The following is a 57671-nucleotide window of genomic DNA, read 5'->3' on the forward strand; positions in this document are numbered from 1 at the left end:
CGTCGCGCTCGCGGCCACCGTCATCTTCTGGCTATGACCAATGAGTCCTGACCCTAGGTCAGCGATGTCGCCGGGTATATAAAGGCAGGTAATTTGTCGGATGCCGTCCCGGGTTTGTCCGAAACGGCCGACGAGCCCGTCAACTACCAGGCATGCGTGATCAACCTGCTCGCCAAGCCGAACGAAGTCGACATGAGCAGCAACCTGCTTGCAGTGTCCGGCAAGGCCGAGAAGCGCTCCGCGTTCTGCATCCGTCAAATTGCAACGTGATACGAGGCGCTTTACAAATAGCTGCAGTGCAGCGTCTTTAGTTCGATGCATAACTAAACTCCAGCCTGATAGGCGGGAGCGCACAAGGTCTCACAGCCACCGGCGCCAAGAGGTAAATGCCAGCGGTAGATTGCGCTATCACGCGAACCTGCGCCCATCTAGGGCTCAATTGATGCGAGCCTCAACATCTACGCATCCACGAGCCGCGATAGCAAACATACATCAGTGAGGTACGCCAGATCACATGTTAAGATTTAACGTGATTAATTAAAGCTTGCTGGTATTGGAAATCGCGCTCTGGTTGGCTAGTATAAGGCTGCTTACATCGCCGTCCCGTTACACACACTAAAGGATCCCGATTGCACCATCGGCCCAGATTGCCGACGCTGCAAATAATACTCCGCAAATAAGTGCCATCCGTATTACCGACTGGTCAACGAACCGCACACTCAGCTCAATCGCACAGCCGACAAAGGCGAAGACGGCGGCAGCCGCAATGAAATCGGTACCTGTCCACTGCACCGCGTTGGTAAACAACATCGCGATGGCCGGAAGGATAAGTAAGACGCCAAGGAACGTCCAGAGAGCCGGACGCCAGCGTCCGAGATAAGCTGCGCGAGTATGAGCCGATACAGTCACAGACGTTCTCCAACACCACTATTTCATGCGCCTTCGATGTCTGCAAGCTGGCGAAGCGTAAGGGCCAGATTAACTCACGTTGCTACGTTACCGGTCGCGACCAACGTCGTGAACTGGGTACGAACGCTATGCGAGGCGTTGGTCAGCAATCTATTCATTTGGGCGTCATGCAAGTCCGCTCGATCGTCAGCGCGGCGATGCACCATGTTCCAGCCGCCGAACTGATGTGCCGTGATCCGAGTATCTGACAAAACTCTGATGAAGTGGTGGCGACTATCTTGGACGATACGAGAAAAGCACGGCTCAACGCTCGCACGCGGTCCTTCCAAGACCTGCAGGAAGCTTTTGCCATCCGACCATAAAAGCCCAGTGATGCCATCAATCGCGTTATTGTGGCGAGATTGCGTAAGGATCCCTGCAAGATCAGCGGCATCGCCGAGGACGCTGCTCAAGCTAACATACACGATCTGCCGCACTGACTGCTCCCCATTGAGGCATCCTTGGAATGCCCCTGGGTTAGTGTCGTTGACGTATGTTACGGTAATGAAATTATCCTATGACAGGATCGAATGCACCCTCATGTGACCAAAGAAGTGATTTGGAGGGCGGTATCGGCACCCTAATCTAAGGTGCGACTGTCGCCTTCGGGGCGGAAGCGGTCCGGTAGCTTTTGAGCGCCGCGCCCTGTCCGAAAACACATGATTGTCGTCAGGCGGTAGGTCAGGCGCCCAGGATTGCCCAAGCCTACGCGTGGCACATGCGACAAACCCTGTCGCTTCGTTCGACTGTGCGGAAACCAAAATCTTGAGGTTTTCCGTCACCTACCAAAAGGGCGGGAAGTCACGCCTATCGTCAATCCGGATGTACCCTGATTGAGCACGTGGTTTGGAACACAAATCCCGTTCAAGTAGGGTCGGCAACCGCGAGATTGAACACATTAGAGATGTGTCTGCCGTACCCGCGTGAATCGCTTGCTCAGCCTATACATTTGGAGGGCAATCACGAGATACGTAGTCGATGCACCAGCGGCGGTACGCTGGTGATGCCTGTCGCGGTGAACGCGCTTCTAAATGCTGCTGCGGGAGCAGGCTTGCGGAAGATGCGCAGCACCTAGTCCAATCGATTCAGTACCAGCGGATGATCCACGCGCTGACTCAAAATCCCACGTTATGCTACGGCACCGGCGAAGCTGCTAACTATGCCAGTATTATGAGTCGGCCTAAAGTGATGATGGCGTACAGTATAAATTGAGCCGAAAATGGCGTCAGCAACGACCGTGGGTTAACAAATCAAAGTGGCTGCACGTCCCCGCAACCAAATCCTACGACAACCCCGAAGCCAAAGCTTTGGGGTTGTCGTCGTTATTATGCCAGCGCGTAGTGCGAATATTAAGACCAACTCGCCCCATAGCTAAGATGGTGGAATCAGGTCTGGTCAAAGCCGGAGCGCTGGAACGTGCCTGCCCAAATTTGGCATTCGTTCACCGTGGTCGATGCGACGCCGTAGCGATGCTCGACAGATCGATTGTCGGATCGATCGGCACGTCGGGATCCTTCCGTTCCGAATACCAGGCAACGAGCTGGGCCGCGTGAGGGCGGAGCACGACCGTGAAGCGGACCATCTTCTCCATCTTCGCAAGGCCGATCTGCCGGTCGAGATTCGCGAGTCCGACTTCACGATCCGGGCGGATGCTGACCGGCTCGGTCTCCAGGCGCTGCGTCTCCACCTCATACCCTGCAAGGAATGCCGCGACGATATCGTCGCATATGGGTCGAGCCCACAGAAGAGCTACAGGGCGGTCAGTGAGTTAGATAAAGGTGTGTCGCCACCAATTGGCCGACGTTTGCAAAACTTTACTCGGTACACATCTTGAAGCCAAGGCGCGCTGCCATTGCAGACCGGCCAACGAATAGTTCGTCGGCTGAATTGGATGGAGCGCTGTGCAATGAACCGATATTTTCAACGACGCCGGACGGTTGCCGGGCTGCTGGCCGTCGTGGCCGGGACCGCAGCGATCGCCGGTGCTGGCCTAGCCTCGGCGGTACCGGCCCTGCACGGGTTGCCTGGCCATTCGGCAACAGCGGATCCTGCGATCAACGACCCGCACTTCAACAAAATGCTAACGCAACTTCTGCCTGACGGAACACCCAAGCAAAGGGCCGAGCTGAAGCTAATCGCCAATTCGGCCCATACCGATCTGAATGCCTTTCACGCACGGTTCCGGACCGCGCACCAACGTACATACGTCCTGCTGTTGCAGCCGTCGATCGATCGCGCCGGGTTGGAGGCATTGCGTGTCGAGCAGGTGCAGCAGGCGGACCGTGCCTCGCGGCGGATCGTCCAAGGGCTGGCCGACGCGGCCGAGGTGCTGACACCATCACAGCGCGTCCGATTGGCTGCTCATCTCAAAGCGGTTCATCACAAGGGAGCAGGGCTGTGAGCCCCTTTTTGGTTGGCATATGCATACTGACCGTCTCAGGCGACGCCGTGCCGCTGACGTCGCCGTCAAGCCAGACCCTGATAGAACGCGTCAGCGTTGCCGATCTCGATCTACGCGGCGAAGCCGGCCGGGCGACCCTTCAGAGGCGCATCCATGGAGCAGCGCGTCGGGTATGCGACACCCATGGTGTTTTGCCATTGGCGATGAACCTGAGCGCGATGCGCTGTACTCGAACTGCCATAGCCCGTGCTTCGGCTCAACTCGACCAGATCGCTGCCGCCCATGCGGCAGAAGCGGTCAAGATCGCAGCACTCGCCGTCGACACAGGTCGCTGACGGCACGCGATCGTCGGACCTGGCCTACAGGCTTTGCGGAGTGCGCGAAGCCTGTATGGTCTGATGGACATCCCTGCATCATCATCAGAAGGCCAAGGCCATTATTCAGCACATCCTGATGATTGAAGACGATTGCCGCCTGGCGGCGATGGTGAAGACCTATCTAGCCCAGCATGGCTATGTCGTTGCACACGCCCCGACCGGCGAGGAGGGCCTAGCCGCGTTGCGCGACCACGAGCGTGCGGGGTTCGCCGCCGTGCTGCTCGACCTGATGCTCCCCGACAGCGACGGGCTCGACATCTGCCGGCGCATCCGCGCACTGCCGTCGCCCGCGTGCGCGGTGCCGATTGTGATGCTCACGGCAAAGGGTGACCCGTTCGACCGCGTAATCGGCCTGGAGCTAGGCGCTGACGACTATCTTCCCAAACCGTTCGAGCCCCGCGAGCTGCTGGCCAGGCTACGCGCCGTGCTGCGCCGACCGGCCCTGGCGGCGGCGGACAGCCTGCCGCGACTGCGGTTCGGGCGGCTGGAGATTGACCGCGATGCGCGCGTGGCACAGCTGGGCGGGCAGGGTTGCCCGCTGACCGCCTATCAGTTCGATCTGCTCGTGGTGCTCGCCGAGCGCGCCGGTCGCGTGCTGTCGCGCGACCAGCTGATCGACGCGTTGAAGGGCCGAAGCCACGAGCCATTCGACCGATCGATTGACGTTCATATAGGACGCCTGCGTGCCGCAATCGAAGACGATCCCAGGCAGCCTCGGCGCATCATCACCGTGCGCGGATCGGGCTACGTGTTCGCACGGGTGCAGGATGGCTGAGCCTGACGTGCTGGACGGTGACAGCGGCCGACCCCGCCTGATGCAGCGCCTGTATTGGCGGATCTATCTCGCATTGCTGGCGAGCCTAACGGCGGCGGCAACTCTCTTTGGACTGGCGCACCTGCGCTACGGCGCGGCGCCGGCGGCCATGCAGGGCTTCCATGGCCATCTCGCCATGCTGGCGCTGCTGCTGGCGATTGCGGTCGTCGTGGCGGTCGCTGCATTCCCCGTCGTTCGCCGGCTCACCCGCCGGCTCGAGCGGCTCCAGGCCAGCGTCGATGCCTGGGGGACGGGTGATCTGTCGAGCAGGGTTGCCGTCGAGGGGCGCGACGAAATTGCGCGGCTGGCAATGAGCTTCAACCAATCGGCCGGGCGGATCGAAGCGTTGATGAGCGCGCAGCGGATCCTGCTGGCCAATGCCTCCCACGAACTGCGATCGCCGCTTGCGCGTATCCGCATGGCGATCGAGTTGCTGTCCGAGGCACCGTCCGTCGCAGTACGCGCGGAGCTAGCGCGCAATGTGATGGAGCTCGACCAGCTGGTCGAGGAGGTATTGCTCGCAAGCCGGCTCGACGGAATGTCAAAGCGTGAGCACCGGCCAATGGTTTTGGACCTGACCGCGCTCGTCGCCGAAGAATGTGCGCGGGCTACCGCGCAGTTCACTGGAGAGCGAGTAGAGATCTGCGGCGATGCGATCCTCCTCCGGCGGATGCTCCGCAATCTCCTCAACAACGCGCAACGTTACGGCGGAGGGACGGCGATCCTCGTCACGCTGACAGCCTCTGCAGCGGAGATCGCGCTTGAAGTTCACGATGGTGGCGCAGGCGTCCCGCCGAGCGAGTGTGAGGCCATCTTCGCGCCGTTCTACAGAGCACGCGGCGCGAACGAGGGTGATGGCGGACATGGCCTCGGTCTCAGCCTCGTCCGTCAGATTGCACGGCAACACGGTGGTGAGGTGCGCTGCATCGCAGCCCAGGCGGGCGGTGGTCGGTTCAGGGTGGCATTGCCGAGATGAAGGGCTCTGCTGCAATGCCGCCCGGAAAGCGGCCGTGAAATTCACATGAACGGACGACCGAGTTTGGTGGAGCACAGAGGGTGCCTGAACGCCCGCTTGTGGGTCAAATTTGCGAAAACGACGCCGGACTTAGGATCTGGTTGTCTATTCCGGTTGTGATTTCGCGGTCGGTAAGACCCGGCGTCGAGATGAGCCGGCGCCAAGCGGGATCCGACCCGAAGGTACGCCAGTTTCGCTCACGGGTCGCAAGGTCGGGAAAGGTCAGCAGGTAGGTCAGGCTCGGCAGGCGGGCTCCGGTAAGGTCCTGGGCGAAAAAGACCGGCGTTAGGCCAGTCCGACGGAATATCTCGATTTCACCTCCGGTGTCGAACATCCCGATCTTGGTCATTCCTGCCGCTTCGCTATGGCTGAAATACGTCCTGAGTTCGAATATGCGGGGCGTGTTGCTGCTCGAGGCGTCGGTCAACTCGAGACGAGGAAAGTGAGGGAAGGCGCGCATCAGCTTCACCTCGAGTGACGTGTATGGCGGCGCGTCTGGCGTCGCTTTCAAAAACGACCCGGCAGCCGTGGTGTAGCTCGGATCGGCGGAAAGCCTGCCGGGCAAAGCCACGAAATCCTCGATCGAGGGATAGGGGACGAGAACATGGACGCTTGGACTTTCGGACCCGATCGCCACCGTAAATACACCCACCGGGCCGCAACCTGCGCGTCGTGCTGCAGGGATAAAGGCGTTGCTCAGATAAGCGTCCAGACGGTCCTTCATGGGGCCGTTTACCAGCCGATAGGTCCGCAGCTCGTAGATCTCCAGGGTTGCTGCCGCGTCGCGAGGCTGAGCCTCAGCCTCGCCAGTTGCAAGCGCCACGCCGCCCATAGCGGCACCTGCGAGCAATGAACGTCGATCAATTGGATATGCCATCATGTCCTCGCAAAGCCGTACGGGCCAGTCGAGCGCAAGCCGCAACCGTCGTCAATCCACGATGTCTGCCCGCTGATGATCGACCTAAGCCGACCGCGCGGCATTCCTGCGTCCAATGGGTCAGCTGGGGGACGTCAACTGATTCAGCGCTATGATATCTGGATAAATGCTGACAGCGCCCAATCACGAAGGCGGCTGTTCAGCTAATGTGTAAGTGCGATCAGAGTTGAGGATCTGAGACTGGCAACCGAATAACCGACTTTCGGTCAGTCCATGTCGACGAATGGCAAGAGCCACTGTCGAGCGCGCGGCGCAGCGGTTCCACCCTGTCGGCATAGGCGGCCAGCCGGCTTATGTAACTGGCAGCCGATAGGGTGTACGATAACGGGGCGTGATTAGTCCGTTCGCTTCTGCGTCGTCCCTGAACTGACCTGTCGCCGCATCCCAATTCACCTTGCGGCCTGTGCGCAACGCGATGTTTCCCATCTGGCACACGATCGCGGTGTTGGACGCCGCTTCAATCGTACACGCTGGCGTGCGCGCGCGATCTTTGACGCAGGCAATGAAGTCGGCTGTGTGCCGGTCGAGCCCCTCGTCCTTGGCTTTCGTGACCGGGATCTCCCGAGTCATGGCTTTGCCATCGCTTGTTTCTGGCGTGACACGCCACTGGCCACGATCGACGACAAGGGTGCCGGTTTCGCCGACGAAGGCGACGCCGTGGTCGCGGCCGCCATAGGGGCCCTGACTGATGCCGACCGCATGCTCCCATTCCACGGAATAGTCGCCAAAGTCGTAGATGGCGGTCTGCGTGTCCGGAGTTTCCATCGCCGAGCCCGGATAGCCATAGGCGCCGCCAAGCGAACTGACCGAACGAGGTGCCTCGGCCTTCATGCCCAACAGCGCGATGTCCATCAGATGGACGCCCCAGTCGGTCATCAGACCGCCCGCATAGTCCCAGTACCAGCGCCAGCTGAAGTGGAAGCGATTGGAGTTGAAGGGGCGCAGCGGTGCGGGGCCCAGCCAGCTATCATAATCGACGCCGGCGGGCGGGGCCTGATCCGGTTGGGGAACAACGCGCTTCATCCATCCCATGTACGCCCAAGCCTTGACCTTTCGGACCCGACCGATGCCGCCGGACTGAACATGCGCGATCGCGTCTGCCCAGTGCTGGTTGCTGCGTTGCCACTGACCAACCTGGACCACACGATTGTGACGCTGTTTGGCAGCGACCATGGCACGGCATTCGGCAATGGAGTTTCCGAGCGGCTTTTCACAATATGCGTCCTTGCCCGCGGACATGGAATCGACCAGCTGAAGCGCGTGCCAATGGTCGGGCGTGGCGATGATCACCGCGTCTATCGACTTGTCGTCCAGCATCCGACGATAGTCGTCGTAGAGCTTCGGCGTGCGGCCTGAGACCTTCTTCAATTCGGCACCGCGTGCCGCAAGGACCGTAGCGTCGACGTCGCAAAGGGCTACGGGCGCCACGTCGGCCCGCTTGCACATGGCCGATAGATCCGACCAGCCCATGCCCTTGCAACCGATCAGACCCACCTGGACCTTGTCGTTCGCCGAGACTCGGCCGCGGCGCTGGGCAAAGGCCTGGCCAAGCGGCACCACGGTAGCAGCTGAGGCTGCGAGGCCGCCAACCAAGAGGGTGCGGCGGTCGAAGCTGGTGGTCATGTTGGTCCTCCCCAATCTGTCCTGACGGTATTGGTAGCGCCCAACCGCCCCTTCGCAAGACCACAGACGCAAAGGGAGTGCGCCGCAAAACGCAGTTTCAGCTCCTGGTCAGGGGCATCCAGACGAAAAGCAGCGTCCAGTCGGCCATGACCAAGAGCGTCACGCATCGTCGAAATAGTCGATCCGAACGATAGATGGGCGTCCGAAGTCGGGAAGGGGGCGATGTCTCTGAGTGTTCAGATGGTGGTCTTCAAAGGGAAAAGTCGTGGCGGGGGCCCGTCTACACTAACCTGCTAACGCAACGGCGTTCGTAGATTCCGGACCCACGGGAACTAGTGCGTTAGGTATCGCCGCCCCAAATCGTAGCCTTTAATCGTCAGCGCCATGTTCCGATCCAAGAGGAATGGATGATCGTCTGATGCACCTTGGGCTGGTCGATGAGAATGATACCCTTCCTGACGAAGCCGCGCCTGCATTGGCGCTCCTCGACCACGCCGGCACCGACCGTGCTGCCTGTGATGACGTGCTCGAAGCCATCTCCGTCCGGCTGGCGGCCGTTGCCGGCGGTTCGCAGGCAGCGCTGGGAGCAGGCCGCCGCGCCTGCGACGGCCCTTGCCGAGGAATTCGGGTTCGTTGGTGACGCTCGCTTTCGCACCACGATTGCTCGTAAGGTGGTCAGTCCCGCGTCTTATCTTAAAACGCGACCTTGAACTGGCCGCCGATGATCCGCGGCTCGTTGATCATGCCCGTCAGATTGTTGAAATCGATCGCGCTGATGCTGCGATACTGGTTCGTGATGTTGCGCACGAACGCGCCGACCTCATACCCCCGCGGCGATTTATAGCCGACCTTGAGCCCGCCTTCGAGCGACGACTTGCCGGTGAACTCCACCGCTTCATACAGGAAGAAGTTTATGCGGCTGCGATAGACCCAGTCGGTATAGGCATAGACCTCGCCGCCATTGGCGAGCGGGATCCCGTATCGCGCGGTCCAGTTGGCGATCCAGCGTGGCGCTTGGGGGAGATCGTTGCCGTCGATCATCGCAAACCCGTTCACGATCGGATCGAGCACGGTGCAGGTCGCGCAGACCCCCACGCCGATCGAGCGATCGCGGATCTCGGTGAAGTTGTAGCTGCCGCTTGCGGTCAGCGACAATTCGGGCACCGGCCGTGCCTCAAACTCGCCCTCGACGCCGTAGCCGATCGCCTTGTCCGCGCTGATCAGACGGGCCGAGTTGCTGCTGCCGCCGACCGCAGTAATCTGCAGGTCCCTGGTGCTGTACCAATAGGCGTCGAGCGAGAAGTTCACCTTCCGGTCGAGCAGCGTCCCCTTGAAGCCGCTCTCGCCCGAGAAGGTCGTCTGTTTCGGTGCGGTGCTCTGGACGCTGCCGAACGTCACGCGGTCCTGGATCGCCGGCCCTTGATAGCCCGTCGCAAGCCGCGAATACACGTTGATCGCGGGAGTCAGCTCATAGGTCGCGCTCGCGTCCCAGGTCACGTTCGAGCCACGGACGACCGCACGCGCTGGCAGCGTGTCGCTGATCCCGGTCCCGGGAATCGGTGCGGTCACGAGGTCGTTGCGATAGTCGTGCGAATAGCGGACGCCCGCGCGCAACGTCAGCAGGTCGGTCGGCTTCGCCTCGATCGACGCGAAGGCACCGTAATTCTCGTTGCGATTGTCGTGGAAGATGTCCTGCGTCAGGTCGGTCGCACGCGATCCGGTACCGCCGAACGCATAGTCATATTGATGATAGCGCAGCGTCTGGTAGAAATAATACAGCCCGCCCTGGAGGCGGATGCCGTTCATGTCCTCGCTGGCGTAGCGCAGTTCCTGGCTGAACTCCTTGGGCTTGGTGAGGCCGCCGGTGTTCGACGGGAACAGCCCGACGCCGATCGCGCCGATCGTGCCGCCCGTGAACGGGTAGCTGTTGCCGCCGTCGACGTCGCCGGTGCTCTCGACCTTGGCCTGTTCATAGCCGGTGACCGAATAGAAGGTGCCGATGCCGTCGAGGTGATAGTCGAGCCGCAGGTTGGTGCCCCATTGCGTCAGGCTCTGGCTGGTATAGCCGTCGAGCGTGACATGCTTGGGGTCGAAGCCGGTGTTGAAGTCGTTGGTGCCGGGTTTGAACAGCCCCGCGCGGAAGATGCGCGGCGAGCCCGTGAGGTCGCGGACGTGGACGTTCAGCAAGGCGTTGAAGTCACTGCTGGTATAGCCGAGCTGGAAGCGGCCGGCGACATCGCGATACCCTTCGAGCTTGCGATCGGCATTGCCCGTCGTGGAATCGTTGGTGACCCAATCGTCGCGCGACTGGATCAGGCCCGATGCACGGAATGCGAAGCCGTTGCCGATCGGCAGGTTCAGCGCCGCCTCGCCGTTGATCGTGTTGTAGGTCGCCCAGGATCCGGTCGCATAGCCCGAGGCCTTGTCCGGATCCGGCTTGGCGGAATTGATCTTCACGACGCCGGCTGGCGTGTTGCGCCCGAACAGCGTGCCCTGCGGCCCGCGCAGCACTTCGACGCTTTGCAGGTCGAACACCGGGAAGGATTTCAGCATCGGATTTTCGAGTGCGACGTCGTCATACACCACCGACACCGGCTGTGCGGCGTTCGGATCGAAATCGGTATTGCCGAGCCCGCGGATGTAGAAACGCGGGAAGGTGCGGCCGAACGAGGATTCCACCTGAAGGCTCGGCGTGCGACCGGCGAGGAACCGGATATCGAGGCCGCTCGAGTTGAGCACGTCGAGCTTCTCGCCGCTGATCGCGGTGACCGCGAGCGGCACGTCCTTCGCCGATTCGCGACGGCGGGTCGCCGTGACGACGATGTCGCCGACGCCCTGTTCGCCGGCCGGATCGCCGACGGCTTGCCCCGTCGGCGCCTGGTCCTGCGCGACGGCGGGTGTGGCACAGACGAATAACGGCGCGCTGGCGGCCAGCAGCCGGGCGATGGCAGACGTACGAACGGACAAGCGAATCATGGATGGTCCCCCCTTGGGCTTCGAACATCCTCCTGCGTCGATCCGTGTGACCCGGATTCTTCGCCGACCGGTAACATCACTGCAACGTGCGGCAAGAGACACGATCGGCGGCGATGCATTTTTGCGGCGCACCGCGACATCTTTGCCCCAGTTGCGGTCGCAGTCATCCCCGACGATTGGTTGCGGGGAGCGCAATCGTGAAGCTATTGCGGCCCGGCAGACGCGGCGATCGTGCCGGACCGGGGAATAGATATGCGCGTGCTTCTCATCGGGCTGGGTGACATCGCTCGCAAAGCATATCTTCCGGTTCTGTCGACGCGAGCTGATCTCGACATTCACCTGGCGACGCGCGATGCGGGCGTCCTCGACGAGGTCGGCCGCTCGTTTCGTATCGCGCATCGGCACACCAGCGCCGCAGATGCGCTTTCCACCACAGCGTTCGACGCCGCCTTCGTTCACGCGTCGACGCAGGCACACGGTGAACTCGTCAGGCTGCTTATCGAGAGAGGCGTCCCGACCTTCGTCGACAAGCCGCTCGCCGATAATCTCGGCGATGTCGAAGCGCTCGTCGCCTTGGCCACGGACCGTGTCGTTCCACTCATGGTCGGCTTCAACCGGCGGTTTGCGCCAGATTATGTCGCATTGCGAGGCATCGACGCGAACCTCATCATCCTCGAAAAGCACCGCTACCGGCAACCCAACGAACCGCGGAAGGTCGTCTTCGATGACTTCATCCATGTCGTCGATACGCTGCTGTTCCTGGCCCCAGGACCGGTTTGCCGACGCAACATCGAAACCCATGTCGTAGACGGCATGCTCCACACGATCACCCTCACACTGGCAGGCGACGGGTTTACCGCCATCGGCACAATGCATCGTAACAGTGGTCTCGACGAGGAACGCCTCGACCTCATTGGCGGTGGGGCACGTCATACCGTGCTGAACCTCGCTGATCGCGTCGAGACGAGCGGGACACAGCGCTTACATCGACGAGGCGATTGGGTCTCGGTAGGACAGCAGCGCGGCTTTGCGGCGATGTGCGACGCCTTCCTGCTTGCGGCGCGTGAGCGAAGGCCGGTCGATGCAGCCGCTATTCTCGCAACCCATGAAATTTGCGAGGCCATCGTCCGTCACACGGAGCCGTGATTCCGGGACACGCCTCCCGTGATTCGATTGCGTAGGCGCGCAGCCCGCACCGCACCGACAAGGTCGCCCCCACTCCAAGTACGCCAGTGCCGACAACCGCCTAAATGGCGGCATGCAGTGGCTTAGCCGGAAACCTCATTGAATGAGTGTCCGCAGCTCGGCGGGGGGAAGGCCCTGCAACGTCAGCTTGTGGGTCGTAGGGCAAAGAAGGTCGTGCGTGGCGGCAGTCCCTCGGACTGCCATGGGCCCGGTCTGTAGCGAATTGCGTTGCAGAACGACCCAAGGGTTACTGGCCAGCATTTGGACGACACGAGCCAGCGTGGACCCGCCAGCTGAGACGATCACCGTCTCGAGGTCGCGTACGTCCCAGAGCGGGCTGCGTGTCTTCGGGGAAGCGTCAAACGTTTCGTTGGACGGCCCGGTCGGCTGATCTGCACGGTGAAAGGGGTCGTGCAGGAACAATGGATCGCCCGCTCGCAACAGGCGGGCCGCCCCGGCGAGTAACCCGAGCGTCGCCGACTACAGGCTGAGAGGGACCATGTTGATGCAGGATATCGGCGCCGCGCTTGCGATCGCTCAGCCTGCAACGGCAGTGTCGAGGCCGAGTGGCGGTCGGACATTGTCTACCTCGGAGCATCACGCAACGATCGAGGTGCGGACGGCGAGTTCCGGATCGATCGATTGCCATCGGCGTCACGATCCTGCAACAATACCATACTAATGTAATGGGATATGGAACCGAAGAGCCCCGCGCATATGGCGCGAAGGATCCTCATTGGGAGGATCGAGACCCTGAGCATCGGCCAGCCCGGTGCAGCCCTCAGCTTCGAAGGGAGGCTGGCCGCAGAGAACGGATGGACCGGGTCGTTTGCAGACCGGGTCGCGACGGAATATCGTCGCTTCCTCGCGCTGGTCGCGATCAGCGATGAGCAGCTTACGCCGTCGGACGCAGTTGATCAGGCGTGGCATCTGCATCTGGCCTATACCCGCGATTATTGGCACGGCCTCTGCCGCGATATCGTCGCGCGCGAAATTCATCACGAGCCGACATCGGGTGGCCCCGAGCAATGCGAGCACTATCGTGACCGCTACGCGCATACGCTCAATTTATACCGGGACACCTTTGGTGCTGCGCCGCCCGCAGATGTTTGGCCCGATCCCTCCGAACGATTCTCGGGAAATTTCCAGCGGATCGACCGGACCAGAAAGGTACTTCTGGGCGCGGAAGAGACGACGTTGGTCGGGTTCACTTGCGCCGGCCTAGTTGTCCTGATCGTTCAAGATATGGCGGCGCTGGTTGCCGTTTTCCTCCTTGCCGTTGCGATCGTCACATGGATCCAGGGTGCGCGACTAAAGGCCGGCACAGCTGGTCGTCGTTTCGATCTGAACTTCGACGGTGGCGCTTGTGGGTCGGACGGATGCGGTAGCGGCGATGGCGGGTGCGGCGGGGGGTGCTCATGACCCACCCCGTCTTGCGACGGGCGACGAGGAGGGGCGCACCGCCGCCAAGCGAGACATGGGCGTCGATGGCGGTGCACGCCAGCACCAACCCGAATACTGCAAAGCTGTTCGCGCTACCTTTAATCCGGAGTGGGGCCCGCGGGATTTGCTGCCACGCGCACTGCGTCCTGATATTCGCGCACGAGCGGCAGAGGTGAACGGACGTCCGCTTTCGGGCTGCTCAAAGACACTGCTGCAGGAGTGGCTCTGAGTCTTTGCCATGCCGTCTTTCGAGCGGCCGTGAGCCGCAAGTTTCCAGCTGTGCGAGCGCTGAGGGGGGGGCTCGAATGCGCGCAGGTGAGGCGACTGGCCTCCCTCCGAAATGTGATCTCTAGCTTTGAATGTCGACGAAGCTACTCTGACCGTCATGGATCTGGTCTTTGGCTGGCGCACGGCTGTCCTCACGGTGGCAGCTGCAATGCTGCTTCCGCTGGCGGTCGGCTTGTCGGCGTCGTTTCACAACCGGCTGGCGGCGCGTACGCTTGCCGCGCTGCTGATCGTCATGACTGGCGTTTTCGTGCCGTGGCTGATCGGGTTTGCCGGCTTTTATGATCGCTGGTGGTGGCTGACCTTCGCGCCCTTCTCGAACGCGCTGCTGGTCCCGCCACTCCTCCATCTGCACGCTTATGCTCTCGTCACCGGCCGCTGGTCGCCCGCGGCTTGGCGACACCTGCTACCTGGCGCCATCCAGTTCGCCTATCAGGCTGCCGCCTTCCTCCTGCCGACGCCGCTGAAACGTCACTGGGCGGATCTTGCTTTCACGACCGGCAATGCGATCGTCGCATCGCTGCTCGCGATCAGCTTCGTCGTCTATGGCGCGTGGACGATCCGGCTGTTGCACGACTACCGCGACGCACTGTCGCAAAAGCGCAGCGACGACGCCCGGTTCGCGACTGCGTGGCTCAGCCGCACCGCCGTCGCCTATCCGCTGCTGGCGATCGTCTGGGCGGGCTGGCTGCTGGTCGATGCGGTGATGCCGCTCGGCTATAAGGGACTGATGCCGCTCTACACCACGATCGCGGGGTTCGCTTTGTATCTCGGGATCGCAGGATGGCGGTATCTCGCGTTGCCGTTTCCGGCGCTCGACGCACTGGAGCATCCGGAGGTGCGATCACCCGCCGTTCGAAACTGGCAGGCGCAAGGGGAGGAATGGGCGACGCGGATCTGCGATAACGGGTGGTATCGCGACGACTCGCTGACGCTGCGGCGGCTGGCGAGCCTGCTCGCGACCAACGAGACCTATGTGTCGCGCGCACTCAATGAGGGGCTGGGCGTCGGCTTTTCGGATTTCGTCAACGGGCTTCGCTGCGAGGATGTGGCAGCGGCACTGGCGGCAGATGACTCCCGGCCAATCTTGGTGATCGCGCTCGACGCCGGGTTCGCGTCGAAGGCGAGCTTCAACCGCGCCTTCCAGCGGCGCTATGGTCGCTCTCCGAGTGCGTATCGGGCGTCTCACAAACGATAAACCGCATGGCATGGGCGATAATGAGGCGACGCGTACGCGCTCGGCCATGCTTGAAGGGGGTATCCATAACGTCGGAGCTGACATGACCGCATCGCCACCGTCCCGCCGCACCGTACTCGGCGGCCTCGGCGCCACCTTTGCAACCTTGCCGCTGCTTGCCCGGACCTCATCCAGTCCGACGTTTCTCCGCGCCTCGGCGATGCGCGAGGACGTCGCGTTACTGCGCAGGGCATATGCCGAGCTCCACCCCGGCATCCACCGTTACAATACGCCCCGGGAGATCGATGCCCGCTTCGCAGCGCTGGACCAGGCGGCGGCCATCCCCATGACGCTACGGGCGTTCTACCTCACGCTGTCGCGCTTTCTCGCGACCGCGCGCTGCGGCCATAGCTATGCGAATGTCTACAATCAGCGACGCGAGGTCGCCGCCGCGTTATTTGAAGCACCGGATCGGTTGCCGTTCGACTTCCTCTGGATCGGCGACGCGATGGTCGTCACGGCTGATCCATTCGCCACGGGGATCTCGCCGGGAAGCCGCATCCTGGCGGTCAATGGCCGATCCGCGAGCGCGATCCTCGCCGCGCTCATGCCGCTCGCGCGTGCGGATGGGCACAACGATGCCAAGCGTCGCCGGCTTCTCTCGGTCCAGGGCGATGACCGATACGAGACCTTCGACATCTTCTTCTCGATGCTGTTCGGGCAGGACCGCTATCGGCTGATGGTGGAGGCCCCCTCCGGACGGCGACGTGGCGCGACAGTTGGCGGCGTCTCGCTGGCGCAGCGCCGCACCACCGCGCATGCTGGCGTCGATACGAGCGGCGACACGCCGGTCTGGACGATCGAGCGGCGTGGCGACGCCGCGCTTCTGTCGATGCCGAGCTGGGGGCTCTACGATAGCAAGTGGGATTGGCGCGGCTGGCTCGATCAGGCGGTCGACCGGCTGGTCGCCGAGCGGGTGCCGCGATTGGTCGTCGATCTGCGCGCGAACGAGGGGGGGCTCGACTGCGGTAACGCGCTCGCCGAACGGCTGGTGAACCGCGAGACGCCGTTCGAGGAGGTCGACAGGCTCATCCGCTACCGCACCGTGCCCGAGGACCTGCGGCCCGTGCTCGACACGTGGGACCGCAGTTTCGACCATCTGGGAGAGAATGCGACCAGGATCAACGACCGGTTCCTCCGGCTCGATACGCGAGGCGACCGGATCGACCCGATCAGACCGCGCGGTACGCGCTATGAGGGCGACGTGCGCGTTCTGATCGGGCCGCAGAACAGTTCGGCGACGTTCCAGTTCGCCGATTTCGTCCGCCGCAATCGCCTGGCAACGCTGATTGGTGAGACGACCGGCGGCAACCGGCGCGGGATCAACGGTGGCTGCTTCTACTTCGTGCGACTGCCTGCGACCGGGCTGGAAGCCGACCTGCCGTTGATCGGCCGGTTTCCGACGACCCCGCAACCCGACCGGGGTGTTACGCCGGACATAACAATCCCGGTCACGCGGGCAGACATCGCGAAGGGCATTGATAGCCCGGTGCGCCGGGCACTTGCGTGACGAATGGCGGCGGCTCCGAGCGCGTGCGTCCGAGATGAACGAACGACCGGAGCTGGTAAGCCGGAACCACTGCGAATGTCCGGGTCTGGGGCACCGCTGTCGTAGTCGTCGCGAGGTCGACCAAGATAGAGGTCTTAGCTACCTTCATCAGCATGATTGCGAGATCCGATCAGACCGCCGATCTCTGCCTCGATCAGGACAGGACCGAACTCATCACCGAGGTGCTGAATGACGCCGCGCTAACTTACCGTGAGGGTGCCTTGCTGTGCTTCCGACGGACGGGCCGGGCGTTCCGATCGGGGAGAGACGCAAGCTCAAGCCGTTTCTAGAAGTCGCTGGACCAATTAGTGGGATAGCCGCCACCGCATTCGTACCCGACGCGCGTCCTAACCATGACGCTGAGAACTCGCTCACGGCTGAAATGGTCAGCCGGGTCGAAGGCGCAACGGAGCAAGCTCCAGCTTCAAATCCGGGCGGCTCTGGCAGGCAAGCGCGCGATTTTGTTTGACGTAATAAACAGTTTTCAATTTATGCAGCCGGAACTGGTCCGGCTGCTCGCTACGAGGGTGAGCAGTCACCTACCAGCATGCGCCATGAAAACCGAGAAGCGGTCAAACTTAGAACATGAATTAGCAGCGATTTGTGGGAAGCGGGTAGGCCGATCTGAGTGTCATCTATTGGGTCTTACCACCTGCAAAGCGGACCGGTAGCTAGCGCCCAGTGCCGGACGTTCAGAGTGGCTATACGGGCTACCCATAACGGCCATTCGTTAAGCGCCATCTCTCCCGTTTCTTGTCGCCGACAGGCCATTCGCGAATGCGCAATTGAGACAGACATTGGAAGTACGGCTGCGTCTACGGACGACTTCGCTAGGCTGCCAGCCGCATCCTGTTGCGGCCCTCGTTCTTCGCGAGATACAGCGCATCATCGGCTCGCCTCAGCAGCGCGTCGCACGTCTCCCCAGGCGCCATTTCAGCCACGCCAATGCTTACCGTGACACCGGGAGTACCGCTGTCCGTGCCGATGGCATGACGCACCCGTTCGGCGACCTTGCTTGCCGCATCCGCTGTGGCGTCCGGTAACACAATCACGAATTCTTCACCGCCGAAGCGGCCGATCGTATCGCCGCTGCGAAGTTCCGCGGCAGCGCCTGCTGCTACCCTCTTTAGCACCTCGTCGCCGGTGTGATGTCCATAGGTGTCGTTGATGCGCTTGAAGTGATCAATATCGAACATCGCGACGGACATTGGGTGCCCGGTTTCGCGGGCGAGCAGCAACGTCTGCTCAAGCACGAAGCTGGTACGGCGCCGGTTTGCAATTCCGGTAAGCTGGTCCGTCTCGGCCAGAATTATCGCGTTGCGGGCGGCAGTCTCAGCACGAATGCGGGCCCGTTCGATCTCGGCTTCGTGCGCAACCTGGGTCGTAATGTCCTGGATAATGCCGAACAGGCCAACCGATTCATTGACGCCGTTTCGGTCAATCTCACCCTTCGAAAACACATGGCGTACCTCCCCGTCGGGGCGGACGATGCGAGCGGTGAATTCAAAACCTACGCAGTGTTCGAGGGAGCGCCCGATATGTGCCGAAACCGCATCCCTATCGTCAGGGTGATAGGCGTCTATCGCGGTGTCGAGTGACGGCGGAACGCGGTTCTCCACACCGTGAATGCGAAAGACTTCGTCCGACCATGTTATGAGTTGGGTCAACAAATCCAGATGCCAATGACCCACATGAGCCGCCCCTTCGGCAAGCTCAAGCAACCGCAGCTTGTTCGCATTGCTATCGATCAGCTGTTGTCTAGTCGCAAGCAAGGCAGCAATCGGCAGGGCGGCCGCGAACAGGGCCAGCAAATAGAATTGTAGAAAGATGCTACGTGCGTACGCCTGACCGTCAGCTATCGCCTGCGGATCAGAGCCGAAAATATGGGCGAGTGAGCTGGCCGTCGCAACGATCAGCACACTTCCGGCGGCGCCAAATGGACCCATTCGCAACGCTGCCAGAAGGACTGCAAGCATCGGCAGGAAAAGCAGCGAGTAGTTGACCTGAGAGAAAGCGATTATCGACACGCTGGCCACGAGCAGAAATATCGCGATGGCTTGAGGGGCTGCTGCCAAGCCATCGCGAAACCTTTTGCGATAAATGGCTCGGCCCGAGATCAGGATGAGCGGGGCAACGATTAGAATTCCCAGCAGATCAGTCGTGAACCACGAAAGCCAGAAGCTGATCCCGACAGCCGTTGTCGCGCAGGCGGCGATTGTTGCGCTCAACGCTGCCGCGGCCGCTGCGGCGATGCAGAACCAGACCAAGCCCTTTGGATCGGTGAATGAATCACGACGCCGCGTTCGGTTTCGTAAAAGCCATGCCGCGAATCCGGACTCGGACACGTTAGCGAGCGTGAAACCGATCGAAACCGCGACGCCATTCCCGCCGCCGAGGTTGGCAGCGAGACTGGCTATTGCTGCGCCGCCTATGTGCAACACGATGCGATTCCGAGGTTCGACTAGTAAGGCTGCGAACAGGATGCCGCTGGGCGGCCACAGCATCGCGATCCCGTCAGCACCGCGGGTGAGGTAGAGGGACGCGAAGGCCGCCAGATAGTAACCAACGCCTGTGGCGATCGGTAGCGCTGCAAAACGTGTGAGCTCGGTTACACGGTTGGCTATTCGGTTCATGCGCAAAATGTAGGAGGCGACGGTTAACGGATCATAAGGACTGGTCTATTTTCAATCGGTTGTGAAGCCTGCTCAAAATTTGGCTTCATCGCCGATAGCGAGGTTTGGCCGGCGCCATGCGAAACAGAGCAGGCCGTCTGATCTGCGCACCCGCCCTTGGGATGTTAACGCGGCGTTATGTGAAGATTGCGGCGGAGAACCCGGCCGCCGCGGATCTTCAGCGCCTCAAGATGATCCAGGGCAGCGTGGGTTTGGCAGAGCGTGGGGCCACGACGGACTCCAACTTGTTTCCCCGAAATCTGGTAGCACGCTTGGGGCGGCGGTGTTGGGCACCGTGCCCAATGCCAGCCTCGTCCGCGGACACGCTGAGACGCTGCAACAGATTCAGCAGATGCTCGTGGGCCAGGGGGCGGCGGCAAGCGCAGTTATGAGCCGGGCAGGGCGAGCGCACGGCCGGCCCCTGACGTTCCGGGGCATCCTTATGATCGCAGGCGGCACGCTGGCGTTCTCGGTGTTCGTACCGCAAGCGACGGAGGGGCACGGCGCGCCAACCTAAACCGATGTCTGAGCGCAAGCAGCTGAAGCAGCGGCATCAAAGTCTGCCTGTGCGTCAACATCGCAAAGGCGCGCGGCAAATTACGCCCAGGCCTATCCCCCCAACGCTACCGCTCAAACAGACGCCTCAAGAACACGGTTTCCACCTCGCGCCGCAGATCGTTGTTCGGCTTTTTCAGAAAGCCGTGCCCTTCGTCGGCGAACACCACATACCAAGTTTCGTTGCCGTTTGCGCGCAGGCGCGCCACGATCTGGTCCGATTCCGATTGGGGTACACGGGGGTCGTTGGCACCCTGCATCACCAACATTGGCTTGGTGATCCGCGCAACATTCGTGAACGGCGACACCCGCGTTAGTACCGCGCGCATCGCCGGATCGCGCTCGTCGCCATATTCTGCGCGGCGATTGTCGCGACGATAGGCCTCGGTGTTCTGGAGGAACGTGTTCCAGTTGCTGATCCCGTAGCGCTCGACCCCGCCGACCAGCCGGTCCGAATAATGCGTCATGACGGCAAGGCTCATATAGCCGCCATAGGACTGACCATAGACCGCGACACGGCCTGCATCGAGGCCCGGCTGTGTGCTGATCCAGTCGAGCAGGGCGCCGATATCCTTTACTGAGTCCTCGCGCTTCACGCCATTGTCGAGGTTGAGGTAGCGCTTGCCATAGCCGTCGCTGCCGCGGACGTTGGGAAGGATCACCGTCGCCTTCAACGCATCGGCAAAATATTGCGCGCCATAGTTCCAGATCGGGCGCGTCTGCGCTTCCGGCCCCCCATGGATGTCGATGATCACCGGCGTCCGCGTGCCTGCCGGCAAGCCCTTGGGCCGATAGACGAACGCCGGGACAGACAGGCCGTCGAAGGATTTGAAGCGCACCAGCTCGGGCTCGGCAAGCGTGGCGGGATCGAGTTCGCCCAGCTCCGACTTGGTCCAGCGTGTCAGGCCGCCTCCGGTCACGGCCCAGCTCCAGACGTCACCGGCGGAAGTGGCCGAGGTCAGGCCAATCGCCAGATCCCTGCCGTCGGGCGAAAATCTGAGCGTGGTCAGGACGCCGCGCGGCAGCACCGGTTGCGGTAGCGCGCGGCGGGTGACCCGATCCTGCACAACCACGCGCGAGAAGCCGTCCTCGTTCACGGAATAGGCGAGCACGCGCCCGTCATCCGTCAGATCGAAGCTCTCGATGTCCCATTTCAGGTCCGGCGTCAGGACCGTCTGCGCGCCGATGGCGATATCGATCTCGACCAGTCGGCGCGTGTCGCTGCCGGAATCGGAGATGGCGATCAGCTTTCGTCCGCCCGGCAGATAGCGTGGGTCGGCATAGACGGCAGCGTCTGCCTTCGGCGCGATGCGGCCCGCCTTGCCGGTCTTGAGATCCAGCTCGAACAGCTGGTCCTCACGGTTGGAGAGGCTGCGCACAAAGATCAGCCGCGCGGCGTCGGGCGCGATATCGGCGGGCGCCACCGCGCCGTGGGACTGGTAGAGCGTGCGCGGGTTGCCACCCGCCTTTGGGTCAACCCCCAGGATTGCATAAGCGGCGCTTCCCTTGGTCGCCCGCGCCCATGCCATCAGCGTGCCGTCCTTGCTGAAAACCGGCGACTGGTTGCGGGTGCCGGCTTCGGTCAACGGCGTGGCTACACCGGTGAGGCCGCGCGTATAGAGTTGAAACCACTCGTCCCCGCCCGTGTCGCGCGTCATCACGAAACGATCGCTGCGGGGGATCGTCGTCGCGGCGGCAATCGGCTCGGCACCGAACGTGATCTGTGTGCGTGCGCCACCCGGGGTTGCGACGTGATGCAATTGCTGCGTCGCGCCAAAGCGCGTGGCGATCAGCATCGAGCCGTCCGGCAGCCAATCCTCGAACTGTGCCGCCCGACTATTCTGATAGCGCTGCACCGCCTCGCGCACCTCAACGGGGATACTGGGCACGCCAGAGAGCGTGGCGCTGCCGACCTGCTGCGTCGGCACGGTCTGCGCTGCGGTTCCAGTAGCGAGCGCGAACAGCGCGACGGTGGCGACGAGAGGCTTGATCATTCGGCGGTTGTCGGTTGCCGGGCACCGTTAGGTCAAGGGCGGGTGTCGCGGGTCCGCTGAATTGCTAGCGGTGTCCCGTGATCGACATCGTAATTTATCGCTCCGATGCCATCCTCAGCCGATCGGCGAACATCTCGCGTCCAGCGCAGGAAGTGTGATTTGCGTCTCAACAAATAAAACGCTCGATGATCGCAAGCTTCGTCTATAACTTGAGCCCAAAAAATGATCTTTATGGCAGTTCCAGCCGCTTCTCGACGCAAGCCGATACAGTTACCTGCTAACTTCAATATCGATGGAATGCGTAGCCATGGCCTCGCTTCTCCTCAATATATCTAGGACGCCCATGCTGCTTGAAGCAATGTGACCCAATGCAAGCTTTGACGGCAGAACCACGCTTAAGACGAGGCACATTAACGTGCCGCCTTCGCTTACCGCTTAGGAGTGTCCAGGCGGGTCGTGACCGGACCGACGATGGCGCGAATAGCCGAGCGAGACTCAATGTTCGGTAAGCCTGGAGGTGGGCATTGGCGTCGGTACCGGATGGGCGACCGGCGCCAACTTCTATTTCAGCACATAGCGCGGTATCAATCTGCATGGCTCGTGCGCAAAAGCTGAAGGTTTACAGGACGGTCGCTGGCTTCAATGATGCCTATGTCGCTGCAACGAGCCAGAAGGCTGCCCTCGAGGCTTGGGGCAGCGAGCGAGACCTGTTCGCGCGAGGCATAGCTGAGCTCGTCACAGACCCCGCGCTGACCGCAGAGCCTTTGGCCTCGCCAGGCGTTGTCGTGAAGCATTCTCGGGGCACGACTGCGGAGCAGATCAAGGCAATGCCGTCCCCCGAACCGCGGACAGCGCGGCGAGATGTTTCGGGTCGTCCCGAAGAGCCCAAACAGCCGCAAAAACCGAAGCCTGCACCGAAACCGAAGCCGAGCAGCGCGAAGCTCGAGGCGGCGGAAGCTGCGCTGGAAACGGTGACGGCCGACTACGACGGCAGGATGAAGGGGTTGGCGGACCGGGAGGCCAAGCTGGCCCGCGAGCGACGTGAGCTTGAAGAGCAACACCGCGCAGACGTCGGCGCGGCAGAGGCTGCAGTCGAAGCCGAGCGTCAACGATATGACGCCGCGATGCGACAATGGCGAAAGGGAAAAAGCGACACTTAAGTCGCAGCTGCCTACGGGCATGGTCTATCCCGCTCACAGCGTCCTGTGTCGCGACGCTGCTATTCATGGTTACCGCTTCGCTAACCCTCAATATCCGGAACGATCATCCTTCGACACGGCTTCTAGATCGGTGAGCAACCGAACTGTCGACAGGAATCATCATGAGCACGACCCTCGTATCAGCCGTTTTCGACAATCACGCCGATGCAGAGCGCGCCGTTTCAGAGCTGCGCGCTGCGGGCGTTAATGACAGCGCGATTTCGATCGTGGCGCAGCATGATGGCAAGAACACAACCACAGACGGCAACGGCGACACGCAGGAGTTTGTCGACAAGGTCGCAGCCGGCGCTGGTATCGGAACGCTGCTCGGTATCGCCGCACTTGCAATACCCGGCGTCGGTCCCCTGGTTGCAGCGGGCGCGATCGCGTCGGCAGCGATCCCCGGTGCGGCCGTCGTCGGTGCAGCGCTGGGTGGCGCCGTCGGGGGGCTGGAAAAAGTCATGACGGATCATGGCGTCAGCCGGGTCGATGCCAGCTATTATGAGGGTCGCATCAACGAAGGTGGCGTGTTCGTGTCGGTCGATACCGCCGGGGCAGGGGTCGCTCCCGAGGATGCAGCCGATGTGCTGTATCGCTCCGGCGGTCACACATCGACGCGTGCCAAGGTCGCGTCGGTGTAATCCGCTCTGCTTTGCTGGCTCTAAAAAGCGGGGCGTTCCGAAGGGGGCGCCCCGTCTCGGCATTGGACAGCATCGAAGGCGAGTATCGCGGCGCCTGAGCCGAAGTCGTGTGCGCATCGCGCCATTTGCCAATGTGACCAGGCCCGCTACAGGCCGCCCCGCAATGGCGCATGTCAGGACCTCATGATGATCAGTACACCCCGCTCGATCGACGACCGCATCGCAGAGGTAGTCACGCACGGGGACGCGGCTTGGTTCGACAATAATCCTGATCGACGCATCCGGATACGCCAGGCCGTTGCAGGGGAGTTCGCCGAAAATATCGGACAGCCGCCTGTCGGAATGCGGTGGTTCGTACTCGTCCTCGAGGCGCAGCCCGGTGCTCGCCTTCGTCAGCCCATTGCCTTGTCGATCGGGTTTGACATCAGCGGTTTGGACGATGGCGCGCTGTTCAGCCTGTTCAAACAGGCGGCCCCCGTGGAATCACGCGATCTGCTCAACAAGCTCCGCGCGGCGAAGCTACCAGGGATCGCAAAGCCGGCGAGCTGAAGGTATCCCAGGGCTCGACGATCTTCTCGCGGGCAGAAGCCTTCCCAAAGGGCGCTTGGGGTAAGGGCAGTCCACCGCTACGTTCACGAAGGCGTTGGCCGGGGAAGGGCATCGAGCGCTGCCGATACCTGCAGGCGCAAATCGTCGTCCCGGGAAATCTCGAGCATCGCGCTAAGACTGTTGCGGGCGCCGGCAACATCTTCTGCGACTAGCTGAAGTCTGGCTCGCTCCCACCAGCCATGGGCGTGCGTGGGCGCCACGATCGTCATGCGGTCGTACAGGACTAGCGCGCGCGCGGTATTGCCGGCCTGCTCGGCACGGGTCGCCTGGTTGAGCAGCAGTCGAACAAGCGCCGATCGGTTCGACAGGGGCAGCATCCCGTCGGAAAACCGTGTCTGGCCCGTCATCTGCTCCAACAAGGCTTCCACCTGTTCGGGGGCGACGATGCGACCGTCATTGAAGGGATCGATGATCAGCGCCTCCGGTGCGTCGCCAAGGCGGACCAGGACGTGACCGGGGGTGTTGAGCGGCATCGCCGACCATCCAAGGCGTCGGGCCATTGCCACATAGAGGATCGACAGACTGATCGGCAGACCGAGCCGTCGATCGACGACGGCGATCAGGTCCGCGTTCTGGGGATCGTCGTAGTGCGTGCGGTCGCCGGAGAATCCGAATTCGTCGACCATCACGCTGCTCAAGGTCTGGGCCTGAGCGACTCTCCCTGCTGCGTCGCCGTCCGCAGCGCGCAGGGCCAATTCTATGCCAGTGAGCTCGTCGATATAGTCGTCGAGATCGATACCGGGATGATCGAGCGCTGCGAGTTCCAGGGCGGCCAGATCGAGTTCGATTTCCCCGTCTTCCATGAGCCCGAGATGAAGAATGCTATTGGTCATGCGACGCTAGATGGGGGCTTTTCCGATCGTTCCTATGCTCGACTTGACTGCCGGCATGATCAGCCGAGCGACAACCGGAACGGCGTCGAGGATTACACGCCGCCACCGATCGGACTGGCGTGAAGGCTGCGCTGAACCGAACGAAACTTACCCCGGAGCCGGCGCGTTGCGGCGGTGCCGGAGCAGTTTGCTTCGCAGCCATTTGCTTAGCGAGGACACTATCATGGGCCTGTTTTCCAAAGACATCGTGACGTTCGACGACCTGTTCCTGCACCAGTTGCAGGACGTGTATTACGCGGAAAACCAGATCACCAAGGCGCTGCCGAAGATGGTGGCAAAAACAACGGCGCCAGCCCTGAAGCAGGGTTTCGAAACTCATCTGCGTGAGACGGAAGGGCAGATCACGCGCCTCGAGCGGATCTTCGACCTGCTGGGCGAGAAGGCGAAGGCCGTGACCTGCCCGGCGATCGACGGCATCATCAAGGAAGCCAACGAAGTCGCCGGCGAGATCGAGGACAAAGCCGTTCTGGATGCCGCGCTGATCGCGTCGGCACAGGCTGTCGAGCATTATGAGATCACGCGCTATGGCACGCTGATCGCTTGGGCGAACCAGCTCGGCCGCGCCGATATCGCTGCGATTCTGAAAGAAACGCTCGATGAGGAATATGCGACCGACGACAAGTTGACCGCGATGGCAACGTCGAGCGTGAACGTCAAAGCGGATGCGGTCACCGCATAAGCGTTTCGGTGTCGGGGGGCCAATGCCCCCCGACCATATCTAGTCCATGAAAGGCACGTTCGATGGCTGATGATATCGCGTTCACGCTTCCCGAAGCCTTGCGTGCGCAAAAGCATATGCGCGATGCACTTGGCTTGGGTGAGGAACGGTTTCCGGTCCCCGCCTTCATCAACATGGTAAGCGACGAGATCGAGCAACTGCGCAATGCCGGGAAGACCGATGGCGAAATCGCCGCGCTTGTTAAAGAGTCGAGCGGTCATGCCCTCACCGAAGCGGATATCGCGCGCTATTACACGCCGGCCGAAGACCGGCATTCCAACGAGCACTGAAACCGCCCCGACCAGCTCGGGAATTGTGCCTCTTGTTGAGGGCAGGGGCCACAGATTTGCTGTCCTGAACAAGACCGCCACTTCCAGCGTCGAGCGTCCTACCGGTCCTGATACTGTGATCTACGCGTGGGTGGGCGATCATGAGCAACGGCGATGCGACCCATCTCAGGGCGATACGCCATAGGCTGCGAACTCGTCGGCGGGTGCGTTTCGCGGTGAACATGCCGCCCTTTAACGTGACACGGCGGCGATATTCGATGCCCGCGACTGATCTGGCGATATCGTTCTTGCGGCAACAGGACCGTGTCCACCGTGCGCGTATGCTGTGGATAGGGGACGGCGTACGGTGCGTCACCGTCGAGCCCGGCGTCGCGGGTGAAAGCAGCACCATAGCCGGTCCCCATCCCGTCGGTTGGATACCAGCCTGAGGTCCAATTCATGCGCGCCTTACCCGTCATCGAAAGGCGTCGCTCGCCCGTCTTCGGATCGAAGCTGCCGGCGGTCGAATCGACATCGACAAAGTCGGATTCGCTCTTCCAATAGTCTCGCAACGCCCGGTCGCGCGCATCGCCGATCAGCCAGTGCTGGTGATCATGGCGAAGATGATCAGGTCGCACCCCTTGCCGGAACTGGTACCCGATGGGCGGCAGGCTCAAGACCTGTCCAGGCTATCCGCATGACACGCCGACGTCATCAACGCCGACATCCTCGCGTTCATCCACAGATAACCATCGGCGGCAGGCGGGGTGCGTATCGCGCCTGCCGGCCCTCTACCGTAACAGGTCGATGCCGGCGATGGCCATATGCGTTCTGGGGGATGCAAGACCGATGAAGGTCATGCGGACGTAGACGGCGTCAACCTTCGTGTCGAAGACGATGCGTTGCGGCGAGAGCGCGTTGGCGATGTTCGAGAACTCGTCGGCGGCGGCCTTGGCCCATGTCTTCCCGTCGAGGCTTGTCTCGACAAGGAACCGTTTCGGTGGCGCGGTATCCGTCATCACCGCGCGCGAGGGCGTCAGGATGAAGCCAGCCAAGTGCTGAGGCGTGGTCAATTTGAAGGTGACGGTCGGGCGATCCGCCGTCGACGCGACCGGAACCTGCCAGACTGTGTTCGAATCATTGTCGAGCACGGCGGCCGCCGTCTGTCCCGATGCCGAGACGATCGATATCTCGGAGGGCTGCAGCACATCGCGGCTACGCGCGGCGGGCAGCGTGACCGCGGTCGGCGCGATCTGGCGGAACAGCGCGATTTCGCTGATCGCCGGACACGCCTGTGCGGCGACGATCCGCAGCCGCAGTCGTCGTGCGACGACGGGCGCGGGCAGGCGGACGACGCGCTGGGCGGCGATGCACGTGCCCGATGCGATCTCCGACCACCCCTTGCCGCGATCGACGTCGATCGCAAAGCGGTCGACGCGGACGCCAAGCGGCAGGAACTCCCGGATCCGGACGAGATCGAAGCTGCGGCCGGGCGGAAGGTCGAGGACAAGGCTCGGCGTGTGGACGGTGTCGGGGGTCGACCAATAATTTGCGGGGTTACGATCGAGCACATTGGCCGCCGCAAAGCCCGGCCCGCGAACGTGATCGGCCGACGCGATCGCGCCGGTCGCACGATTGTCCGCGAACGTTGCGCGCTGCGCGGTACCGAATGCTTGCAGAACGGCGACGTCGGGATCGGCCAAACGCCCGCGCCGGTCGGGTGGCAGGTTCAGGATCAGATTGGTGCCACGCGCGATCGATTCGTCGAACAATTGCAGCATCCGCTCAGGATCCTTGACCTTCGCATCCTCGTCGGCGTGGTAGAACCAGCCCGGGCGGATCGAGGTGTTGGTTTCGGCGGGCCACCATAAGGGGCCGTTGCGAAGACCGGCATTGCCGTCCGCCTGGCTCGGTTTGCGGTTGGCCATGGTCGGCCAGCACGGATCGCCGGCGACACCATCCTCGTTGCCGACCCACCGCACGTCGGACCCTAGCGGTTCGAAGGTGCAGGCCATGGGCTGATGCTGATGCACCAGGGCGAAGATTGACGGCCAGTTATAATAGGTCTCGGAGTCGATCTTCCGTGTCTCGCGGGCGCCGCCATAATAGCCGTCGCCGCCGTTGGCGCCGTCGAACCAGAACTCAAACAGCTGGCCGTAGCGCGTACAGAGTTCGACGATCTGGTTGCGGTAATAGTCGAGATAGCCGGGGCGGCCATATTCGGCGTGATTGCGGTCCCAGGGTGACAGATAAAGGCCGAAGTCGAGGCCGGCACGCCTAGCCGCTTGCTCGAATTCGCGGACCACATCGCCTTTACCATCACGAAACGGGCTGTTCCTGACGCAATGCTCGGTCAGCATCGTCGGCCAGAGACAGAATCCGTCATGATGCTTGGCGGTAAGCACGATCCCGCGCAGGCCGCCGGCCTTGGCCGCTCCGACGATCTGATCCGCCGAGAAGTCGGTTGGTGCGAACAATTTGGGGTCTTCGTCGCCATAGCCCCATTCGCGATCGGTGAAGGTGTTGATCGAAAAATGGACGAAGGCGTATTGCTCCCGTGCGTGCCAGGCCAGCTGGCGCGGGGAGGGGGTTGCTCCCCAGGGCGCGGGTGAAGTTCCGGGCGATGGCTTGCGCGCCCAGCCGCTAGACGACGCTGTCGATGCCAGGCCGGAGGCGAGCCCCGAGGCAAGCATAGCGCGGCGGGTGATGATCGACATGGGGACTCCTGGAACGTTTCGGGTCATGTGGCATCGCTCTCGCGTGGCGTGCTGCTGGCGGCGCCCTGAGCGGTTCTGCGTAGCGCGACGTCGTAGCGTCGGCCCTTCACAGTCTCGAACGTGATAGACTGTGTATCCTTCTCGAACCGGACGATCGTCCCCCGCTGAACAATCTTGAGCGGTTCGAACCCTGACGGCAATCGGACCGAAAGGCGCGTGTCGCCGGCAATTACCGTCGCGTCGACATGGCCATCGCTCCACGCGATCGCAACCTCGTGACCGCCCCGCGCGCGGAGCCCGACGACGCGACCGCTGGTCCATTGCGGGGGGACCGCAGGCAGCAGCGCGATCTCGGTTTCGCGGCTCTGTAGCAGCATCTCCGCGATCGCCGCGGTGATGCCCAGATTGCCATCGATCTGGAATACGGGCCGTGGCTTTGCCGGATGCGTGTCGAGCAGGTTCGCTGCGACGCTGTTGGCGATGAACGCGGAAAGCGATCGCCCGGCCTGCGCGCCGTCACCCAGCCGGGCCCAGACCGCGGTCGCCCAGGCACGGCTCCAGCCCGTGCTGGCACCGCCATGCGCCTCGCGGCGCGTGATCGACGCGCGCGCAGCCCGGGCGAGCGCGGGCGTCCGAACGGGGTCGATCGCATCGCCGGGATAGAGCGGATAGAGATGCGAGATGTGTCGGTGGCCCGGGTCCTGCTCGGCGAAGTCGGTCGCCCATTCCTGAAGTTGGCCATATTGGCCGGTGCGATAGGGCTCGATTTGCTTCAGCAACCCGGCGAGGCGCACTGTGAGCCCGTCGACATCACCGATTACTGCCATGGCCGCGATGCAGTTCGTGAACAGTTCGCGGATCAGCGCGAGGTCCATCGTGCAGCCTGCCGATATTGCGGCGGACTTGCCGGTCGCGGTCAAAAACAGGTTCTCAGGCGAGATCGACGGGGCGGTCGTGAGATGGCCGCTTCGTGGATCGCGAACCAGCCAGGCTGCACAGAATTCGGCGCAGCCTCGCATCAATGCAAAGCCACGCGTCTTGAGGAAGTCGCGATCGCCGCTGAAGCGGTAATGATCCCAGACGTGCTGTACCAGCCATGGGCCCGCCATTGGCCAGTTCGCCCAATTCGGATCGCCGACGCCCGCGCCGGCGGGGTTGCTCATCGCCCACAAATCGCTGTTATGATGCACACACCAGCCCGGCATTCCGTAGAATTGCCGCGCGGTGCGCGCGCCGGTGACCGCGAGCCGTTCGATATGATCGATCAGCGGAAGATGGCAGTCCGCGACATTGCAAGTCTCGGCAGCCCAATAATTCATCTGGAGATTGATGTTGGTGGTGTAGTTCGAGCTCCAGGGCGGACGTACCGCCGCATTCCACACGCCCTGAAGATTGGCGGGCATCGTATCGGGGCGCGAACTGGCGATGAGGAGATAGCGGCCGAGCTGGAACAGGCGTTCGGCACGCGGTGTATCCCCGTCCCCGATCGTGCCGTTGAGTTCGAGTGAGGCGCGGCGGTAGAGCGCCTGATGATCGCTGACGTGACGCTTTACTAGTGTCGTATAGTCATGACGTCTGGCAGCCGCGAGGTCGCGTTCGGCCGAAGCGCGGACCGCGGCGACGGGGGTGTCGGGCGCGAGGTTGAAGCGGCGAAACCCTGTGGCGGCGGCGATGCGGACGATCGCGGTTGTGGCGCCGCGGATGTGCAGCGCCCCCTCCGACGCGGTGATTGCGCCGCCATCGGTTTCGACCGACAGGATCGTCGCGAACGCCATGCCCCGACCAGGGCTATCCGAATATCGAATGGGGTCGGGAACGTCGCGATAATCGGGCTCGCTCTGCGTGGGCGCCTTGCCGAGCAGGGTGATCTGGTTGCTGCCTGATTGTGCGGTAGCCGTCGCCGTCGCGCGCAGCTTGCTCGTCAGCATCAGGCGGCAATTGATCATGCCGCGTCGATCCGCGGTAAGCCGCAGCACGATCACGCCATCGGGGTGCGAGGCGAACAGGTCGCGGCCGAAGCCTGTCCCGCCAGAGCGATACGTGACGGATGCAACCGCGCGATCGAGGTCGAGCATCCGGCGATAGTCCTGCGGGGCTTCGCGATGGTCCATCTCGAGGTGGAGATCCGCCATCGGTGCATAGCTCGCACTGAATGGCCCCTGGAGAGCATGGCTCAGTTGATCGGCACTGATCGGATCATCGGCGAACACGGCGCGGCGAACTGCAGCGAGTGCGTCCCGGTTGCGAGGATCGGCATGGTCTCGATCGACGCCCGCCTGCCCGGGGCTGACGTCGGGCTGGCCGCTCCACAATGTATCGTGATTGAGCGACAATATGTCGCGTACGACCCCGCCGCCCATCATCGCGGCGAGCCGGCCGTTACCCACGGGGTGCCCGAGCAGCCACTCGCTCGCGGGCTCGGTCGCCGCAATCCGGTGGCGCTCGTCCGCGCCGGGGGCGCTGGCTTCGGCGGCGCCCAGCCCCGTGAAGAGCCCGGCGAACATGGAACCGGTCCCTGCTGCCATGACGCGGCGACGTGACACGCTGGCGAATGCGTCGGCGACGCCCGGTGGTTGACCCGTCATGCTTTCCCTTCCCGCATGGCGACGCGTCCGGTGGCGCCGCCATGCCTGGCTACGGCCCTAGAAATCCAGGGTCGCCCCGATGTTGATAGACCGGCCGAGCGCATCATAGACCGAAGGCGAGGTGTTGACGCGCTCCGCCGCCTCGAGCGGGGGGCTGGGACGAACCGGCGCCGCCCGGTTGAGCACGTTGTTGACGACCATTCTCAGCGTCAGCGCCCGCGATACGGTGACGCTCCCGCTCAGGTCGAACACGTCATAGGCGGGCAGATACTTATATGCATCAGGCACGCTCGGATCGTCCTCGCCGAAGATCGGATTTCCATCGAGGCGCGAGTTCTTCAGCCCCGAATTATGCCTCCAGTTGACCGAGACCAGCGCCTGGGTCTGCGCAGCTTCGGGCGAGCTGAGCGTAAACCGGAAATTGTGCTGATACCGGCGATAGCCCTGCCCGGCATAGGGCCCGAACAGCCCGACCACGTTGAAGTCGGTGTCGGGGAGGCCGAGATCACCGCCCTTGGCGGTCTGCAGCGTCGCGACATAGCTGGTGGAGAACCGCGCCCAGTTGCCCATCCGCGTGTCGTAATTGGCAGAGAAGTTGAACCCGCGGGCATTCGTTCGGCCAAGGTTGCTGTATCCCTGGTTGATATAGCCCGTTGCTGCTCCGGCGTTGCTGAACAGCGTCCCGTCGGCGTTGCGCTTCAACTGTCCGCAGAAGAAATCATAGCCGGTGTTCGCGCAGGTCTGCAGGAAATCGATTGCGCGGTAATAGCCGATGCCGTTCTGGATCTCGATGCTGTAATAATCGGCGGTCGCGGAAAAGCCGCGCAGCATGCGGGGCGTCAGGACGAGGCCGTAGGTGTAGGTGTGCGCGACTTCGGGCGTCACCAGACCTTCGGAACCGTTGCGGACAGTGCACAGGAAATCCGGACATTGCTGGATCGCGCCATATTGTGCGGCGGTCACGCCGGTGCTCGCGCAGACCTCGCGGCTGGCAACGGGGCTCGTCCCTGCGCACGGATCGCCCAGCGTGTTCGTGTCGAGCACACCGTAACTGGCGTTGGCGTTCGACGAGAGTTCGTAGATGCTCGGTGCGCGGGTTGCCTTGTTGTAGCTCGCCCGGAACAGCAGGTCCTCGATCGGCCGCCAGCTGCCGTCGATCTTGTACGTTGACCGCACCCGTTCGACCCCGGAATATTTCGATCCACGAATCGCGGCGCCGATACTCAGGTCGCGGATCAGGGGGCGGTCGCTGACCAGCGGCACGTTGACCTCACCGTAGAGGTCGACCGCGTTGTTGGACAATGTCGAGGGCGTCGACCCGAACGCAGCCTGATAGGCGGCGTCGGGGCGCGAACGATAGCCGCTCGACCGATATTCCCCGCCAACCGCGATGTTGATGCCCTTGGTCGAAAACGGGCTTCTGATGCCATATTCGCCGAGGTCGCCGGTGACGTTGGCATTGCCCACCCATTGCTCATACCGCTCGCGGAACACGCCGCCGCCTTGCGCGAACGACAGATAGTCGACGGCCGCGGCGCTGGGCCCGTTGGTGGAGAAAATGTCGAGCGGGACGCAGCTCGGGTCGGATCCGCTGACCACCGCGGCGCAGGTCGGCGTGCCGTTGACGTCGACCACCTGCAGTGCGGTGGCGACCTTGGCGGGGTCGATGCGGCCGAGCTGTTGCTGGCGGTAGAGCGTGGTCGAATAAACGCCGCCTACGTCATAATGCCATGCGCTGCCCAGATCGCCGCGAAACCCCGCCACCGCGCGATAGATCTCGTTGGACGACAGCGTCGACTGCGCGTCAGTAAAGCGGTAGCGGACATCGGTGCGGACGTTCGTTGCCGTCCCCGCGGCGGTACCGCACAACGCGCCTGCCTGCTGTTGCGATAGAAGCGGGTTGTCGCAATTGATGTCATAGGGGATCGAGCCGGGCTGAATGGTAGCGGGATCCGACTGGCTCCGCGACTCGGACCTCAGATAGAGCCCGTTTGCATAGAGCTGCAGCGCGGGGGAAACCTCGTAGTTGAGGAAGACGGCGCCGTTGTATCGCTTGTTCTCGCGCTGGAAATAGAAGCTGTCGTTGTAATTGTAGCCGTTGGCCCCCGTGAACGGGACGAATTCGCGACCCCCACCCGCCGCGTTTGTGAGGACGGAGCCATTCTGCGCCGGCCCGGACAGCGCCTGGAAATAGCCAGCCGGCGTTGCCGAGGACGGTGAGGCGCAGACGACCGACTGCCCCGACAAGGTGATCGGGCAGACGGAAAACGACCTCGACGATGCGAGGACCGGTTCGACCTGGCTATAGGCCCCGAAGAGCGAGATGTTGCCGCGGCCGCCGGCGAAATTTTTGCCCATGCTGATATTGGCGTCGAACCGGCCGCCATCATTGGCCATGCCGCTGGGCACGGCGAAGCCTGCGTCACGCGCGGCCTGCGCGGCGATGTTGTCGCGGTTGTCGGCGTTGTAGAAACCGTAATTGACGTTCGCGTTGACGCCCTCGAAATCCTTGCGGAGGATGAAGTTCACCACGCCGCCGATAGCGTCCGAGCCATAGACGGCAGATGCGCCGCCGGTCAGCAGATCGACGCGCTCGATCAGTCCGACCGGCACGACGGACGCATCGATCCCTTCGGTGACGCCGATCCGCTGACCGTCGATCAGCGTGAGCGTCCGGTTGGTCCCGAGCCCGTGGAAATCGAACTGCTGGCGCCCGTTGCCGTTCGATAGATTGGTGTCATTGTTCTTGATCGCCGGAACGCGGTTCAGCACCTCCTGGACACTGAAGGCTGCCTGCAGCTTGATGTCCGCCTGGCTGACGCTGGTCACCGGTGCCGTTTCGACGAGATTTTTCGACCGGATGCGCGATCCCGTCACGACGATGTCGCCACCAGGCGGCGTCGGACCCGTCGTGTCGTCCTGTTCCGTGTCGGGCTGGTTCGCCGGGCGTTGCGGCAAAACCTGTGATTGAGACCCCGTCATCGCCACGCGCGTCAGCGCGGCGGGGCGTGCGATCACATAAACGCCCTGTCCCGTTCGCGAGGTGACGAGACCACTGCCGTGCAGAAGCCGGTAGATCGCCACGTCCGGCGTCATCGAACCACTGATCGTCGGGGATACGCGGTCGGCGAGGAGGGTTTCGTCGAACACCATCTGCACGTGCATCTGGCGGCCGAGCAACCGCAGCGCCGGGCCGAGTGGCTGGGCCTTGATGTCGACGCGAACCACCCGCTGCGCCTGTGCCGGAGAGACCACCATCACCGTAGCGATTGCCACGCAGCTTACGCCAAGAATTCGTCGGTCCCTTAACATCATCGATCGCCCCTCTTCCTCTGTTATACTTTTGTGACGTGCGAGGGTGTCGAACACTCACTTCATTACGAAAATTATCTTATAATTTCGCTTTATCTCCGTTTCAGCGACGGCGGCTCAAGCGGATCGCCTCGCCGGTAACAGCGGCATCGACCGGGAACGTTGTGGCGATTGCGTCGGCAAAGGCATCGACGTCGCCATTGTTGAAGACCCCGCTGACGCGAATGTCCGCGGCACCCGGATCGACAATGATCCGGCGGCGCTGGGCATAGCGGTTCATGCGTTCGGCGGCGGCGACGAGTGTCTCCGACGTGAAACTCACCTGCTCCGCGCCCCAGCCGTCGTTTCCGATCGATGAGTTCACGGATCCGACGAACCCCGATACCGGCAGGCCGATCTCATGACCCGGGGTCAGCGCACGCTCTGCGGTCAGTTGGTGCCCACCCAGCCGGACGACCTCGTTCATCTGCCCCTGGGGGGTATCACGCAACACCGCGACCCGACCCTCGAACAGCGCGACCCGCACTTCGCGGCTGAGCCTTTCGACCGAAAACTCGGTCCCGGTTGCGATCACCACGTTTCGCCCGCTGCGCACCGCGAACGGGCGCAGCGGATCCTTTGCGACCTTGAAGCGCGCGCGACCCTTCTCGAGGACGATGTCGCGGCGTTGCGGGCTGAAGGCGACCGTGACCATGCTGTCGGCGTCGAGCGACAGACGCGAGCCATCTGCCAGCGCGATGACACGTCGCTCACCGATCGCGGTGCGATATTCGTCGCGGGCGCCGTGGCGCCACGCCAGCGAGCCCAGCGACAGCGCAAGCAGGAGCACAGCCGCGATCGCCCAGACCACAGGTCGGGACACCATCGGCGTCCGGATCCAGCGACGCTGCCCCGCGCGATGTACGGCACCGAGGGCTTCGCGGCGTAGCGCGAGCATCTCGGGAGCGTCGGCATTCTCCTCAACCGCGTCCCAGGCGGCAAGCGCTGCGCCCAGGCGCTCGCCCCGGCGCGGGTCGTCGGCCAACCACGAGTGCAGGTCGGTGCGCTCCTTTGGAGACAAGGCCCCGTCGGACAACCGCAGGCACCAGTCGATGACGGTGTCCGCATCGGATTGCGGCGCAGTCATTACGAGTCTCCCATGGCGGCAAGCAGCGCGCGCATTGCGTTCGCGATATGTTTCTCGACCGCGCTCACGGAAATGCCGAACGCATCGGCGATCGCCTTACGCTGCATGCCTTCCAATCGGTAGAGAATGAAAATTTGGCGAGTCCGGTCAGGCAGGCCGCCCAGCGTGCGCGCGACGCACCCGACGCTCTGCCGCGCGGACAGCAACCGCTCGGCGTCGATCGGATCGACGCCAAGGTCAGCATCGGTCGCTCGTGATTGCTGATATCGGTACCTGGTCGCATCACGTCGATATTGATCGCGCAACAGGTTGGCGGCTGCTTGGAAAATATAGCCTTCGGGATTGTCGGTGGCCGGCCCCCTCATCGTCGCCATGCGGATGAAAAGATCCTGGATCAGATCTTCCGCCTGCACGGGATCACTGAGACGACGGACGAAGAACGCCATGAGCGCCGGCCGCATGCGTTCCATGACCGCCGAAAGATCGCGTCCCGGCATCGCGCCGGCCGGAGGCCTATGCTTCATCATGCTAGATAGACGGGCAGGCGCGCAATGTGCACAGTTTAAACGAGCGCTTTGGTCGGTGGGGTTCGCCAGGCAAATCCACGATCAGCAGCGCGTACCGCGGGCGGGGTGGGTAGATACATATTGCCAGCTCGGCGAGAACGGCCGAACGCAACGTCCTGGCGCGAGAGCTCGAACGCGGACTGAGAGCCCTGCGGCGCATGCGACGACGAGGATGGCGATGAAGCAGAGGATGATCCCGGTTCCCCGTCTGACGACTTTCGTTGCAGTGCCGCTTGCGTTGCTGCCGTGCGCCTGCGCGGGTGGGCCGAGCACCGCGTCGATCGCCGCGCAACCGGCCTTTGTCGCCGAACGGTTCTTCGCCGGGCGGCTGGACGGCACGGGCGTGCTCAAGATCGCATTTCGGGCGCCGGTCCGGACGCATGTCGCGAGCGTCGGTCGCGTCGCTCCCGACGGCACCTTGATCCTGGATCAGCATATCGAGCAGCAGGGCAAGCCGCCGCGCGATCGGCAATGGCGGATCGTTCCGCTCGGGCACGGGCGCTACACGGGCACGCTGACTGACGCGTCCGGACCGGTGACGGGCGAGGCGGTCGGCAATCGCCTGCATCTGGCCTTTCGTATGCGCGGCGGCATGATGGTCGATCAGTGGCTGACGCTGTCGCCCGATGCCCGGGTCGCGCAGAATCGGCTGATCGTCCGCAAGCTCGGCATGACGGTGGCGACACTCGGCGAAACCATCAGGATACTGCCATGAGCGCGCATAGCGAACGTCATCTTGTATCGCGGAGCGGCTGGCTTCGTGCCGCGGTGCTCGGCGCAAATGACGGGATGGTGTCGACCGCGAGCCTAATCGCGGGCGTTGCCGCATCGGGCGCAACGACCGGCGCCGTGTTTGTGGCCGGCGCGGCGGCGATGGTCGCGGGGGCGATGTCGATGGCCGCGGGCGAATATGTGTCGGTCAGTTCGCACGCTGACAGCGAGGCTGCCGATCTGGCGCGCGAGCATGGCGAACTCGCCAGCGACTGGGCGCATGAGCATTACGAGCTCGCGCAGATCTACGTGGCGCGCGGTCTCGATGCGACGATCGCGAGCGAGGTCGCGCGGCAATTGATGGCGCATGATGCGCTCGGCGCGCATGCCCGTGACGAACTTGGCATCTGCGAAATCGTCATGGCCCGCCCGCTCCAGGCGGCATTCGCGTCCGCTGTCAGCTTCGTCGCCGGCGCGATACCCCCGCTGCTGGTGGCCATCCTGACGCCTGCGCCACACCGGCTGCTAGCGGTGACGGCAGCGACTTTGGTCTTCCTTGCGCTGCTGGGCATGGTCGGGGCGCGAACGGGTGGCGCAAGCCCGTGGCGCCCGGCGCTTCGCGTCCTGTTCTGGGGTGCGGCGGCGATGGGCGCAACGGCCGCGATCGGGCATCTCGTGGGTCGCGCGGTCTGATACCTGGCCCCGATCCGGGTACGGATTTCCGCGGCTCGCCTGAATGCGAGCGCGGCGGCTTAGACGAAAGGGCGCAATTAGCAGCGTTTTGATCGTGGGTGCGACTGGTAACCGCCTCCTATCGGCGTATACGACCGGATCGTAGACGGGAGGGCCGGGGACCGGCCCGCAAGGAAAGATGCTGCTGCACCCTTATGGATTCTGCTGATCAGACCCTGGAACAGCTTGGCTGGGACGCACATTTCGAGAACCAGATCTCGGCCGCCGAAGCCGCCTATTGTCATCCCGCCAGGGTCATGGCCGTCCACCGCGGCCAGATTGCCGTGGCAGGGTCGGGCTGGGCCGGCGATCTGTCGCCCTATATCGCCGGTGCCACGCCGTTGGACGATCACCCGACCGTCGGCGACTGGCTGCTGACCAGCGCGGACAGGGCGCAAGCTCTTCGTGTGCTCGGTCGCAAGAACCTGTTCAAGCGCCGTGCGCCGGGTGATCCGCGCGGTGAGCAGATGATCGCCGCGAATGTCGACACGGTGTTCCTCGTCGCGTCGTGCAACCAGGATTTCAGCGTCGCACGGCTGGAGCGCTATCTCGTGCTGGCACGCGAGGTCGGGGTCGATGCGGTCGTGATCCTCACCAAGATCGACCTGACGGACACGCCGGAGACCTATGTGGACGCGGTTCGCGCGATCGAGCCCGGACTGATCGTCGAGACCGTCGACGGCCGAGATCCGGCCGACGTGGCGCGGCTCGCCGCCTGGTGCGGTATCGGCAAGACCGTCGCCTTTCTGGGGTCGTCGGGCGTCGGCAAGTCGACGCTCGTCAACACGTTGCGCGGGTCCGCAAGCATCGCGACCCAGGCGATCCGTGAGCATGACGGGACGGGGCGGCATACGACCACGGTGCGCCAGATGCATCGCCTCGATCAGGGCGGCTGGCTGCTCGATTTGCCGGGCATGCGCGAATTACAATTGTCCGACGCGGCCGCGGGCATCGCTGAAGTGTTCGACGACTTTACCCTCGCCGCGCAGGATTGCCGGTTTTCGAACTGCGCGCATGGCGGAGAGCCGGGCTGTGCGGTGCGCGCGGCGATCGACGCGGGCACTTTGACGCCCGAACGCTTTGCGCGCTGGCGTGCGCTGGAAGCGGGCGAGGCCGCCGCCACCGCACGCACCTCCCGACGGCGCTCTCGCTAGCGCCGCGTCGGGGGGCTTGAAACTGCGGTAGAGGTCGAGAACGGGCGCGACGATGCGCTCTTCCCCCATTGCCGGTTCGGCCGAGCGCTCATCACGAACCGCAATTCGCCGCCCTGCCGGATCTCGTCGTCGCGAAGATAGGTGCGGGTGAGGGGCCGGCCGTTCAGGGTGACGGACTGGACGTAGCGATTGGCGGTCGAGAGGTTGTCCGTGCTGATCACGAACCGCTTGCCGCCGGGCAACATCAGTGTCGCCTTGGGCATGAAGGGGCGGCCGATGACATACTCGTTCGCGCCCGGTGCGACCGGGTAGAAGCCTAGCGCGGTGAACACGAGCCAGGCGGACATCTGTCCGAGATCGTCGTTGCCGCTCAATCCCGCCGGCGTGTCGGCATATTGGCTGGCGACGATCTGCCCCAGCCGCTCCTGCGTCCGCCAGGGCGCCCCGGCATAGCTGTAGAGATAGGCGACGTGATGGCTCGGCTCGTTGCCGTGGATATACTGGCCGATCAGCCCGGCAATATCCTCCGCGTGGCTATAGTCGATCTTCGACAGGTCGAAATCGAACATCGCGTCGAGCTTCCGGATCGTCCTGGCGTCACCGCCCAGCAGGCGGAACAGCCCCGCCTGATCCTGCGGTACGAACCAGCTATATTGCCAAGCATTGCCCTCCGTATAGTCGGAGCCGTAGTTGATCGCGGTCGGGTCGAAGGGGGTGCGGAACTGGCCGTCGGTCTTGCGCGCGCGGAGCCAGCCCGACGACGCGTCGAAGCTGTTGCGCCAGTTGCCCGCCCGTTTCTCGAAGCGCGCGGCAATGTCCGACCGGCCGAGTTTCCGTGCCATCCGCGCGATGGTCCAGTCGTCATAGGCATATTCGACAGTCTTGGAGGCGGCTTCGGGTTCCTTGTCGATCGGGACATAGCCGCGCGCGATATACTCGCCGAGCCCGCCATAGGCGGCGTGATCGGCGCTCGCGACCATCGCGTCGAGCGCGGCGTTGGCATCGAAGCCGCCAATCCCCTTCATATAGGCATCGGCGATGACGGGGACGGCGTGATAGCCGATCATCGTCCACGTCTCGCGGCCGGCGAATTGCCAGACCGGGAGGATGCCGTCGGGGCTGTGCCTCTGGCTGGCGAGCAGCGAGCGGACGATGTCGGTATTGGTCTCCTCTGGCTGGATCAGGGTCAGCAGCGGGTGTTCGGCGCGGAACGTGTCCCAGAGCGAGAAGGTCGATCGGACCGTGAAATCGGTCGCCTGGTGGATCTGGTCGTCCGGCCCGCGATAGCGGCCGTCGCGGTCGCTCCAGATGCTGGGCGCGAGCAGGCTGTGGTAGAGCGCGGTGGCGAAGATGCGGCGCATCGGGGCCTCGGCCTCGAACGTGACGGCGCCGAGCGCGGTGTCCCAGGCGGCCTGGGTCTGCGCATGGATATCGTCGAAGCCGCCCGCTTCACCGTCGAGATTGGCGAGCGCGCCGGCTTCGTCGACGCCTGAGATCCCGACCTTCACCTCGAGCGGCCTTGTCAGGACGCCGAAATCGAGACGGGCCTCGAGCGCCTGACCGAGCTTTTCGGCGAGCGCGTCGCTGTCGCGGCCCGGCCCCTGGAACCCCTTGTAGGGAATGGCGGTCTCGCGGTTGACGAGTGCGTGGCCGGTCAGGGGGGCGGAGAAGCGCATCGCGAAAAAGAGCTTGCGGCCGGGTGCCCATCCGCGGGTTTCGCGAAAGCCGGTGAGGACGCCGTCGTCGCGCAGATGCAGCCCCGACCACAGGATCTTGCCGGGGTAATTGTAGAGTGACGAGCGGAGGTCGAGAACGAGATGCGCGGCCTTGCCCGCGGGAAAGCTGTAGCGGTGCACGCCGACCCGTGAGCCGGCCGTCATTTCAGCGCGGATGGAGCGATCGGCGAGCGTGACGGCGTAATAGCCGGGCTTCGCGGTTTCGGTAGCGTGCGAGAAGCGCGAGCGATAGCCGGGGGCGGCGGGCGTTCCCGGGTCCATCGGCACGTCGTCGCCGGCGACGGGCATCACCAGCACGTCGCCGAGATCCGAATGGCCGGCGCCGGAGAAATGGGTGTGGCTGAAGCCAACGATCGTCGGGTCGTCGTAGCGATAGCCCGCGGCGTGCGGATAGCAGTCGCGGAGGACGCAGGAGGTGTCGGTGTCCGGCGAGAGCTGGACCATGCCGAACGGGGCGACGGCGCCGGGGAAGGTATGCCCCTCACCACCGGTGCCGATCAGCGGATCGACCGAGTCGCTCGGTCGCGGCGCGGTCTGGGCGGGGGCGGGGCCAGTGGCGAGCAGGGTGAGCGCCGATCCGGCGAGGCAGAGACGCTTGAGCATTGGCATGGCGGTCACCCGGTCTGAGAGGGGAAGGGGGCTCCGAAGCTTGAGGCGGAGCGGCAAGGCCGGGTGCTGATACCGGCCAAGTTGAAGACGACAGCATTCAGTTTGCGGGGCGATTTGGCAAGACGGCCCGCCGCCGGCGAACCGCCCGGCAGGATTAGTGCCGGTTCGGCCAAGTTCCGAGCCGCGGCGAATGTTGCGAATGTTGAGACCGAAACGGCATAAATCTGCTCCGCATAATCCATTTGACAATTTACTTTTATAATTGGCAAATAGGCAAGCAAAGACGACGTACCGTGATGATCCGATGAACCGGACGTCCCACCCGAATACGGGGGCAGGCACGCGATCGGCAGGGAGACGTGAGGGGGCAAGGACGTCCCGCACGCCGAAAAGGGGAAGTCTGATGAGCGCAACCAAGACAATATATGCCGTTCCGTCGCATCGCCGCCGCGCGCTGCGGTTTCTGCTCGCGGGCGCAAGCCTGAGCGCGGCGCTGGCCGGGACGGCGGGCGCGCAGGAGGTCGCGCCGCCATTGCCCGCAGCCGCCACGACACCGCAGACCGGCGACACGACCGGAGCGCCCGACGCGGTAACGCCCGCATCGACGGCGACCGCGCCCTCGGGCCAGACGGCGGACACCGCGTCGGCCGTTGCGGGTGAGCAGGATATCGTCGTCACCGGCTATCGCCGCTCGATCGAGAAGAGCCTGAACCAGAAGCGCGAAGCCAACGCGTTCGTCGACGTCATCACCGCCGAGGATATCGGCAAGTTCCCCGACAAGAACGTCGCCGACGCGCTGCAGCGCGTGCCGGGCGTGGTCATCACGCGCGACGGCGGCGAAGGCGCGCGGGTCAGCATCCGCGGGCTCCAGTCCGACCTGACGCTGACGCTGCTCAACGGCAACTTCCTGGCCGGCGCGGACAGCGGCGATCCGCAGCGGTCATTCAACTATGTCCTGCTGCCGTCCAGTTTCATCGCCAGCACCGAAGTCTACAAGTCGCCCGAGGCACGGCTGGAAGAAGGCGGTGTCGGCGGCACGATCATCCTCAACACGCGCAAGCCGTTCGACGTCCCCGCCTGGTCGGGCTTCGTGTCGACCGAGGGCACCTATTCGGACACCACCGAGAAGTTCGAGCCGCAGCTCGGCGGCCAGCTGTCGTGGAAGAACGAGGACGAGACGTTCGGCCTGCTGGTCGGCGGCGTGTGGCAGAAGCGGACCAACCGCGAATTGCGCAGCGAGGCGGAAAGCTGGCTGTGGTGGAGCGACCGCGACGCGCAGGGCAATGTCCTGACGCCCGCGACCGACGTCAACGGCAAGCCGTTCGCCAATAACGACGCGATCTCCTATTGGCCGGGGCAGGGCACGACCACGCGCGACGGCACGCATTATTCAGGCTATTGGGCACCGCAGACGGTCAATGCCGAAGTGTTCGACCAAGAACGCGAACGCTATGGCATCCAGGCGACGGCGCAGTTCCGCCCGTTCGACAATGTCACGGTGACGTCCAACTATTTCCGCTTCGGCTACAGCAGCGACTTCACCTCGAATACCGTCAAGATCCCCGAATGGGGCTATAACGACTTCTTCACCGGCGCGACGCTCGACAAGAGCGGGACGATCTTCCAGTCGGCGAATTTTGCGGTGCCGGCGGCGGGGACGGGCTGTCTGCTCCGTGCGACTCCGTGCACGATGGAAACGCCGCAGATCGCGGGCACCTACAGCCGCGAGAAGCAGGTCTCGAACACGTTCGAAACCGAGGTCAAGTACAGCCAGGACCGGTTCGACGCGGTGCTGAAGCTCGGCAAGACCAAGTCGAGCGGCGGCCCGTCCGCTCGGTTCAGCGCCGCCGCGAAGCCACGCGTGACGGTGCCGGGGCAGGAGCAGAACGGCAATCTGGTGAGCAACTGGGACGTTTCGAACGGCATCGGCGATTTCACCTTCTCGCCCGACCTGCAGCAGAACATCCGCAACGGCATCGCGCAGATCGACGTCGGTTCGACCAATTCGAGCTTCACGAACAGCGACCTGGCGCAGCGGTATCTCCAGCTCGACCTGACGCGCCGGTTCGACGGGTTCCTGAAGTCGGTGCAGATCGGCGGCAAATGGCGTGACCTGAGCATCCACCGCGAGACCGGACGCAACGAATGGTATGCGGATGCGGCCAGCGAGCTCCGCTATCAGGATACCGCGGCGGGCGCGGTCGCACTGCCCGAATTCTTCTATGAAAACCCGATCGGCAACGTCAACGGCGGATTCAACGCCAACGTCATGCCGGGGATCAATTTCGACAAGTATCTGAGCTATCTGAACGCGACCTATGGCGACGCGGTCCGCGTCAACGAGCGCGACTTCGTCTATGATCTTGGTGAGCGCGTCTTCGCCGGTTACGCCCAGGCGAACTTCGGCACCGGCGGTCTGCGCGGGAATATCGGTGTGCGGATGGCCAATACGCGTCAGTCGGGCAACACGTCCGACCGGCTCCAGTATCTGAACGACTATTGCGTCAACGGGCCGAACGGTTCGTTCGATCCGAACCGCCCGCTGGGCGCGGACGGCAATTGCCAGGTGCTGCCGCTGAGCGTCCGCGAGACGATCGTCAACACGCGCGCCGACCAGATCAAGACCTACACGGACTGGCTGCCGAGCTTCAACATCTCGTACGAGATCACCCCGGACCTGCTCGTCCGCGGTGCGGTCGCCAAGGTCATTTCACGGCCGTCCTTCGCCAATCTCGGGTCCGAACGGTCGCTGACCTATCGCTCGCCCGAATATGCGTTCGACCGCGGCCAGTTCGGCGAGTTCGAGGGCTGGTCGGGCAGAGGCGGCAATTCGGAACTCAACCCGTTCTCGGCATGGCAGTATGACGCCGGCATCGAATGGTATTTCCATCGCGGCTCGGTGCTTGGCGCGACGCTGTTCCGCAAGGACGTGTCCGATTTCGTCGTGCCGCTGGTGCTGAACGTCACGCGCGAGGTGGCGGGGGAGCAGGTGCTGATCCAGCCCTATTCGACGGTCGCGAACGGATCCAACGCGCGGTCGCAGGGTGTCGAGCTCTATGCGCAGCACACGCTGTCCTTCGGGCTGGGTGCGCAGGTCAACTTCACCTATAACGACACGTCGGTCGCCGACGTGACGCTCGACGGCCAGTCGGTCGGCTCGTCCGCGCTGGTCGGGAGCGCGAAGACGCAGATGAACGCCTCGGTCTTCTACGAGCATGGCAAGGTGCTGGTCCGCGCATCGTACAACCGCCGCGGCGAGGTCGTCGGCGGGCTCCAGTCGGGGCTGAACGTCTATACCAGCCCCTATGAACAGGTCGATCTCAACGCCGCCTACGCGCTGACCGACCGGCTCAACATCACCGCCTCGATCATCAACCTGACCAAGTCGGAAGAGAGCCAGCATCTCGGCAACGATACCAAGGATCGCTTCGTCTATCGGAATTACTTCGGGCGCCGTGCCTATGTCGGCGTGTCGTTCAACTTCTGATGGCGGGGCCAAAACCTTCCTCTCCCCTGGTGGCTCCTTCGCGGAGCCACCGTTTTTTTGATAGATATCCCCGCGTCCTGCGCCGGGCCCTGACGCTGGCGGGGCTGCTCGCCTGCGGAGCGGCGACCGCGTCCAACCCGATCGTGCCGGGCTGGTATGCCGATCCCGAGATCCGCGTGTTCGCGGGGCAATACTGGATCTACCCGACCTATTCCGACCATGCCGGAAAACCGGTCACGCCGAGCCGCTTCACGCCTGCGCAAAAGGCGGCGCGACTGCGGAAGACGGTCCGCCCGTCCTATGGCATGCAGACCTTCTTCGACGCGTTTTCCTCGCCGGACCTGGTGCACTGGACAAAGCATCGCCGCGTGTTCGACGTGCAGGATGCGGGCTGGGCCGCCTATGCGATCTGGGCGCCGTCGGTGCTCCAGGCGAACGGGCGCTATTACATGTTCTTCAGCGCGAACGACATCCAGAGCGATGGTGAGCTGGGCGGCATCGGGCTTGCGGTCAGCGCGACGCCCGGCGGTCCGTTCAGGGATGCGCTGGGCAAGCCGCTGGTCGGCGCGTTCCATAACGGCGCGCAGCCGATCGATCCGTTCGCATTCCGGGATCGCGACGGGCAGGTCTATCTCTTCTACGGCGGCTGGAAGCATTGCAACGTCGTCCGGCTGAGCCCGGACCTGAAGCGCGTCCTGCCGTTTCCCGACGGGACGATGTTCAAGGAGATCACGCCCCCCGGCTATGTCGAGGGGTCGTTCATGATCGAACGCCACGGCGTCTATTATCTGATGTGGTCGGAGGGCGGGTGGACCGGGCCGGACTATAGCGTCGCCTATGCGACCGCGCCGAGCCCGACCGGGCCGTTCACGCCGAAGGGCAAGATCCTGTCGCAGGACCTGCGCATCGCGCGCGGCGCGGGGCATCATTCGGTCGTCAACGTGCCCGGCACCGACGACTGGTACATCGCCTATCACCGCCGGCCGCTCGATACCGATCGCGGCGAACACCGGCAGATTGCGGTCGACCGCATGGTCTTTGCCGCCGACGGGACGATCAAGCCCGTCGTCATGACCGATACCGGCGTCGCGCCGCGGCCGATCCGTGCCGGGTCAACCGCTTCAGGGCGCGACGAACATTCATCTGGGAGAGCGATGTGAGACACAGGGTAATCGCCGCATTGCGCGGCACGGTGGCGGCGGTCGCGTCGATCGCGCTCGTCGCACCGTTGCCGCTGTCGGCACAGGCTGCGGCCAGCGCCGAGGCGCAGCCGTCGGTCGACATCGTCAACCCGCTGATGGGCACCGATTCCGACTATACGCTGTCGTACGGCAACACCTATCCCGCGGTCGCGGTGCCGTGGGGGATGAACTTCTGGACGCCGGTGACGGGCAAGCCCGGCAGCGGCTGGGGCTACACCTATGACGGCAACAAGATCAACGGCATCAAGCAGACGCACCAGCCAAGTCCGTGGATGAACGATTATGCCGCGTTCGCGCTGATGGCGACGACCGGCGCGCTGAAGGTCAAGGCGGACGAACGCGCCTCGTGGTACAGCCACAAGGCGGAGGAGAGCCGGCCCTATAGCTACAAGGTCTATCTCGCCGATTACGACGTGACCGCGGAGGTCGCGCCGACCAACCGCGCCGCGCAGTTCCGCTTCACCTTCCCCGAAAGCGACGACGCACACATCATCCTCGACGGCTATGCGGGCGGATCGATGGTGTCGGTCGACCCGGTCAAGCGCCGGATCACCGGCTATGTCCGCAACAATCACGGCGGCGTGCCGGGCAATTTCCACAATTACTTCGTCGCCGAATTCGACCACGCCTTCACGGTCAGCCGGACCTGGGACGATAACGGCCAGATCGCCGCGACGCCGGTGCGCGAGGGCGATCATGTCGGCGCGGTCGTCAGCTTCAAGACGCGCAAGGGCGAGCAGGTCGGCGTCAAGGTCGCGTCGTCGTTCATCAGCCTCGACCAGGCCGAGCGCAATTTGCGCGGCGAGATCGGCGGCGATGGCTTCGAGCAGACCAAGGCCAAGGCAAAGGCAGTCTGGCAGCGCGAGTTCGACCGGATCGAGGTGAGCGATCCCGACATCGACAACCGGCGCACCTTCTACTCCGCGCTGTACCGCATGCTGCAGTTCCCGCGGATGTTCCACGAGGTCGATGCCAAGGGTCAGACGGTCCATTACAGTCCCTATGACGGCAAGGTGCATCCGGGCTTTCTCTATACCGACAACGGTTTCTGGGACACGTGGCGCGCGGTCTTCCCGTTCTTCGCGCTGATGTATCCCGAGCGCGACAGCGAGATCATGCAGGGGCTGGTCAACACCTACAAGGAGTCCGGCTGGCTGCCCGAATGGGCGAGCCCCGGCCACCGCGACGTGATGATCGGGTCGAACTCGGCGAACCTGATCGCCGACGCATATCTGAACGGCGTGCGCGGGTTCGACGTCGAGACGCTGTACGAGGCGATGGTCAAGAACGCGACGACCTCGCAAGGGCGTCCGGTCGACAAGAAGGGCGAGGTCGTCGGCGCGGTCGGGCGCGAGGGCGTCGAATATTACAACCGGCTGGGCTATGTGCCCTATGACGTCGGCATCAACGAGAATGCCGCGCGCAGCCTCGAATATGCAACTGCCGACTTCTCGATCTCGCGGCTGGCGAGTGCGCTCGGCAAGACCGAGGATGCGAAACTCTATGCCGCGCGGGCGCAGAATTACCGCAAGCTCTACGACACGCAGAGCGGGTGGATGCGCGGGCGCAACCAGGACGGCAGCTGGTCGACCCCCTTCAACCCGTATAAATGGGGCGACGCGTTCACCGAGGGCAATGCGCTCCATTACAGCTGGTCGGTGATGCAGGACGTGCAGGGGCTCGCCGACCTGATGGGGGGCAAGGACGCGTTCGTGAAGCGGCTCGATTCGGTCTTCACCACGCCGCCGATCTTCGACGACAGCTATTACGGGCAGACGATCCACGAGATCCGCGAGATGCAGATCGTCGACATGGGCCAATATGCGCATGGCAACCAGCCGATCCAGCACATGCCCTATCTCTATGACTGGGCGGGGGCGCCGTGGAAGACGCAATATCACGTCCGCGACGTGATGAAGAAGCTCTACGCGCCGACGCCCGACGGCTATCCGGGTGACGAGGACAATGGCCAGACCTCGGCGTGGTACGTGTTCTCCGCGCTCGGCTTCTATCCGGTCACACCGGCGGTCGGCCAATATGCGATCGGCAGTCCGCTGTTCCGCACCGTCAGACTGACGATGCCGGGCGGCAAGAGGCTGACGATCGAGGCGGCGAACAACGGGCCGGGCAATGTCTATATCCAGTCGGCGAACTTCAACGGCACGGCGCACGACAAGCCGTGGCTGACGCGCGACGCGCTGCAGAAGGGGGGTACGCTGCGTTTCGTGATGGGGCCGACGCCGAACCGGAAATGGGGGGCGGCGAGCAGTGCTGCGCCCTTCTCGATGAGCGCACCGGTGGCCAAGCCATGAGCGGCGCGCGCTTCACCCCCCGCCGCCGCGACGTGATGACCGGTGCGGCGGCGCTCGCACTGGCGACCGCGCTGCCCGGTGGGGCGGTCGCCGCGCCGCTGGCGAGCAAGCGCCCGCCGCGTGGCGAGCGTCGCTTCGTCAGCGTCGCGGTCGAGGCCGAGATCGCGCGGGTGAAGGCGAAGATCGCCGACCCCGAACTCGCCTGGCTGTTCGAGAATTGCTACCCCAACACGCTCGACACCACGGTCCGGCTGGGCATGGTCGACGGCAAGCCCGACGCGTTCGTCATCACCGGCGATATCGAGGCGCTGTGGCTGCGCGACAGCTCGGCGCAGATGCAGACCTATGTCCATCTCGCGCCCAAGGACGCAGGCCTGCGCCGCGTCTTTGTCGGGCTGATCGCACGGCAGGCGCGCTGCATCCTGATCGACCCGTACGCTAACGCGTTCATGGACGATCCGACCGCGAAATCGAATCTGGGTGCGCGGACCGACCAGACCGAGATGAAACCCGGCGTCGCCGAGCGGAAATGGGAGATCGACTCGCTCTGCTACCCGATGCGGCTCGCGCACGGTTACTGGACCGCGACGCGCGACAAGACGCCGTTCGACGACCTGTGGGCGCAGGCGATGGTTCGTGCGGTCGCGACGTTCCGCGAACAGCAGCGCAAGGACGGCAAGGGTCCGTATCACTTCCAGCGGTTGAACGTCTCGCCGACCGAGACGCTGATGTTCGAGGGATACGGCGCACCGACGCGCAAGGTCGGGCTGATCCATTCGATGTTCCGCCCGTCGGACGATGCGTGCCTCTATCCCTTTCTGATCCCGTCCAACCTGTTCGCGGTGTCGGCGCTGCGCATGCTGGCGACGGTCCAGCGCGAAGCGCGCGGCGACACCGCGGGCGCGGCCGACAGCGAGGCGCTGGCGACCGAGGTCGAGGCGGCGCTGCGCGCGCATGGCCGGATGCCCGACGGGCAGGGCGGCGAGGTCTGGGCCTATGAGGTCGACGGCTTCGGCAATGCGATCTTCATGGACGACGCCAACGTGCCGAGCCTTTCGGGCCTGCCGCTGCTTGGCGCCGCGGACCGCGCCGACCCACTGTTCCGCCGCACCGCCGCGCTCGCCTGGAGCGATCGCAACCCCTATTTCTTTGCGGGCAAGGCCGCACAGGGAATCGGCGGGCCGCATATCGGCCTCGACATGATCTGGCCAATGTCGATCGTCACGCATGCGATGAACAGCGATGACGACGCCGTGATCCGCCAGTGCCTGACATGGCTGAAAACGACGCACGGCGGCACGGGCTTCATGCACGAATCCTTCCACAAGGATGATCCGACGAAATTCACGCGCAGCTGGTTCGCCTGGGCCAACGGGCTGTTCGGCGAGCTGATCCTCGACCTCGAGCGCCGCAAGCCCGGCTTGCTCGCCGCGCGCTACTGACATGGACCCACGGGAGAGACACATGACCACCGCCAACCGCCGCCAGGTGCTCGCCACCACCGGGCTTGCCGGCCTTGCGGGCGTGCTGCCCGCCGCCGCTGCCACCGCGCAGAGCCAGCGCCCGACCGCGGGCAAGCCCGATTTGTTCATCGGCACGGGCGGGCATGGCCACACCTATCCCGGGCCGTCGCTGCCGTTCGGGATGGTCCAGCTTGGCCCCGACACCGACAACAGCCGCTGGGACGCGTGCTCGGGCTATCACCAGGATGACGGCTCGATCATGGGGTTCAGCCACACGCATCTGTCGGGGACGGGGATCGGCGACATGCTGGACGTGCTCGTCGTGCCGACGCGCGGGCCGCTGAAGCTGAAACCCGGTGCGCTCGACAAGCCGCAGGAGGGCTATCGCCAGCGCTTTTCCGACGAGCTGGCCGAGCCCGGCTATTACCGTGTGAAGCTCGAATCGGGCGTGCTCGCCGAGCTGACCGTGACCGAGCGGACGGGGCATCACCGCTACACCTTCCCGCAGGGCGCGGGGCACATCCTGATCGACTTCGCGCACATGATCCTCGACGTCTGGGACAAGGGCGTGCTGATCGACGAGGCGTCGCTGGCGCTGTCGCCCGACGGCATGCTGACCGGCAGTCGCCGCGTCCACCGCTGGGCGAAGGGTCGGCGGATCCATTTCGCGATGCAGCTGTCGCGCCGCCCCGACCGTGTCGAGTTCTTCGGCGACGACGACACACCGGCACCCGCGGGCGCGAAGGCGATCACCGGCAACCGGCTGAAGGTCGCGCTGTTCTTCGACCAGGCGGGCTGCGAACCGATCCTGATCAAGACGGGCATCTCCGCGGTCGACGTCGCGGGCGCCAAGGCCGCGCTGGCGGGCGAGGCCCCGGGCTGGCAGTTCGACAGCGTCCGGCGCGCGGCGGCGCGGACCTGGCAGACGCAGCTCGACTGTATCCGTGTCGAGGGCGGCACGCCCGATCAGCGCACGATCATGGCGAGCGCGCTGTACCATACGTTCCTGTCGCCGACGCTCTTCACCGACCGCGATGGCCGCTATGTCGGGCTCGACCGCAACGTGCACACAGCGGCGGCGGGCGACACCGCGTACAGCACCTATTCGCTGTGGGACACATACCGCGCGCTGCACCCGCTGCTCAATCTGGTCCAGCCCGACAAGGCCGCGCAGTTCACGCGCGATCTGGTCCGCCAGACGATCCAGAGCCCGGCGGGTTCGCCGGTCTGGCCGCTCCAGGGTGTCGAGACCGCCTGCATGATCGGCTGGCATTCGGTGTCGGTGCTGGCCGAGGCGTGCGTGAAGGGCGTGAAGGCGGACTATGCCGCCGCCTGGCCGCAGATCCGCCGGCGCGCGTTCGACCGCAGCTTTCGCGATCTGGAGAGCACGCTCGGCCGCGGTTATTATTACGACCTCGGCTTCATCCCCGCCGACAAGGTTTGGGAGTCGGTCAGCCGGACGCAGGAATATGCGTATGACGACTGGGCGATGGCGGTGCTCGCGGACGCGGCGGGCGCCTCCGCCGACGCGCAGGCGTTGCGCAAGCGCAGCCTCAACTATCGCAACGTCATCGATCCGAAGATCGGCTTCGCGCGGCCGCGCTTCGCGGACGGAACCTGGTGGGCGGACTATGATCCGATCCAGCTTGGCCACAACCCCGACAAGCACCGCGATTATACTGAGGCGAATGGCTGGCAGGCGACCTTCCTCAACCAGCACGACATCTACGGGCTGATTGCGCTGTTCGGCGGGGATGCCGGGTTCGTGAAGAAGCTCGACGCGCTGTTCGTCGCGCCGTCGACATTGCCCAAGAACGCGCCGCCCGACATTTCGGGGCTGGTCGGCCAATATGCGCATGGCAACGAACCCGACCAGCATGCCGCGTACATGTATGCCTATGCCGGTGCGCCGTGGAAGACGCAGGCGATGGTGCGGCGGCTGTGCACTGAGATGTACAAGGCCGATCCCGACGGCGTGATCGGCAACGACGATTGCGGGCAGACGAGCGCGTGGTTCATCTTCTCCGCGCTCGGCCTTTACCCGGTCGATCCGGTCAGCGCGGTCTATGTGTTCGGCTCGCCGCTGTTCGACGCCGCGGAGGTTGCGCTGGGCGGCGGGAAGACGCTCAGGATCACCGCGTCGGGCAATGGTCCGCAGGCGCCCTATGTCCAGTCGGTGCGGTGGAACGGCAAGCCGTGGACGAAGAACTGGATCGGGCATGCGGATCTTGCGCAGGGTGGCGAGCTCGCCTTCGTGATGGGGGACAAGCCGTCACGCTTCGGCACGGCGAAGGCAGATCGTCCGCCATCCTATAACCCGGGACCGCGCCCGACGCGGGCTTGAGGGCGACCGCGCCGCGCCGGGTAAACCGGGCGCGGCGCGGGGGTTCGTCAGCGGACGACCAGACGCGTGTAGAGGTGCCAGGTCGCATAGCCGAGCCAGGGCAGCACGACCGCCAGCCCGATCGCGAGCGGGATCAGCCCGAGGACGAGCAGCCCGGCGACGCGCGCACCCCAGCCGAACACCGCGCGCGGGTTGCGCCGCGCTGCCGCGAGCGAGGTGCGCAGCGCGAGGCCCGCATCGACCGGCTGATCGACGACCATCGGGAACGCGACCAGCGCGAAGACCAGTGTGGCGATCGCGAAGGGTGCGCCTGCCAGATTGCCGAGCAGGATCAGCGTCCACCCCTCCTGCGTGGTGAACAGCCGGCCCGCGACGTCGCCGATCCGCAGCGGCGCGGTCGCACCAAAGGTCAGGTCATAGACCGCATAGGCCGTCGCCAGCCATCCGACCATCAGCGCCGCGAGCCCGGCGGTGAGGATCGCGAGCGGCAGGCGGCTGCGTCCGTTGAGCGGATCGAGGAAATGCCACCAGCTCGAGTCGCGCCCCTCTTCGCGGCGGCGCGCGAGTTCGTAAAAACCCGAGGCGGCGGCGGGGCCGAGGATCGAGAGCCCTGCGACTAGCGGGAAGAACAGCGGGAGCAGCGGCGCGTTGTACGTCACCACCGCGGCGACCAGGCAGACGATCGGGTAGAGCAGGCCGATCACGATCAGGTCGCCGCGCTTGGCGAGAAAATCCTTCCACCCCTCGGCGAGGGCCCAGCGCAGGTCGGCGGTACCGATCTCGCGGATCTCGGGGATGGCGGGTGCTGGCGCGATGAAGCTGTGCGGATGGGTGGCCATGATCTGTTCTCCGTTCAGGGGGTGGCGTATATCCTCGTCATGCGGGGTATCGTTGGGCGGCGTGACCGAACGGCCGGTTCAGCCGCACGATCGCCCAGTTGAGCCAGGCCGCAAAGCTGACCCACAAGAGATAGGGCGCGATCAACAGGCTCGCGAAGCGGTCGATGGGCCAGAGCCCGACGACCAGCGCGACCAGCGACGCCCAGAGAAACACGACCTCGATCAGCGCCCAGTCGGGGCGCCGGGCGCGGAAGAAGAGCGGGCTCCACAGCAGGTGGAAGACCGCGTTGACCGCAAACAGCGTCACCACCTCCGCGCGCGTCGCGGCGTCGGGCGCGGCGGTCCAGGCGATCGACGCGGACCAGGCGGCGAGGCCGAGGATGATCGTCCAGGCGGGACCGAACAGCCAGTTCGGCGGCTGCAACCGCGGCTTGCGCAGCGTGCGGTACCAGGGGCCGATCGGCGTCATCAGTCCGCCGACGACGCAAAGCGCGATGGCGGCACTGCCGCTCACGACAATCGGGTTAAGCATTACATTGTCCATCTTGCCGAGTGTCCAATGCGTGTTACACCTTTGGCATGCGCGTGTCTTTCCCCTTTTCGGCGATCGTCGGTCAGGACGAGATGAAACGCGCGCTGCTGATCGCCGCGGTCGATGCGCGGATCGGCGGGGTGATGGTGTTCGGCGATCGCGGCACGGGCAAGTCGACCGCGGTGCGTGCGCTCGCCGCGCTGCTGCCGCCGGTGCGCGCCGACCAGGCGGGGTATCAGGACGGGACGCCGCGCAGCGGGCAGGTGCCGGTGCCGTTCGTCGACCTGCCGCTCGGCGCGACCGAGGACCGGGTGGTCGGCGCGCTCGATCTCGAACGCGCGCTGGGGGCCGGGATCAAGGCGTTCGAGCCGGGGCTGCTCGCGCGCGCCAATGGCGGTTTCCTCTATATCGACGAGGTCAATCTGCTCGAGGATCACATCGTCGACCTGCTGCTCGACGTCGCCGCGTCGGGCGAGAATGTCGTCGAGCGCGAGGGGCTGAGCGTCCGCCATCCGGCGCGGTTCGTGCTGGTCGGCAGCGGCAATCCCGAAGAGGGTGAATTGCGGCCGCAGCTGCTCGACCGGTTCGGGCTGTCGGTCGAGGTCCGCACGCCGCAGGATCTGGACCAGCGCGTCGAGATCCTCCGGCGCTGCGATGCGTTCGAGCGGTCACCGGCGGCATTCGTCGAGCACTGGGCGGCGGACGAGCGCACGACGCTCGCGGCGATCGCGCGCGGGCGGGCGGGGTTGCCGATGGTCGTGCTGCCCGACGCGGTGCTCGCCTTCGCGTCGCGGCTGTGTATCGCGGTGGGGGCTGACGGGTTGCGCGGCGAACTGACGCTGATGCGGGCGGCGCGGGCGCTCGCGGCGCTCGAGGCGGTGGCGGAGGTGACACAGGCGCATGTCGCGACGATCGCGCCGATGGCGCTGCGCCACCGGTTGCGGCGCAACGTGCTCGACGAGACCGGGTCGACCGCGCGGATCTTGCGCGCGCTGGAGGAGGTGGCGGGGTGAGCGGGCGGGCAGCGGGGGCGCCGGATCCGCTGGCCGATGCGCTGATCGCGGCGCGGCTCTGTGCGGCCGATCCCGGGCTTGGCGGCATCGCGCTGCGCGGCGGCGGCGAGCTGCGCGATGCGGTGATCGCGGCGCTGCAGTCGCATCTGCCGCCCGATGCGCCGCTGCGGCGGGTGCCGGTCCATGTCGATGACGACCGGCTGTTCGGCGGGCTGGATCTGGTCGCGACGCTGGCCCAGGCGCGCGCGGTGCAGCGCGCGGGGCTGCTCGTCGAGGCGGCGGGCGGGGTGCTGGTGCTGGCGATGGCGGACCGGCTGTCCGATGCGGTGGCGGGGCGGATCGTCGCGGCGATGGACGGCGGCGGCGTCGGGCGAGCCCTTGTCGTGGCGCTCGACGACGGGGACGGTCCCGACGAAGGGCCGCCCACGGCGCTGCTCGAACGGCTCGCGTTTCGCATCGACCTGCACGACGCGAAGCCCGTGGCGGCGATGCAGGGCGGGGAAGATTTCGGGGACGCGGGCACGCCGCAGACGCCCGACGCGGTCCTTGCGACGCTGGTCGCGACCGCGGCGGCGCTGGGCATCGAGACCGCGCGTGCGCCGCTGTTCGCGTTGCGTGCGGCGCGGGCTGCGGCGCGGTGTGCGGGGCGCGATGCGATCGGCGACGAGGATCTGATGCTCGCCGCGCGGCTGGTGCTTGCGCCGCGTGCGACTCGTCTGCCGGCCGAGCAACCCGACGATGCGCCGCCGCCCGAGCCGCCGCCGCCTGACGCGCCGCCGCCGGACGCGGGGGATCGCGACCAGCAAGAAGCCAAAACCCGGCCGCTCGACGACGTCGTGCTGGACGCCGCGCTCGCGGCGCTGCCGAAGGATGTGCTGGCGCAGATCGCGGCGGGGGGCGTACGGCGCGGGCGGACGCGCGCGTCGCGCGGTGCGGGTGAGCGGCGGCGATCGCCGGCGCGCGGTCGGCCCGTCGGGGTGCGGCCGGGCGTGCCGGGCGGGGGGCAGCGCCTGAGCCTGATCGACACGCTGCGCGCGGCGGCGCCGTGGCAGCGGCTGCGGCGCACGGCGGACACCGCGTCGCGGGTGCTGGTCCGCCGCGACGACCTGCGGATCCGCCGGTTCGAGACGCGCGCCGAAACGGTCACGATCTTCGTCGTCGACGCGTCGGGATCGGCGGCGCTGTCGCGACTCGCGGAGGCGAAGGGCGCGGTCGAGCTGCTGCTTGCCGATTCCTATGTGCAGCGCGCGCAGGTCGCGCTCATCGCGTTCCGGGGCAGCGGCGCGACTGTGCTGCTCCCGCCGACCCGGTCGCTGGCACGCGCGCGGCGATCGCTCGCGGAGCTGCCCGGCGGGGGTGGCACGCCACTTGCGGCCGGACTGCGCGCCGCGATCGACGTTGCCGATGCGGCACGCGCGCGCGGGCAGACGCCGTTCGTCGTCCTGCTGACCGACGGGCGCGCGAACATCGCCGCGGATGGCCGGGCGGTGCGCAGCGTCGCCGCCGCGGATGCGGGCGCCGCCGCGGCCGCGCTCGGCCGTGCAGGGATCGCCGCGGCATTCCTCGACATCTCCGCGCGGCCGGGGCCGGAGGGGGCGGCGCTCGCCGCGGCGATGCAGGCGCGCTATCTGCCGCTGCCGCGCGCGGATGCGGTGCGGATGCACGCGGCGGTCCGCGCGGTGCAGCCCGCATGAGCGCGCCGCGCTGGAGCGTCGAGGGACGCGACTGGCCCAATCGCGCCGCCAGCCGGTTCGTCGCGGCCGGTGGCCTGCGCTGGCATGTCCAGACCTTCGTGCCCGAGGCCCGTGACCCGCCCGCGACGATCCTGCTGCTCCACGGTACCGGCGCGGCGACGCACAGCTGGCGGACGCTCGCACCGTTGCTCGGCCAGCACTACCACGTCGTCGCGGTCGACCTGCCGGGGCATGGCTTCACCACCGGCCGCCCGGTCGGCGGCCTGTCGATCGCGGGCATGGCGGGCGCGGTCGCGACGTTGCTCGGTGCGCTGCAGGTCACGCCGCAGGTGATCATCGGCCATTCGGCGGGCGCGGCGATCGCGGCACGGCTGGCGATCGACGGCAGGGCGTCCCCGGCGGCGATCATCGGGTTGAGTGCCGCGCTGCTGCCCTTTCCGGGGCTGGCCGCGACACTGTTCCCGACGATGGCGCGCGCGCTGTTCGTCAATCCGATCGCGCCGCATCTGTTCGCGCGGATCGCCCGCACCCCGGGCGAGACGGGTCGGTTCCTGTACCGGTCGACCGGATCGCGGATCGATGACGCGGGCGTGGCCTGCTATGCAGCATTGCTCGGCACGTCGGCGCAGTGCGCGGGCGCGATCGGCATGATGGCGGCCTGGGATCTGGTCGGATTGCGGCGGGATCTGGCGCGGTTGAAGACGCCGGTGCTGCTCGTGCATGGCGACGCCGACCGGGCGATCCCGTTGTCGAACGCGCGCGAGGCGGTGGCGGCGGTCGGTGACGGGCGGCTCGAGACGCTGCACGGGCTCGGCCATCTCGCGCATGAGGAGCGCCCCGAAGAGGTCGCGGCGATCGTCCGGCAGTTCATGGAGACCCGTATATGACCGGCATTCTCGGCCTGCTCGACCTGATGATCGCGGGCGCGCCGGTCATCATCTTCTGCGTGTGGCAGCTCGTCTCGGTCAATCGTGCGATCGCGAAGGACAAGGTCGCCAGAGACTCCCCGACACCGCCCGACGCCGCTTCACCAGAAGGCGCGGGGCATGCGGTAGGGGAGCATCGACTGGACGATCGGTGACCGGAAGCGGCCGAGCGCGAGGCTTTCGTGCACGGCGCGCACCTCCTCGCCGAACAGCCGCGTGGCCAGCGCGGAACGGGCATAGAAGGGGGCATCGATCCACGTCTTCACCACGC

The 57671-nt window shown here is 64.6% G+C and carries 46 protein-coding genes and 1 pseudogene (1 of these 47 running past the window's edge); 27 read left to right on the forward strand and 20 right to left on the reverse strand.

All coding sequences use genetic code 11. From position 1 onward, the window contains the following. Nucleotides 1–93 precede the first annotated feature (93 nt). On the forward strand, nt 94–270 hold the full coding sequence (locus tag IFT54_RS17560; protein ID WP_192071559.1) for a hypothetical protein: 177 nt from the start codon (nt 94–96) through the stop codon (nt 268–270). A 345-nt stretch (nt 271–615) separates the two neighbouring features. Here IFT54_RS17560 and IFT54_RS17565 read toward each other — a convergent pair whose 3' ends face one another. The 3 genes from IFT54_RS17565 to IFT54_RS17575 form a co-directional block, all read right to left on the reverse strand. Continuing rightward, entirely contained in the window at nt 616–810 is a 195-nt protein-coding gene (locus IFT54_RS17565; protein ID WP_192071560.1) for a hypothetical protein, read from the reverse strand. A 173-nt stretch (nt 811–983) separates the two neighbouring features. Beyond that, on the reverse strand, nt 984–1385 hold the full coding sequence (locus IFT54_RS17570) for a BLUF domain-containing protein (RefSeq protein ID WP_192071561.1): 402 nt from the start codon (nt 1383–1385) through the stop codon (nt 984–986). Nucleotides 1386–2389: 1004 nt separating this feature from the next. Further along, nucleotides 2390–2635, reverse strand: a complete 246-nt coding sequence (locus tag IFT54_RS17575) for a hypothetical protein (RefSeq protein ID WP_166748242.1) — start codon at nt 2633–2635, stop codon at nt 2390–2392. Between the two features lie 219 nt (nt 2636–2854). Between IFT54_RS17575 and IFT54_RS17580 the strand changes: the two genes are divergently transcribed. From IFT54_RS17580 to IFT54_RS17595, 4 genes are all read left to right on the forward strand, one after another. Then, the gene (locus tag IFT54_RS17580) at nt 2855–3349 is read left to right on the forward strand and encodes a periplasmic heavy metal sensor (RefSeq protein ID WP_192071562.1); all 495 of its coding nucleotides are present in this window, start codon (nt 2855–2857) and stop codon (nt 3347–3349) included. Next, nucleotides 3346–3684, forward strand: coding sequence for a UrcA family protein (locus IFT54_RS17585; protein ID WP_192071563.1), 339 nt, complete (start codon nt 3346–3348; stop codon nt 3682–3684). Before IFT54_RS17580 ends, IFT54_RS17585 begins: the two co-directional genes overlap by 4 nt. A 118-nt stretch (nt 3685–3802) precedes the next feature. After that, on the forward strand, nt 3803–4501 hold the full coding sequence (locus IFT54_RS17590) for a winged helix-turn-helix domain-containing protein (RefSeq protein WP_192071564.1): 699 nt from the start codon (nt 3803–3805) through the stop codon (nt 4499–4501). Then, complete coding sequence (locus IFT54_RS17595) at nt 4494–5516, forward strand: sensor histidine kinase (protein WP_192071565.1); 1023 nt, start codon at nt 4494–4496, stop codon at nt 5514–5516. The genes IFT54_RS17590 and IFT54_RS17595 overlap by 8 nt, the downstream gene beginning before the upstream one ends. Before the next feature lie 103 nt (nt 5517–5619). On the opposite strand, the gene IFT54_RS17600 is transcribed toward IFT54_RS17595, so the two are convergent. Together IFT54_RS17600 and IFT54_RS17605 are read right to left on the reverse strand one after the other, a co-directional pair. Beyond that, nucleotides 5620–6435, reverse strand: coding sequence for an NIPSNAP family protein (locus IFT54_RS17600; RefSeq protein ID WP_192071566.1), 816 nt, complete (start codon nt 6433–6435; stop codon nt 5620–5622). Between the two features lie 348 nt (nt 6436–6783). Continuing rightward, nucleotides 6784–8115 (reverse strand): Gfo/Idh/MocA family protein, encoded by a 1332-nt coding sequence (locus IFT54_RS17605; RefSeq protein ID WP_192071567.1) that lies wholly within the window; start codon nt 8113–8115, stop codon nt 6784–6786. Between the two features lie 403 nt (nt 8116–8518). On the opposite strand from IFT54_RS17605, the gene IFT54_RS17610 reads away from it, so the two are divergent. Then, on the forward strand, nt 8519–8755 hold the full coding sequence (locus tag IFT54_RS17610; RefSeq protein ID WP_192071568.1) for a hypothetical protein: 237 nt from the start codon (nt 8519–8521) through the stop codon (nt 8753–8755). A gap of 53 nt (nt 8756–8808) precedes the next feature. Here the strand turns inward: IFT54_RS17610 and IFT54_RS17615 are convergent, their stop codons facing one another. Beyond that, a complete protein-coding gene (locus tag IFT54_RS17615) occupies nt 8809–11091 on the reverse strand; it encodes a TonB-dependent receptor (protein ID WP_197984738.1) in 2283 nt (760 codons plus the stop codon). A 252-nt stretch (nt 11092–11343) separates the two neighbouring features. Between IFT54_RS17615 and IFT54_RS17620 the strand changes: the two genes are divergently transcribed. After that, nucleotides 11344–12237 (forward strand): Gfo/Idh/MocA family protein, encoded by an 894-nt coding sequence (locus IFT54_RS17620; protein ID WP_192071569.1) that lies wholly within the window; start codon nt 11344–11346, stop codon nt 12235–12237. A gap of 135 nt (nt 12238–12372) precedes the next feature. Here IFT54_RS17620 and IFT54_RS21030 read toward each other — a convergent pair. Further along, a pseudogene (locus tag IFT54_RS21030) lies at nt 12373–12741 on the reverse strand (DUF938 domain-containing protein); the annotation flags it as partial. Between the two features lie 228 nt (nt 12742–12969). On the opposite strand from IFT54_RS21030, the gene IFT54_RS17630 reads away from it, so the two are divergent. The 3 genes from IFT54_RS17630 to IFT54_RS17640 all read left to right on the forward strand — a co-directional run bounded on the left by IFT54_RS17630 (nt 12970) and on the right by IFT54_RS17640 (nt 16751). Continuing rightward, nucleotides 12970–13698, forward strand: coding sequence for a glycine-rich domain-containing protein (locus IFT54_RS17630; protein ID WP_192071571.1), 729 nt, complete (start codon nt 12970–12972; stop codon nt 13696–13698). Between the two features lie 406 nt (nt 13699–14104). Beyond that, the gene (locus tag IFT54_RS17635; protein WP_197984739.1) at nt 14105–15202 is read left to right on the forward strand and encodes a helix-turn-helix domain-containing protein; all 1098 of its coding nucleotides are present in this window, start codon (nt 14105–14107) and stop codon (nt 15200–15202) included. Nucleotides 15203–15284: 82 nt separating this feature from the next. Continuing rightward, a complete protein-coding gene (locus tag IFT54_RS17640) occupies nt 15285–16751 on the forward strand; it encodes a S41 family peptidase (protein ID WP_192071572.1) in 1467 nt (488 codons plus the stop codon). Between the two features lie 869 nt (nt 16752–17620). On the opposite strand, the gene IFT54_RS17645 is transcribed toward IFT54_RS17640, so the two are convergent. After that, nucleotides 17621–19423, reverse strand: coding sequence for a sensor domain-containing diguanylate cyclase (locus IFT54_RS17645; RefSeq protein WP_192071573.1), 1803 nt, complete (start codon nt 19421–19423; stop codon nt 17621–17623). Nucleotides 19424–20085: 662 nt separating this feature from the next. Then, nucleotides 20086–22011 (reverse strand): S9 family peptidase, encoded by a 1926-nt coding sequence (locus tag IFT54_RS17650; RefSeq protein ID WP_192071574.1) that lies wholly within the window; start codon nt 22009–22011, stop codon nt 20086–20088. A gap of 593 nt (nt 22012–22604) precedes the next feature. Between IFT54_RS17650 and IFT54_RS17655 the strand changes: the two genes are divergently transcribed. The 3 genes from IFT54_RS17655 to IFT54_RS17665 all read left to right on the forward strand — a co-directional run bounded on the left by IFT54_RS17655 (nt 22605) and on the right by IFT54_RS17665 (nt 24400). Continuing rightward, the gene (locus IFT54_RS17655) at nt 22605–23171 is read left to right on the forward strand and encodes a hypothetical protein (RefSeq protein WP_192071575.1); all 567 of its coding nucleotides are present in this window, start codon (nt 22605–22607) and stop codon (nt 23169–23171) included. A gap of 161 nt (nt 23172–23332) precedes the next feature. After that, nucleotides 23333–23851: a general stress protein gene (locus IFT54_RS17660; RefSeq protein WP_192071576.1), complete on the forward strand. Its 519-nt coding sequence runs from the start codon at nt 23333–23335 to the stop codon at nt 23849–23851. A gap of 183 nt (nt 23852–24034) precedes the next feature. Further along, nucleotides 24035–24400: a hypothetical protein gene (locus IFT54_RS17665; protein WP_192071577.1), complete on the forward strand. Its 366-nt coding sequence runs from the start codon at nt 24035–24037 to the stop codon at nt 24398–24400. Between the two features lie 83 nt (nt 24401–24483). Here the strand turns inward: IFT54_RS17665 and IFT54_RS17670 are convergent, their stop codons facing one another. After that, nucleotides 24484–25293 carry a SirB1 family protein gene (locus IFT54_RS17670; RefSeq protein ID WP_192071578.1) on the reverse strand — a complete coding sequence of 270 codons (810 nt, stop codon included), beginning with the start codon at nt 25291–25293 and terminating at the stop codon, nt 24484–24486. Between the two features lie 223 nt (nt 25294–25516). Here IFT54_RS17670 and IFT54_RS17675 point away from each other — a divergent pair, with 223 nt between their 5' ends. Both IFT54_RS17675 and IFT54_RS17680 read left to right on the forward strand, forming a co-directional pair. Continuing rightward, nucleotides 25517–26032 (forward strand): YciE/YciF ferroxidase family protein, encoded by a 516-nt coding sequence (locus IFT54_RS17675; protein ID WP_192071579.1) that lies wholly within the window; start codon nt 25517–25519, stop codon nt 26030–26032. 62 nt (nt 26033–26094) lie between these two features. Continuing rightward, nucleotides 26095–26361: a hypothetical protein gene (locus IFT54_RS17680; protein ID WP_192071580.1), complete on the forward strand. Its 267-nt coding sequence runs from the start codon at nt 26095–26097 to the stop codon at nt 26359–26361. Nucleotides 26362–26459: 98 nt separating this feature from the next. On the opposite strand, the gene IFT54_RS17685 is transcribed toward IFT54_RS17680, so the two are convergent. The 6 genes from IFT54_RS17685 to IFT54_RS17710 form a co-directional block, all read right to left on the reverse strand. After that, a complete protein-coding gene (locus IFT54_RS17685; RefSeq protein WP_192071581.1) occupies nt 26460–27017 on the reverse strand; it encodes a hypothetical protein in 558 nt (185 codons plus the stop codon). A 114-nt stretch (nt 27018–27131) separates the two neighbouring features. Beyond that, on the reverse strand, nt 27132–29057 hold the full coding sequence (locus IFT54_RS17690) for an alpha-L-fucosidase (protein ID WP_192071582.1): 1926 nt from the start codon (nt 29055–29057) through the stop codon (nt 27132–27134). Nucleotides 29058–29080: 23 nt separating this feature from the next. Then, the gene (locus tag IFT54_RS17695) at nt 29081–31642 is read right to left on the reverse strand and encodes a glycoside hydrolase family 95 protein (RefSeq protein ID WP_192071583.1); all 2562 of its coding nucleotides are present in this window, start codon (nt 31640–31642) and stop codon (nt 29081–29083) included. Nucleotides 31643–31699: 57 nt separating this feature from the next. Next, on the reverse strand, nt 31700–34918 hold the full coding sequence (locus tag IFT54_RS17700) for a TonB-dependent receptor domain-containing protein (protein ID WP_192071584.1): 3219 nt from the start codon (nt 34916–34918) through the stop codon (nt 31700–31702). Nucleotides 34919–35057: 139 nt separating this feature from the next. Then, a complete protein-coding gene (locus tag IFT54_RS17705) occupies nt 35058–36080 on the reverse strand; it encodes a FecR family protein (protein ID WP_192071585.1) in 1023 nt (340 codons plus the stop codon). Next, nucleotides 36080–36607 (reverse strand): RNA polymerase sigma factor, encoded by a 528-nt coding sequence (locus tag IFT54_RS17710; protein WP_197984740.1) that lies wholly within the window; start codon nt 36605–36607, stop codon nt 36080–36082. The genes IFT54_RS17705 and IFT54_RS17710 overlap by 1 nt, the downstream gene beginning before the upstream one ends. Nucleotides 36608–36824: 217 nt before the next feature. Here IFT54_RS17710 and IFT54_RS17715 point away from each other — a divergent pair, with 217 nt between their 5' ends. From IFT54_RS17715 to rsgA, 3 genes are all read left to right on the forward strand, one after another. Further along, the gene (locus IFT54_RS17715; RefSeq protein ID WP_052149385.1) at nt 36825–37361 is read left to right on the forward strand and encodes a DUF3833 family protein; all 537 of its coding nucleotides are present in this window, start codon (nt 36825–36827) and stop codon (nt 37359–37361) included. Further along, nucleotides 37358–38050: a VIT1/CCC1 transporter family protein gene (locus tag IFT54_RS17720; RefSeq protein ID WP_192071586.1), complete on the forward strand. Its 693-nt coding sequence runs from the start codon at nt 37358–37360 to the stop codon at nt 38048–38050. Before IFT54_RS17715 ends, IFT54_RS17720 begins: the two co-directional genes overlap by 4 nt. Before the next feature lie 194 nt (nt 38051–38244). Continuing rightward, a complete protein-coding gene (gene rsgA / locus IFT54_RS17725) occupies nt 38245–39243 on the forward strand; it encodes a ribosome small subunit-dependent GTPase A (protein WP_192071587.1) in 999 nt (332 codons plus the stop codon). Here rsgA and IFT54_RS17730 read toward each other — a convergent pair. Beyond that, the gene (locus IFT54_RS17730) at nt 39240–41588 is read right to left on the reverse strand and encodes a GH92 family glycosyl hydrolase (RefSeq protein WP_244649174.1); all 2349 of its coding nucleotides are present in this window, start codon (nt 41586–41588) and stop codon (nt 39240–39242) included. The genes rsgA and IFT54_RS17730 overlap by 4 nt on opposite strands. Before the next feature lie 403 nt (nt 41589–41991). On the opposite strand from IFT54_RS17730, the gene IFT54_RS17735 reads away from it, so the two are divergent. Genes IFT54_RS17735 through IFT54_RS17755 form a run of 5 tightly spaced genes read left to right on the forward strand, consistent with a single transcriptional unit; the run spans nt 41992 to nt 52396 of the window. Continuing rightward, a complete protein-coding gene (locus IFT54_RS17735; protein WP_192071588.1) occupies nt 41992–45075 on the forward strand; it encodes a TonB-dependent receptor in 3084 nt (1027 codons plus the stop codon). A 29-nt stretch (nt 45076–45104) separates the two neighbouring features. Further along, nucleotides 45105–46235: a glycoside hydrolase family 43 protein gene (locus IFT54_RS17740; RefSeq protein WP_342354859.1), complete on the forward strand. Its 1131-nt coding sequence runs from the start codon at nt 45105–45107 to the stop codon at nt 46233–46235. Continuing rightward, a complete protein-coding gene (locus IFT54_RS17745; protein ID WP_446740684.1) occupies nt 46232–48589 on the forward strand; it encodes a GH92 family glycosyl hydrolase in 2358 nt (785 codons plus the stop codon). Before IFT54_RS17740 ends, IFT54_RS17745 begins: the two co-directional genes overlap by 4 nt. Next, nucleotides 48586–50031 carry a glycoside hydrolase family 125 protein gene (locus tag IFT54_RS17750; RefSeq protein WP_244649176.1) on the forward strand — a complete coding sequence of 482 codons (1446 nt, stop codon included), beginning with the start codon at nt 48586–48588 and terminating at the stop codon, nt 50029–50031. The genes IFT54_RS17745 and IFT54_RS17750 overlap by 4 nt, the downstream gene beginning before the upstream one ends. Before the next feature lie 22 nt (nt 50032–50053). Beyond that, nucleotides 50054–52396 carry a GH92 family glycosyl hydrolase gene (locus IFT54_RS17755; RefSeq protein ID WP_192071591.1) on the forward strand — a complete coding sequence of 781 codons (2343 nt, stop codon included), beginning with the start codon at nt 50054–50056 and terminating at the stop codon, nt 52394–52396. A 47-nt stretch (nt 52397–52443) separates the two neighbouring features. On the opposite strand, the gene IFT54_RS17760 is transcribed toward IFT54_RS17755, so the two are convergent. Together IFT54_RS17760 and IFT54_RS17765 are read right to left on the reverse strand one after the other, a co-directional pair. Further along, nucleotides 52444–53235, reverse strand: a complete 792-nt coding sequence (locus IFT54_RS17760) for a DUF2189 domain-containing protein (protein ID WP_107934391.1) — start codon at nt 53233–53235, stop codon at nt 52444–52446. A gap of 37 nt (nt 53236–53272) precedes the next feature. Next, entirely contained in the window at nt 53273–53767 is a 495-nt protein-coding gene (locus IFT54_RS17765) for a TspO/MBR family protein (RefSeq protein ID WP_183937347.1), read from the reverse strand. Nucleotides 53768–53814: 47 nt separating this feature from the next. Between IFT54_RS17765 and IFT54_RS17770 the strand changes: the two genes are divergently transcribed. From IFT54_RS17770 to IFT54_RS17785, 4 genes are read left to right on the forward strand one after another with little or no spacing between them, the layout of a single operon-like run. Next, complete coding sequence (locus tag IFT54_RS17770) at nt 53815–54780, forward strand: ATP-binding protein (RefSeq protein ID WP_192071592.1); 966 nt, start codon at nt 53815–53817, stop codon at nt 54778–54780. Beyond that, nucleotides 54777–56474, forward strand: a complete 1698-nt coding sequence (locus IFT54_RS17775; RefSeq protein ID WP_342354860.1) for a magnesium chelatase subunit D — start codon at nt 54777–54779, stop codon at nt 56472–56474. Before IFT54_RS17770 ends, IFT54_RS17775 begins: the two co-directional genes overlap by 4 nt. Next, nucleotides 56471–57361, forward strand: a complete 891-nt coding sequence (gene bchO, locus IFT54_RS17780) for an alpha/beta fold hydrolase BchO (protein ID WP_192071593.1) — start codon at nt 56471–56473, stop codon at nt 57359–57361. The genes IFT54_RS17775 and bchO overlap by 4 nt, the downstream gene beginning before the upstream one ends. Continuing rightward, on the forward strand, nt 57358–57555 hold the full coding sequence (locus IFT54_RS17785; protein ID WP_192071594.1) for a hypothetical protein: 198 nt from the start codon (nt 57358–57360) through the stop codon (nt 57553–57555). Before bchO ends, IFT54_RS17785 begins: the two co-directional genes overlap by 4 nt. Here the strand turns inward: IFT54_RS17785 and IFT54_RS17790 are convergent. After that, a protein-coding gene (locus IFT54_RS17790; protein ID WP_192071650.1) for a hydratase crosses the window boundary here: on the reverse strand, nt 57502–57671 show its end. Its footprint extends 541 nt past the window's final position; 170 of the gene's 711 nt are visible here — the last part of the coding sequence; its start codon lies off the right edge, out of view — the gene reads right to left on this strand; the stop codon is at nt 57502–57504. The two genes, IFT54_RS17785 and IFT54_RS17790, sit on opposite strands and share 54 nt — an antisense overlap.

Origin of the sequence: Sphingomonas sp. CFBP 13714 (assembly GCF_014842205.1) — a bacterium.
In the GTDB taxonomy this organism is placed as follows: Bacteria; Pseudomonadota; Alphaproteobacteria; order Sphingomonadales; family Sphingomonadaceae; genus Sphingomonas; species Sphingomonas aerolata.

Bases quoted from the DNA above. Each gene is read 5' to 3' on its own strand.
- IFT54_RS17665 (WP_192071577.1), top strand. From the start codon at position 24,035: ATGATGATCAGTACACCCCGCTCGATCGACGACCGCATCGCAGAGGTA.
- IFT54_RS17640 (WP_192071572.1), top strand. From the start codon at position 15,285: ATGACCGCATCGCCACCGTCCCGCCGCACCGTACTCGGCGGCCTCGGC.
- IFT54_RS17715 (WP_052149385.1), top strand. From the start codon at position 36,825: ATGAAGCAGAGGATGATCCCGGTTCCCCGTCTGACGACTTTCGTTGCA.
- IFT54_RS17610 (WP_192071568.1), top strand. From the start codon at position 8,519: ATGGATGATCGTCTGATGCACCTTGGGCTGGTCGATGAGAATGATACC.
- IFT54_RS17655 (WP_192071575.1), top strand. From the start codon at position 22,605: ATGGCTCGTGCGCAAAAGCTGAAGGTTTACAGGACGGTCGCTGGCTTC.
- IFT54_RS17635 (WP_197984739.1), top strand. From the start codon at position 14,105: ATGGATCTGGTCTTTGGCTGGCGCACGGCTGTCCTCACGGTGGCAGCT.
- IFT54_RS17670 (WP_192071578.1), bottom strand. From the start codon at position 25,293: ATGACCAATAGCATTCTTCATCTCGGGCTCATGGAAGACGGGGAAATC.
- IFT54_RS17620 (WP_192071569.1), top strand. From the start codon at position 11,344: ATGCGCGTGCTTCTCATCGGGCTGGGTGACATCGCTCGCAAAGCATAT.
- IFT54_RS17720 (WP_192071586.1), top strand. From the start codon at position 37,358: ATGAGCGCGCATAGCGAACGTCATCTTGTATCGCGGAGCGGCTGGCTT.
- IFT54_RS17615 (WP_197984738.1), bottom strand. From the start codon at position 11,091: ATGATTCGCTTGTCCGTTCGTACGTCTGCCATCGCCCGGCTGCTGGCC.
- IFT54_RS17755 (WP_192071591.1), top strand. From the start codon at position 50,054: ATGACCACCGCCAACCGCCGCCAGGTGCTCGCCACCACCGGGCTTGCC.
- IFT54_RS17605 (WP_192071567.1), bottom strand. From the start codon at position 8,115: ATGACCACCAGCTTCGACCGCCGCACCCTCTTGGTTGGCGGCCTCGCA.
- IFT54_RS17750 (WP_244649176.1), top strand. From the start codon at position 48,586: ATGAGCGGCGCGCGCTTCACCCCCCGCCGCCGCGACGTGATGACCGGT.
- IFT54_RS17765 (WP_183937347.1), bottom strand. From the start codon at position 53,767: ATGCTTAACCCGATTGTCGTGAGCGGCAGTGCCGCCATCGCGCTTTGC.
- rsgA (WP_192071587.1), top strand. From the start codon at position 38,245: ATGGATTCTGCTGATCAGACCCTGGAACAGCTTGGCTGGGACGCACAT.
- IFT54_RS17710 (WP_197984740.1), bottom strand. From the start codon at position 36,607: ATGATGAAGCATAGGCCTCCGGCCGGCGCGATGCCGGGACGCGATCTT.
- IFT54_RS17705 (WP_192071585.1), bottom strand. From the start codon at position 36,080: ATGACTGCGCCGCAATCCGATGCGGACACCGTCATCGACTGGTGCCTG.
- IFT54_RS17690 (WP_192071582.1), bottom strand. From the start codon at position 29,057: ATGTCGATCATCACCCGCCGCGCTATGCTTGCCTCGGGGCTCGCCTCC.
- IFT54_RS17580 (WP_192071562.1), top strand. From the start codon at position 2,855: ATGAACCGATATTTTCAACGACGCCGGACGGTTGCCGGGCTGCTGGCC.
- IFT54_RS17595 (WP_192071565.1), top strand. From the start codon at position 4,494: ATGGCTGAGCCTGACGTGCTGGACGGTGACAGCGGCCGACCCCGCCTG.
- bchO (WP_192071593.1), top strand. From the start codon at position 56,471: ATGAGCGCGCCGCGCTGGAGCGTCGAGGGACGCGACTGGCCCAATCGC.
- IFT54_RS17650 (WP_192071574.1), bottom strand. From the start codon at position 22,011: ATGATCAAGCCTCTCGTCGCCACCGTCGCGCTGTTCGCGCTCGCTACT.
- IFT54_RS17645 (WP_192071573.1), bottom strand. From the start codon at position 19,423: ATGAACCGAATAGCCAACCGTGTAACCGAGCTCACACGTTTTGCAGCG.
- IFT54_RS17730 (WP_244649174.1), bottom strand. From the start codon at position 41,588: ATGCCAATGCTCAAGCGTCTCTGCCTCGCCGGATCGGCGCTCACCCTG.
- IFT54_RS17770 (WP_192071592.1), top strand. From the start codon at position 53,815: ATGCGCGTGTCTTTCCCCTTTTCGGCGATCGTCGGTCAGGACGAGATG.
- IFT54_RS17565 (WP_192071560.1), bottom strand. From the start codon at position 810: ATGTTGTTTACCAACGCGGTGCAGTGGACAGGTACCGATTTCATTGCG.
- IFT54_RS17680 (WP_192071580.1), top strand. From the start codon at position 26,095: ATGGCTGATGATATCGCGTTCACGCTTCCCGAAGCCTTGCGTGCGCAA.
- IFT54_RS17660 (WP_192071576.1), top strand. From the start codon at position 23,333: ATGAGCACGACCCTCGTATCAGCCGTTTTCGACAATCACGCCGATGCA.
- IFT54_RS17675 (WP_192071579.1), top strand. From the start codon at position 25,517: ATGGGCCTGTTTTCCAAAGACATCGTGACGTTCGACGACCTGTTCCTG.
- IFT54_RS17630 (WP_192071571.1), top strand. From the start codon at position 12,970: ATGGAACCGAAGAGCCCCGCGCATATGGCGCGAAGGATCCTCATTGGG.
- IFT54_RS17695 (WP_192071583.1), bottom strand. From the start codon at position 31,642: ATGACGGGTCAACCACCGGGCGTCGCCGACGCATTCGCCAGCGTGTCA.
- IFT54_RS17760 (WP_107934391.1), bottom strand. From the start codon at position 53,235: ATGGCCACCCATCCGCACAGCTTCATCGCGCCAGCACCCGCCATCCCC.
- IFT54_RS17600 (WP_192071566.1), bottom strand. From the start codon at position 6,435: ATGATGGCATATCCAATTGATCGACGTTCATTGCTCGCAGGTGCCGCT.
- IFT54_RS17590 (WP_192071564.1), top strand. From the start codon at position 3,803: ATGATTGAAGACGATTGCCGCCTGGCGGCGATGGTGAAGACCTATCTA.
- IFT54_RS17785 (WP_192071594.1), top strand. From the start codon at position 57,358: ATGACCGGCATTCTCGGCCTGCTCGACCTGATGATCGCGGGCGCGCCG.
- IFT54_RS17735 (WP_192071588.1), top strand. From the start codon at position 41,992: ATGAGCGCAACCAAGACAATATATGCCGTTCCGTCGCATCGCCGCCGC.